This is a genomic window from Planotetraspora sp. A-T 1434 (assembly GCF_025420585.1).
Classification (GTDB): domain Bacteria; phylum Actinomycetota; class Actinomycetes; order Streptosporangiales; family Streptosporangiaceae; genus JAOEGB01.
Genome location: NZ_JAOEGB010000026.1, coordinates 55294 through 111171, shown reverse-complemented (window position 1 = coordinate 111171; position 55878 = coordinate 55294). Strand labels below are relative to the sequence as shown.

59 protein-coding genes, 4 tRNA genes and 1 pseudogene (2 of these 64 cut by a window edge) are annotated in these 55878 nt (G+C 66.3%); 35 read left to right on the top strand and 29 right to left on the bottom strand.

What is annotated here, in order from left to right; all coding sequences use genetic code 11:
• On the bottom strand, positions 1–53 hold the 5' end (the start) of the coding sequence (locus N5079_RS28610) for a nickel-dependent hydrogenase large subunit (RefSeq protein ID WP_261587246.1). It extends 121 nt beyond the left edge of the window; 53 of the gene's 174 nt are visible here — the first part of the coding sequence; it begins with the start codon at positions 51–53; the stop codon falls past the left edge of the window.
• 120 nt (positions 54–173) lie between these two features.
• Complete coding sequence (locus N5079_RS28605; RefSeq protein ID WP_261587245.1) at positions 174–779, bottom strand: PadR family transcriptional regulator; 606 nt, start codon at positions 777–779, stop codon at positions 174–176.
• A gap of 95 nt (positions 780–874) precedes the next feature.
• Between N5079_RS28605 and N5079_RS28600 the strand changes: the two genes are divergently transcribed.
• From N5079_RS28600 to N5079_RS28590, 3 genes are all read left to right on the top strand, one after another.
• Positions 875–1168, top strand: a complete 294-nt coding sequence (locus tag N5079_RS28600) for a hypothetical protein (RefSeq protein WP_261587244.1) — start codon at positions 875–877, stop codon at positions 1166–1168.
• A 441-nt stretch (positions 1169–1609) separates the two neighbouring features.
• The gene (locus tag N5079_RS28595; RefSeq protein ID WP_261587243.1) at positions 1610–1894 is read left to right on the top strand and encodes a hypothetical protein; all 285 of its coding nucleotides are present in this window, start codon (positions 1610–1612) and stop codon (positions 1892–1894) included.
• A gap of 37 nt (positions 1895–1931) precedes the next feature.
• A complete protein-coding gene (locus N5079_RS28590; RefSeq protein WP_261587242.1) occupies positions 1932–2636 on the top strand; it encodes a response regulator transcription factor in 705 nt (234 codons plus the stop codon).
• A gap of 502 nt (positions 2637–3138) precedes the next feature.
• Here the strand turns inward: N5079_RS28590 and N5079_RS28585 are convergent.
• The gene (locus N5079_RS28585; protein ID WP_261587241.1) at positions 3139–5142 is read right to left on the bottom strand and encodes a carbamoyltransferase C-terminal domain-containing protein; all 2004 of its coding nucleotides are present in this window, start codon (positions 5140–5142) and stop codon (positions 3139–3141) included.
• 546 nt (positions 5143–5688) lie between these two features.
• Positions 5689–6198: an NAD(P)H-dependent oxidoreductase gene (locus N5079_RS28580; protein ID WP_315967894.1), complete on the bottom strand. Its 510-nt coding sequence runs from the start codon at positions 6196–6198 to the stop codon at positions 5689–5691.
• Positions 6199–6290: 92 nt separating this feature from the next.
• Between N5079_RS28580 and N5079_RS35665 the strand changes: the two are divergent.
• The 4 genes and pseudogenes from N5079_RS35665 (at position 6291) to N5079_RS28550 (ending at position 10593) form a co-directional block, all read left to right on the top strand.
• Positions 6291–7192, top strand: a pseudogene (locus tag N5079_RS35665) (XRE family transcriptional regulator).
• An 867-nt stretch (positions 7193–8059) separates the two neighbouring features.
• Positions 8060–8389 (top strand): hypothetical protein, encoded by a 330-nt coding sequence (locus N5079_RS28560; RefSeq protein ID WP_261587238.1) that lies wholly within the window; start codon positions 8060–8062, stop codon positions 8387–8389.
• Between the two features lie 689 nt (positions 8390–9078).
• A complete protein-coding gene (locus N5079_RS28555; protein ID WP_261587237.1) occupies positions 9079–9237 on the top strand; it encodes a hypothetical protein in 159 nt (52 codons plus the stop codon).
• Between the two features lie 324 nt (positions 9238–9561).
• The gene (locus tag N5079_RS28550) at positions 9562–10593 is read left to right on the top strand and encodes a tyrosine-type recombinase/integrase (protein WP_261587263.1); all 1032 of its coding nucleotides are present in this window, start codon (positions 9562–9564) and stop codon (positions 10591–10593) included.
• A 742-nt stretch (positions 10594–11335) separates the two neighbouring features.
• Here the strand turns inward: N5079_RS28550 and N5079_RS28545 are convergent.
• The 8 genes from N5079_RS28545 to N5079_RS28510 form a co-directional block, all read right to left on the bottom strand.
• A complete protein-coding gene (locus tag N5079_RS28545; RefSeq protein WP_261587236.1) occupies positions 11336–11662 on the bottom strand; it encodes a DUF1048 domain-containing protein in 327 nt (108 codons plus the stop codon).
• A gap of 1 nt (position 11663) precedes the next feature.
• Positions 11664–12020: a DUF1048 domain-containing protein gene (locus N5079_RS28540; protein ID WP_261587235.1), complete on the bottom strand. Its 357-nt coding sequence runs from the start codon at positions 12018–12020 to the stop codon at positions 11664–11666.
• Complete coding sequence (locus tag N5079_RS28535) at positions 12017–12343, bottom strand: PadR family transcriptional regulator (protein ID WP_261587234.1); 327 nt, start codon at positions 12341–12343, stop codon at positions 12017–12019. The genes N5079_RS28540 and N5079_RS28535 overlap by 4 nt, the downstream gene beginning before the upstream one ends.
• Before the next feature lie 159 nt (positions 12344–12502).
• Entirely contained in the window at positions 12503–13711 is a 1209-nt protein-coding gene (locus N5079_RS28530; protein ID WP_261587233.1) for a cytochrome P450, read from the bottom strand.
• 261 nt (positions 13712–13972) lie between these two features.
• The gene (locus tag N5079_RS28525) at positions 13973–14737 is read right to left on the bottom strand and encodes an ABC transporter permease (RefSeq protein ID WP_261587232.1); all 765 of its coding nucleotides are present in this window, start codon (positions 14735–14737) and stop codon (positions 13973–13975) included.
• 10 nt (positions 14738–14747) lie between these two features.
• Positions 14748–15512 (bottom strand): ABC transporter ATP-binding protein, encoded by a 765-nt coding sequence (locus N5079_RS28520; RefSeq protein ID WP_261587231.1) that lies wholly within the window; start codon positions 15510–15512, stop codon positions 14748–14750.
• Complete coding sequence (locus tag N5079_RS28515; RefSeq protein WP_030512086.1) at positions 15509–15925, bottom strand: DUF1048 domain-containing protein; 417 nt, start codon at positions 15923–15925, stop codon at positions 15509–15511. Before N5079_RS28515 ends, N5079_RS28520 begins: the two co-directional genes overlap by 4 nt.
• Positions 15926–15927: 2 nt before the next feature.
• The gene (locus N5079_RS28510) at positions 15928–16257 is read right to left on the bottom strand and encodes a PadR family transcriptional regulator (protein ID WP_261587230.1); all 330 of its coding nucleotides are present in this window, start codon (positions 16255–16257) and stop codon (positions 15928–15930) included.
• An 806-nt stretch (positions 16258–17063) separates the two neighbouring features.
• On the opposite strand from N5079_RS28510, the gene N5079_RS28505 reads away from it, so the two are divergent.
• From N5079_RS28505 to N5079_RS28485, 5 genes are all read left to right on the top strand, one after another.
• Complete coding sequence (locus N5079_RS28505) at positions 17064–18038, top strand: aminoglycoside phosphotransferase family protein (protein WP_261587229.1); 975 nt, start codon at positions 17064–17066, stop codon at positions 18036–18038.
• Between the two features lie 361 nt (positions 18039–18399).
• Positions 18400–18891 (top strand): YcxB family protein, encoded by a 492-nt coding sequence (locus N5079_RS28500; protein WP_261587228.1) that lies wholly within the window; start codon positions 18400–18402, stop codon positions 18889–18891.
• A gap of 48 nt (positions 18892–18939) precedes the next feature.
• Complete coding sequence (gene cutA / locus N5079_RS28495; RefSeq protein ID WP_261587227.1) at positions 18940–19281, top strand: divalent-cation tolerance protein CutA; 342 nt, start codon at positions 18940–18942, stop codon at positions 19279–19281.
• 71 nt (positions 19282–19352) lie between these two features.
• Complete coding sequence (locus N5079_RS28490; RefSeq protein ID WP_261587226.1) at positions 19353–19718, top strand: ATP-binding protein; 366 nt, start codon at positions 19353–19355, stop codon at positions 19716–19718.
• 172 nt (positions 19719–19890) lie between these two features.
• On the top strand, positions 19891–20037 hold the full coding sequence (locus tag N5079_RS28485; RefSeq protein WP_261587225.1) for a hypothetical protein: 147 nt from the start codon (positions 19891–19893) through the stop codon (positions 20035–20037).
• Between the two features lie 95 nt (positions 20038–20132).
• Here N5079_RS28485 and N5079_RS28480 read toward each other — a convergent pair whose 3' ends face one another.
• Positions 20133–21059, bottom strand: a complete 927-nt coding sequence (locus N5079_RS28480; RefSeq protein ID WP_261587224.1) for an alpha/beta hydrolase — start codon at positions 21057–21059, stop codon at positions 20133–20135.
• A 151-nt stretch (positions 21060–21210) separates the two neighbouring features.
• On the opposite strand from N5079_RS28480, the gene N5079_RS28475 reads away from it, so the two are divergent.
• The gene (locus tag N5079_RS28475; RefSeq protein WP_261587223.1) at positions 21211–22077 is read left to right on the top strand and encodes a helix-turn-helix domain-containing protein; all 867 of its coding nucleotides are present in this window, start codon (positions 21211–21213) and stop codon (positions 22075–22077) included.
• Positions 22078–22129: 52 nt separating this feature from the next.
• On the opposite strand, the gene N5079_RS28470 is transcribed toward N5079_RS28475, so the two are convergent.
• On the bottom strand, positions 22130–22408 hold the full coding sequence (locus tag N5079_RS28470; protein WP_410007839.1) for a hypothetical protein: 279 nt from the start codon (positions 22406–22408) through the stop codon (positions 22130–22132).
• 132 nt (positions 22409–22540) lie between these two features.
• On the opposite strand from N5079_RS28470, the gene N5079_RS28465 reads away from it, so the two are divergent.
• The gene (locus N5079_RS28465) at positions 22541–23242 is read left to right on the top strand and encodes an integrase core domain-containing protein (RefSeq protein ID WP_261587222.1); all 702 of its coding nucleotides are present in this window, start codon (positions 22541–22543) and stop codon (positions 23240–23242) included.
• Positions 23243–23415: 173 nt separating this feature from the next.
• Here N5079_RS28465 and N5079_RS28460 read toward each other — a convergent pair whose 3' ends face one another.
• Together N5079_RS28460 and N5079_RS28455 are read right to left on the bottom strand one after the other, a co-directional pair.
• Positions 23416–24645, bottom strand: coding sequence for an MFS transporter (locus N5079_RS28460; RefSeq protein ID WP_261587221.1), 1230 nt, complete (start codon positions 24643–24645; stop codon positions 23416–23418).
• 954 nt (positions 24646–25599) lie between these two features.
• A complete protein-coding gene (locus N5079_RS28455; protein WP_261587220.1) occupies positions 25600–25851 on the bottom strand; it encodes a winged helix-turn-helix domain-containing protein in 252 nt (83 codons plus the stop codon).
• Positions 25852–25963: 112 nt separating this feature from the next.
• Here N5079_RS28455 and N5079_RS28450 point away from each other — a divergent pair, with 112 nt between their 5' ends.
• Together N5079_RS28450 and N5079_RS28445 are read left to right on the top strand one after the other, a co-directional pair.
• On the top strand, positions 25964–26242 hold the full coding sequence (locus N5079_RS28450; RefSeq protein WP_261587219.1) for a hypothetical protein: 279 nt from the start codon (positions 25964–25966) through the stop codon (positions 26240–26242).
• A 1034-nt stretch (positions 26243–27276) separates the two neighbouring features.
• On the top strand, positions 27277–27951 hold the full coding sequence (locus tag N5079_RS28445) for a hypothetical protein (RefSeq protein ID WP_261587218.1): 675 nt from the start codon (positions 27277–27279) through the stop codon (positions 27949–27951).
• Between the two features lie 584 nt (positions 27952–28535).
• Here N5079_RS28445 and N5079_RS28440 read toward each other — a convergent pair.
• The gene (locus N5079_RS28440) at positions 28536–29378 is read right to left on the bottom strand and encodes a GntR family transcriptional regulator (protein WP_261587217.1); all 843 of its coding nucleotides are present in this window, start codon (positions 29376–29378) and stop codon (positions 28536–28538) included.
• Between the two features lie 132 nt (positions 29379–29510).
• On the opposite strand from N5079_RS28440, the gene N5079_RS28435 reads away from it, so the two are divergent.
• Genes N5079_RS28435 through N5079_RS28425 form a run of 3 tightly spaced genes read left to right on the top strand, consistent with a single transcriptional unit; the run spans position 29511 to position 32438 of the window.
• Positions 29511–31016 carry a replication initiator gene (locus N5079_RS28435; protein ID WP_261587216.1) on the top strand — a complete coding sequence of 502 codons (1506 nt, stop codon included), beginning with the start codon at positions 29511–29513 and terminating at the stop codon, positions 31014–31016.
• Positions 31006–31185 carry a helix-turn-helix domain-containing protein gene (locus tag N5079_RS28430; RefSeq protein WP_079315012.1) on the top strand — a complete coding sequence of 60 codons (180 nt, stop codon included), beginning with the start codon at positions 31006–31008 and terminating at the stop codon, positions 31183–31185. The genes N5079_RS28435 and N5079_RS28430 overlap by 11 nt, the downstream gene beginning before the upstream one ends.
• On the top strand, positions 31185–32438 hold the full coding sequence (locus N5079_RS28425; RefSeq protein ID WP_261587215.1) for a tyrosine-type recombinase/integrase: 1254 nt from the start codon (positions 31185–31187) through the stop codon (positions 32436–32438). Before N5079_RS28430 ends, N5079_RS28425 begins: the two co-directional genes overlap by 1 nt.
• Before the next feature lie 64 nt (positions 32439–32502).
• On the opposite strand, the gene N5079_RS28420 is transcribed toward N5079_RS28425, so the two are convergent.
• Positions 32503–32577 (bottom strand) — tRNA-Lys (locus tag N5079_RS28420).
• A 203-nt stretch (positions 32578–32780) separates the two neighbouring features.
• Positions 32781–33938, bottom strand: a complete 1158-nt coding sequence (locus tag N5079_RS28415) for an acyl-CoA dehydrogenase family protein (protein ID WP_261587214.1) — start codon at positions 33936–33938, stop codon at positions 32781–32783.
• 86 nt (positions 33939–34024) lie between these two features.
• On the opposite strand from N5079_RS28415, the gene N5079_RS28410 reads away from it, so the two are divergent.
• On the top strand, positions 34025–34486 hold the full coding sequence (locus N5079_RS28410; RefSeq protein WP_261587213.1) for a PspC domain-containing protein: 462 nt from the start codon (positions 34025–34027) through the stop codon (positions 34484–34486).
• A 1-nt stretch (position 34487) separates the two neighbouring features.
• Here the strand turns inward: N5079_RS28410 and N5079_RS28405 are convergent, their stop codons facing one another.
• From N5079_RS28405 to N5079_RS28390, 4 genes are all read right to left on the bottom strand, one after another.
• A complete protein-coding gene (locus N5079_RS28405; RefSeq protein ID WP_261587212.1) occupies positions 34488–35777 on the bottom strand; it encodes an MFS transporter in 1290 nt (429 codons plus the stop codon).
• Positions 35778–35926: 149 nt separating this feature from the next.
• Positions 35927–36268: a metallopeptidase family protein gene (locus N5079_RS28400; RefSeq protein WP_261587211.1), complete on the bottom strand. Its 342-nt coding sequence runs from the start codon at positions 36266–36268 to the stop codon at positions 35927–35929.
• 12 nt (positions 36269–36280) lie between these two features.
• Complete coding sequence (locus N5079_RS28395; RefSeq protein WP_261587210.1) at positions 36281–37141, bottom strand: ABC transporter permease; 861 nt, start codon at positions 37139–37141, stop codon at positions 36281–36283.
• Positions 37138–38178, bottom strand: coding sequence for an ATP-binding cassette domain-containing protein (locus tag N5079_RS28390; RefSeq protein WP_261587209.1), 1041 nt, complete (start codon positions 38176–38178; stop codon positions 37138–37140). Before N5079_RS28390 ends, N5079_RS28395 begins: the two co-directional genes overlap by 4 nt.
• Before the next feature lie 68 nt (positions 38179–38246).
• Here N5079_RS28390 and N5079_RS28385 point away from each other — a divergent pair, with 68 nt between their 5' ends.
• From N5079_RS28385 to N5079_RS28360, 6 genes are all read left to right on the top strand, one after another.
• A complete protein-coding gene (locus N5079_RS28385; RefSeq protein ID WP_261587208.1) occupies positions 38247–38936 on the top strand; it encodes a TetR/AcrR family transcriptional regulator C-terminal domain-containing protein in 690 nt (229 codons plus the stop codon).
• On the top strand, positions 38893–40512 hold the full coding sequence (locus N5079_RS28380; RefSeq protein WP_261587207.1) for a metallophosphoesterase: 1620 nt from the start codon (positions 38893–38895) through the stop codon (positions 40510–40512). Before N5079_RS28385 ends, N5079_RS28380 begins: the two co-directional genes overlap by 44 nt.
• Positions 40513–40585 (top strand) — tRNA-Glu (locus tag N5079_RS28375).
• Positions 40586–40691: 106 nt separating this feature from the next.
• Positions 40692–40766, top strand: a tRNA-Asp gene (locus N5079_RS28370).
• A gap of 20 nt (positions 40767–40786) precedes the next feature.
• Positions 40787–40860, top strand: a tRNA-Phe gene (locus N5079_RS28365).
• Positions 40861–41070: 210 nt separating this feature from the next.
• Positions 41071–41865 carry a hypothetical protein gene (locus N5079_RS28360; RefSeq protein ID WP_261587206.1) on the top strand — a complete coding sequence of 265 codons (795 nt, stop codon included), beginning with the start codon at positions 41071–41073 and terminating at the stop codon, positions 41863–41865.
• 5 nt (positions 41866–41870) lie between these two features.
• On the opposite strand, the gene N5079_RS28355 is transcribed toward N5079_RS28360, so the two are convergent.
• The 3 genes from N5079_RS28355 to N5079_RS28340 all read right to left on the bottom strand — a co-directional run bounded on the left by N5079_RS28355 (position 41871) and on the right by N5079_RS28340 (position 44173).
• The gene (locus N5079_RS28355; RefSeq protein ID WP_261587205.1) at positions 41871–42086 is read right to left on the bottom strand and encodes a tyrosine-type recombinase/integrase; all 216 of its coding nucleotides are present in this window, start codon (positions 42084–42086) and stop codon (positions 41871–41873) included.
• Positions 42087–42538: 452 nt separating this feature from the next.
• Positions 42539–43141, bottom strand: coding sequence for a hypothetical protein (locus N5079_RS28350; protein ID WP_261587204.1), 603 nt, complete (start codon positions 43139–43141; stop codon positions 42539–42541).
• Between the two features lie 699 nt (positions 43142–43840).
• On the bottom strand, positions 43841–44173 hold the full coding sequence (locus N5079_RS28340; protein WP_410007838.1) for a zinc-binding dehydrogenase: 333 nt from the start codon (positions 44171–44173) through the stop codon (positions 43841–43843).
• 631 nt (positions 44174–44804) lie between these two features.
• Here N5079_RS28340 and N5079_RS28335 point away from each other — a divergent pair.
• Entirely contained in the window at positions 44805–46889 is a 2085-nt protein-coding gene (locus N5079_RS28335; RefSeq protein ID WP_261587203.1) for a prolyl oligopeptidase family serine peptidase, read from the top strand.
• A gap of 111 nt (positions 46890–47000) precedes the next feature.
• Here the strand turns inward: N5079_RS28335 and N5079_RS28330 are convergent, their stop codons facing one another.
• Both N5079_RS28330 and N5079_RS28325 read right to left on the bottom strand, forming a co-directional pair.
• On the bottom strand, positions 47001–47453 hold the full coding sequence (locus N5079_RS28330; RefSeq protein WP_261587202.1) for a hypothetical protein: 453 nt from the start codon (positions 47451–47453) through the stop codon (positions 47001–47003).
• 40 nt (positions 47454–47493) lie between these two features.
• Positions 47494–47973 (bottom strand): hypothetical protein, encoded by a 480-nt coding sequence (locus tag N5079_RS28325; RefSeq protein ID WP_261587201.1) that lies wholly within the window; start codon positions 47971–47973, stop codon positions 47494–47496.
• A gap of 213 nt (positions 47974–48186) precedes the next feature.
• Between N5079_RS28325 and N5079_RS28320 the strand changes: the two genes are divergently transcribed.
• From N5079_RS28320 to N5079_RS28295, 7 genes are all read left to right on the top strand, one after another.
• Positions 48187–49143, top strand: a complete 957-nt coding sequence (locus N5079_RS28320; RefSeq protein WP_261587200.1) for an ArsR/SmtB family transcription factor — start codon at positions 48187–48189, stop codon at positions 49141–49143.
• 326 nt (positions 49144–49469) lie between these two features.
• Entirely contained in the window at positions 49470–50888 is a 1419-nt protein-coding gene (locus N5079_RS28315) for an amidase (protein WP_261587199.1), read from the top strand.
• A complete protein-coding gene (locus N5079_RS35660; protein ID WP_410007837.1) occupies positions 50797–51174 on the top strand; it encodes a DUF4186 family protein in 378 nt (125 codons plus the stop codon). Before N5079_RS28315 ends, N5079_RS35660 begins: the two co-directional genes overlap by 92 nt.
• Before the next feature lie 471 nt (positions 51175–51645).
• Entirely contained in the window at positions 51646–53412 is a 1767-nt protein-coding gene (locus N5079_RS28310; RefSeq protein WP_261587198.1) for a chitosanase, read from the top strand.
• 340 nt (positions 53413–53752) lie between these two features.
• Positions 53753–54004: a hexameric tyrosine-coordinated heme protein gene (locus N5079_RS28305; RefSeq protein ID WP_261587197.1), complete on the top strand. Its 252-nt coding sequence runs from the start codon at positions 53753–53755 to the stop codon at positions 54002–54004.
• A gap of 200 nt (positions 54005–54204) precedes the next feature.
• Positions 54205–54891: an HAD family hydrolase gene (locus N5079_RS28300; RefSeq protein ID WP_261587196.1), complete on the top strand. Its 687-nt coding sequence runs from the start codon at positions 54205–54207 to the stop codon at positions 54889–54891.
• 15 nt (positions 54892–54906) lie between these two features.
• Positions 54907–55050: a WYL domain-containing protein gene (locus N5079_RS28295; RefSeq protein ID WP_261587195.1), complete on the top strand. Its 144-nt coding sequence runs from the start codon at positions 54907–54909 to the stop codon at positions 55048–55050.
• 6 nt (positions 55051–55056) lie between these two features.
• On the opposite strand, the gene N5079_RS28290 is transcribed toward N5079_RS28295, so the two are convergent.
• A complete protein-coding gene (locus N5079_RS28290; protein ID WP_261587194.1) occupies positions 55057–55647 on the bottom strand; it encodes a TetR/AcrR family transcriptional regulator in 591 nt (196 codons plus the stop codon).
• Between the two features lie 107 nt (positions 55648–55754).
• Here N5079_RS28290 and N5079_RS28285 point away from each other — a divergent pair, with 107 nt between their 5' ends.
• Positions 55755–55878 carry the 5' portion of an SDR family oxidoreductase gene (locus N5079_RS28285; protein WP_261587193.1) on the top strand. The gene runs 620 nt beyond the window's last position, so 124 of the gene's 744 nt are visible here — the first part of the coding sequence; it begins with the start codon at positions 55755–55757; the stop codon falls past the right edge of the window.

Below are 55878 nucleotides of genomic sequence, written 5' to 3'. Positions count from 1 at the left end.
GACTCCCACAATGGCTTGAAGTCTCCGGAGGAGAAGTCCCTGGGCCCCCTCATCCCACATCTCCTGCAGACGCGCAATGAGGGCCGCGCCGCGCTCCTCCGCCGTCATGGGTGCCGGCCTGGCGAACCTCCACGGCGGATCGCCGACTCGAGATGCACAGCCGCCGAGGATCTTCACTCGGGGCTCTCAGCAAAGGCCAACATGTCAGCGGCCGACCAGGTCAGGCTGCCGCTACGCAGATCGTCGACCACCGACCGAAGCCACTGCAATTCAGCAGCCATGACAACGCGCAGATACTCGTCCTCGAGCAAGGCGATACGGGGAAGGCCGTGCCGGGTTTCGGCGCTCAGGTCGCCGTCCAGTGCGGCCAACGCTTCGTCGAGCGTTCTGACGCGCCGCTCAAGGGCGTCGCGTATCTCTTGAGGGGCGAGCATCAGCAGGTGGGACAACGCCGCGGGGAACTCGGGGAACTCCTGCTTGAGCGTGGCCAGCATGTCCACCAGCCACTCGCGGGCAACAGTGCGTCCCGTGTCGGTGATCTCATACACCGTCCTCTCCGGATATGCCTGGTCGCGCTCTGTCTCTCGCACCTTGATCAGGCCGGCTGCGGTGAGGCGGTCGATCGTCCGGTAGAGGCTCGTTCGCTGGCCCACGTTGACCACCTTGTCCTTACCCCACTGCTTGATCAGCCGCTGGATGCCGTACGGGTGCAACGGTTTGTACTGCAACAGAGCGAGGACGGTCAGAGCGAGCGGTGAGCGGCTACGAGGAGTTGTCATGTCCCGATGCTATCGACAGTGAAACTAGTCGACCAAGAATATAGTGTCACTGACACTATCTCACCATCGGCCACACAGCGCTCGAAGGACTTGCGATGACCACTCATGAACAGCCCCAGGCGGCAGAACTCACCACAGGTTTCGTCACCTCTGACGACGGCACCCGCATCGCCTACCACACCATCGGACACGGCCCGGGCATCGTGCTGCTGCACGGCTCCCTCAAGCCTGCACTGTCCGGCCTGGAGAAGATCATTCCTAACGTCGAGCGGATCGAGTTCCCTGGGCTCGATCATGATGCGTCGGGAGATGCCAGCAAGCGAAACCCTGCCGGCCGTCCGGAGGTCGTGGCGGCCGAACTGAGGCGTTTCTTCACCTTGGCAGATTAAGGGCCGAGACACCGGGACGAGGTAGCGGGCCCAGCCGCGTGATTTGCGGCGAAGGTATTCGGATGGCGTTCCGACCTTGATGCGGGGTAACGGGCAACGAGGGCAAACCCATCACGCGCAGGCCAGAGCGCTGGCTGGTGATCACATACCTCGAGTCTCGGAGTCGTGAGGTCTACGCCGCCGCGGCATGATGATCTGTCGTGCTGCTGCGTCTGGATCTACCTCACCGACGACCGTCTTCGTGTTCCTACGGCTGCTGCCGGGAAGCGATCGTGACAAGGAGATCCCGGGTACCCCTTCGGGCATAGCAGGACGGCCGCGTCGACGACCGCCCGCGTGGCCTTCAACGGACCCGGGCCGGTTCGCCATGCTGCCCTTACACAACGCGGCTACACGACGCAGCCCTCCACACGACACGACCACGAGCGAGGATGGTGGGTCATGACCGTCCTGCACACCGTCGCCGGGTATCTCCCGCCCGGCCGCAAGTCACTCGACGAGATCGCCGAACGGATGGAGCTCCACCCGGACAAGGTCAGGATGTTCCGCCGGTTCTTCGGCTTCCGCGAGATCCTGTACGGCTTCCGCATCGGCGGGGTCACCCGACCGGACGAGATGGCGCCGGCGATGGCCGCCCGCCTGATGCGGACAGCCGACCACCGCCGAGCCGTCGCCGCCTTCGCTGAGCACGGCCCGGACCATGTCACCTCGTACGACGGAGAATGATCTGCCAACTCCACACCAGAGGAGCGATTCGATCACCGTGGTCTGGGACAGAGATCTGGCATCGCCGCCTTCGGCGCCCACGTCACCGGCTCGCCTGGCGATCCTCGACGGTGATCCCCTGCTCCGTGCCGGGCTGCGGTCGATCCTGGAGCGTGATGCGCGGGTCGAGATCATCAGTGAATTCGGCTCGGTCCGTCAGGTTGCGGCGCACAGCGGCCCTTTCGTGCTGGTCGCTGGCGGAGAGTCCCTGGATCAGCTTCTCCCCGACATCGCCAAGATCTTCCCCGCCACCGGGCCCAGCGTGGCCGGGGTCGTGGGGGTGCTCCGGCCGGATGACCCCGCCATGCTCCGCAAGGCCATAACCTGCGCCGTCCGCGGTTTCGTCGATCGTGACAACAGCCACCGGGATCTGGCCGACGCCGTCCTCGGCGTGAGCCGGGGCGATGCCTTCCTGTCTCCGGCCATCGCCGATGTCCTCGTCGGCTGGGTGGCCACCCAGATCAGCCTGATGCCGGTGCCGATCGTCACCATCGAGCGAATGCTGACCGGGCGTGAGCTCGAGGTCTTCCAAGCTCTGGGGGACGGCCTCAGTAATTCCGCCATCGCCCGGAAACTGCGCATACGGGAAACGACGGTGCGCAGCCACGTCTACCGGATTCTGAACAAGCTCGATCTCGGGGCCAGGGCTGAGGCCGTGCTCGCCGGTCACTGCTATGCGAACGCCCTGCGAGGTGGCCGGTAGAAGGCGGGTTGACCACGATCATCACCGTCTCGCCGGCCGGGGACCCTAGGCGGTTTGGCCCCCTGTGCTTCCACTTCATCCGCGAAGTGCAGCCACACATCGGCGCACATGCGGGCGACCTGCGCGAGGCACTCCGCGCGGTGGGGCGGGGCGCCATTGACGACCGGGTCCACCCGTCGGTACTGACCATCCACATCCGGATGGCGTCGAGCAACCGCAGCAGGCTCCGCCCGGTGTCGGTGAAACGCAGCGACGGATCCCGGTTGAGCCTGCCGAGGATCTCCACGGAGGAGATCCTCGGCGAGAGCTTGTCCTCGGGCGGGTCGGCGTGGCGCCGCGCAGCTTCTGTGGCACGAGATCCTGACCCAGGCGGGGCCGCTCCCTGACATCCCTGGCCGTGGAGACGGCGATGCCCGCGGCTTCGGCGATCTCCCCGCCACTGGTCGCGGCGCAAGGAGATCGACGGCCGGCCCGAACGCCGGGTCATGCCCCGGAGGCGGGCTCAGGCGCGGAACGCGAGGACGAAGGGCCGTGGGAGATCGCCGGGCTCCTCGATGAAGGAGGAACCGGGGCCGCCGTCGCGGCGGAAGGTCCGCACAAGGCTGGCGAAGTTCCGGTCGCGTGCCATGTGATGATCGGCCAACCTGTTGATCATGGAGGCCTTCGGCGTGGCGGTGAGCCTGAGTCCTGGCGACCAGGACAGCAGGAAGACGCCGCCTTCGGTGTAGCCCTGGTCCAGCCATTTCCGCCAGATGGCGTCGCGGAGGGGCTCCTGCCCCGCGAAATAGTGGACCGCCCGCTGACGTGGCTGACCCGGTGGGACCAGTTCCTCGCTCTGCCGGCGCAGCGCCACCCTCCGGCCGGCCAGATAGGCGACCTCTATCCCCTTGTTGACGCAGAACGTCAGAGCCTGGGCGGCGTTGTCGACAATGGGCTCATTCTTGTCGTTGAGCGATGTGTTGCACAGAATGGGGACTCCCGTTCGCGCGTGGAACGCGTCGATGGCCCGATACAGGAGCGGGTCCACCTCGGAGGTCAACGTCTGGTGGCGTGCCGAGCCGTCCAGGTGGACGATCGCCGGGACCCGGTCACGCACCTCTTCGCGTACCTTGACGGCTTCCAGCATGAAGGGGGAGGGCCTCGTCGATTCGAACCACTGGCTGGAATGGTCCGCCAGCACGATCGGGGCGACCGGCCGCCACCACTGGCGCTGCTTGTACTTGTTGAGCAGGTCTCGCACCCTCATCGACCGCGGATCGCCGAGCAGGCTCCGATGGCCCAGCGCCCGAGGCCCGATCTCCGCTGATCCGTCCACCCACACGATGACGGAATCGGTGACGTCGGCGACGAACTGCTCGGCGTCGAAGTCCGTGACCGTCTCGACCCAGGGGGCGAACTCCTGCAGGGCCTCGTCGACATCCCTCAGCGGCGCGCCGTAGTAGCCCGAGGTCACGGAGAAATCAGCCTCGTCGAGCGCGCCGATGCCGTGCAGGGCGAGCATCCCGAGGCCGAGCGCCTGGCCGGAATCGTTGGCGACGGGCGGGGTCAGCAGTCCCCGGAAGCCGAACGTATCGAGCAGCAAGGTGTTGGTCGGGCAATTGAGCGCGAAACCCCCGCTCGTGGAGAGGTAGCAGTCCTGGGTGCGCACCTGTCCGGCCGCGCTCAAGCGTTCGACGTTGCGGATGGCGATCAGGTCGCAGGCCCGCTGGACATGCTTCATGACCGCGCTTCGGAGATTTTCCTCGCGGGTGAACCGGTCGTCGAGATTGTCATCGGCCAGTTCGGCCTCCGCCCGGCTGATCAGGGTTTCGACGAGCCCGAACGCTTCAGCCCATGGCGCGTTACGCCCGCCGAACAGTTCGATCGCGGCAACCGCGTCGACGATGTCGAAACTTATGGCCGTACGGCACGCCGAAGCGAGCGCCATGAGGGAGCCCGGCTCCATGCCGAACATCGTCGAAGCCGCGGCGTAGAGCGGCCCGGGCGACTCTATCGGCAGGAAGGTGAGCCTGCCGCGATCCGAAACGGCCCCCGCATACCAATGCGTGGGGCTGTGTGTGTCGAGAACCGCGTCCGGGGCGCCATCCATCGCCATAGCGATGATCGTCTCGTTCTTGAACAGCTTCGTGTCCATGAGCAGTCCGCTGAACAAATGCGCGAGGCTGTGCACCGGGAAGGCGCCTGAGCCGGCCGGGACCTCGATGTCGGCGTGCCCCGGCAGGCCTGGAGTCCCCCAGACGTGACGCATGTCGCGCAGGCTCAGCCCCTCGTCGGCGAGCAGTCCGTCGAGGAATGCGCTCGCCCTGTCCACCGTGAACAGCGGCCAGCCGTGATGCTTCTGGCCGCTGACCCGCTCGACCTCCCAGAATCTGGCCAGCTCAACCGTGTCGCCGGACCGCCGCCACAGAGCCACGCCGTGATCATGTCGGGGCGCCAGGATCGCCAGGTCTCCGGGGGCACTGAGATAGCAAGAAAGGAAGTATTCCACCGCACGATCGCCTGTCATCGGTCCCGCGTTCCCTCTATGTGAATCGGCTGTCCGGCCAGGTCGTCGAAGTCTAAGCAGATGCTTCGCGGAATTCGACAGCACAACCACGCGCCTCGGCTCATCGAAACGTTGACGCGCCGTGCGCGTTTTCACCGCTCGAAGTACGACGCCTCCATCTAGCGATCTTTGGTCTCGCGTTGGATCAATCCCCTAGGGGTCTTCCGCCATGGTCTTCTCTTGGTCGTCTGGGGTCTGATTCGATACGCCCCAGCTCGTCCTGTCCACCGTCGGCGGTTAGCCGCGCACGTGCAGCCCGAAACCCGTGCGGCCCGCGGGCTCCAGTCCCTCCTTCAGATGCAGCGCGGGCATCTCGTAATCGCCGAAGTTCTGCGGCGGAACGGGATCGGCTCAGTCGACTCAAGGGTGAGCAGGCGCTGCTCCCATGCCTTGGCGACGTCTGGGTAGTCCTCGCTGGTCATTCGGCCGACACCGAACACCACGAACGGCGGCAGCACCTCGACGCCCGCATACCTGAAGATGCCGTGCTGAATCGGGAACAGTAGATCATCGATGGGGCCCTGGATCCCCCCGGGGGGCGTAATGCGGCTCCGGGGCACCGGTGGTCACCGACAGCAAAGCCTTCCTGCCCACGAGGGTGCCTTCTCCGAAACGATCGCCGAACCTGGCGTCGGTGTGCTCACCGACGCCGTACGCGAAGTTGAAGGTGAACACCCGCTCCACCCAGCCTTTGAGGATCGCGGGCATCGTGTACCACCACATCGGGAACTGCATGATGATCGTGTCGGCCCACAGCAATTTCTCCTGCTCGGCGAGTATGTCCGGGGTGAGCGTCCCGGCGTCGAAGGCCCGGCCGGAGTCGTGGGCGACGTGCAGCGGATTTGATGCGTTGGGGCCGAAGTCCTCCGCGTCCACGACCGCCTTCCAGTGCATCGCGTACAGATCGGTCACCCGTGCCTCGTGCCCGGCGGTCTCCAATGTGCACACCGCGTGGTCCTTCAGCGAGCTGTTGAGCGACTTCGGCTCCGGGTGGGCGTAGACGATCAGCGTCTTCATGGAAACTCCTTCGGATCGGTTGTGTTCGATCCTGGGCGCCACGGCGCCCGGCATTCAGGGACGCTTCTTCCATCAGACGGGACTTCCTGGTAATGGCAGGACCACCTTCACCGGCACCACCGAGGCCATACTGGGGGCATGGACGATCTCGCGGGCTTCCTGCGGACCCGGCGTTCCCGGGTCGCCCCGGCGGCCGTCGGCATCCCCACCGACAACCGCCGTCGGGTCAAAGGGCTGCGCCGCGAAGAGGTCGCACACCTGTCCGGAGTCAGCGTCGACTACTACGTACGCCTGGAGCAGGCCGTGCGACCCAGCCCTCCGAGCAGGTCCTCGACGCGCTCGCCCGCGCCCTCGGCCTCGACGAGACCGAACGCGGGCACCTTGACCGGCTCGCCCGGCAGCGCCGCCGGCGCGCGAAGGCGCCGGGCGGGCGGATACGACCGGAGCTGCTGCGCGTCCTCGACCTGGTCGCCGAGGCACCCGCGCTGATCATGGACCACCGCATGGACGTGCTCGCCGGGAACCGCCTCGCCGGGCTTCTCTTCGGCCGGCCGATGCCCGGCCTGAACACCGCCCGGCACATCTTCCTTGAGGAGGCCGAGCACGGCCTTTACATGGACTGGGAGCAATGCACCCTCGACGTGGTCGGGCACCTGCGCCTGGCCGCCGGCAAATACCCCGAGGACCCCGCCTGGCCTCGCTCATCGGCGAGCTCGCGATGGGCAGCGAGCGCTTCCGCAGCCTCTGGGCCCGCGCGGACGTGCACGCCCGCACACATGGACGCAAGGCGTACCGGCACCCGCTGGTCGGACTGCTGGAACTACACCAGGAGAACTTCGCACTGCCGGACGAATCAGGCATGGAACTGCTGGTGCTGTCCGCGGCTGCCGGCAGTCCCGCCGAGGACGGGCTGCGCCTTCTCGCGGGCCTGGGCGCGGACAGCGGTGACGCGCATCCCACAGTGAAGCTCTCAGGTCCGCGAGCAACCCAATGACGCCCACCCACCGCCGGGAACGCCTCAACACTGACGGCTTCCGGCCCCCGGCCCCGCCGACACCTTATGATGCCGATCCGGCCGTACGGTCCGCGGTCGGCTGCCCGGCGTCCGTGTCCGGCGCGGGACGCAGGCCAGACACCGCCGTCTCGAGGGCCAGGTCGAGCTGGTTGTTAATGTCGAGCTCGAATCGGCCGTAGGGGTTCACATGGGTCCAGAACAACGGGGGAGGGCCCGCCGGTCGGCGTCGGTGACCGCTTCTGCCACTTCTCCTCGCTCAGGTCTTCTGCCGTGGTCTTCTCTTGGTCGTCTGGTGGGTCTGAATCGATATCCGGCTACTAAACGATCTACGGTGTGCCGGATCCGTGCCCGCGAGCAAACAACGAGCAACCAAACGAGATCAACTTCTCGCCGCGATGCCGTCTCGATCGAGAAATCGCAGGTCAGAACGGGTGCGAGTGGTGGGGCACCGGGGACTCGAACCCTGAACCTACGGATTAAAAGCTCAACCGATCATGGTTCAGGACAGTTCAATGCAGGTCAGCAGGTTTGTGCGGTCTATCTAGGACCCCTAGGGACGGTCCCGTACTGCAACCTGAAGTGCAACCAACGACGTTCCGTTGGGCCGGGGCTGAGGGACGAAGCCCCGGACCGTCGATCGCCCCCAACCATGTACAGCGATCAGCCACAGCAAGGCGATCGTAAGGGCTGTGGGGAAAGAACAGGCTGTCAGCTTGGGAATTGCATTGATCACGGGCCGTAGGGTGGCTGACCTGCGCATAGGACCGGTCACGAGTGACCGTAGCTACCCCCTCGTTCCCCTGTCTAATTGCACGCTAATTGTACGACGATCAAGAATGTAACCCCATGGAGGACTACCAGCGAGCGCTGATCGGCCGCATGGTCGAATACCTCGACCTGTACGCCTCGGGCCGGATACCGCTGCCCAAGCTGGTTGAAGATCTCTGGGGACTGTTTGCGGCATCGGACCCTCGTGAGCTTGAGATCAGAGACTCGTTTCAGTGGCTGTGGTCCGATCTCGATGGGGAGTGTGAGCTGCGGACTCAGCCCTGGGCGCCGGCTGGGGCGGCTGACGATGATCGCTTGGCCAGCGTCATCGGTGAACTGCGCTTGTGGGCTACGCAGGTAGCTGCGGGCGAATCTCCCTCGCGCCCGTGCACACCTCCGCCTTCCTGATCACCCCGTCTGCCGTCGACCCGCCCGAAGGGGAAGCGGGCCAAGGCCGCCGGGACCAGGTGGAGCGCCCTACCGGACGAACGACCTGGACCCGGCGGCCTTGGTCTGCTCGGCTTGTCCCGGGGTCGATGGTGGGCGGGGTGATCAGGCCCCTACCTCAGCCAGCTACGGCCAGGCATGGTGAGCATGCCTCTGGTGATCACCCCGGAGCCGGAGCGCCCCCGCCGGAGGCGAGGTCTTGTCTGGAGTCCAGTGCGTGACAAGATGGTGTCCATGTCGATCAAGCGAAAGGACCGTGGCGCGTAGACGCCCGGCGCAGGTTCGGGCCGGTGCTCCGCGCCCCAAGCAGGTAACCGGCGCTCAGCCCGAGGTCATCTCCGGTTTGTCCCGGAGGGGTTGTTTCGCAGTCGCTCATCTGGAGCGTGAGCGCTACTGGCCGGGGACCGCGGCAGAAGCATTGCGCGCCTGGTTGTTGTTCTTGCGGGACCCCTGGGATCGCCGCTTCGATCCAGCGCAGTCGTGCGGGGAGATGCTCTGCTGTCCAGATCCTCTGGAGCTTTACGAGTTCCTGGACGCCGTCATCCATGTCCTCCAAGCGAGGGATGCGCGCGTGCTGCGCAAGAAGATCGGCGAACTCGACGATCGCTGGCAAACGTACCTCTTGACCCGAGCACGGTGAACCGGTCGCGATGATGCGGTGCTGGCATGTGCAGGCGGAGTACGGCGGGCGGCCCAAGCTGCCGGCGGCCGGGACCGGCCCCCAGGCCGCATGCCCGGCCGCCGAGCGGGCGACGGGCCGCGAGGCGGCGCGCAGCGCCGCCGACTTGATGCCGGAAAGGGCGGCGTGATGTCCCGTAAGCCGAACGGTCGATCCTCGATCTATTTCGGCAAAGACGGTAAGTGGCATGGCTGGGTCACGATGGGCGTCAAGGACGACGGCACGCCCGATCGTCGGCACCGCACCGGCAAGACTGAAGCGGAGGTCACGCGCAAGGTCCAAGAGCTGGAGAAGTCGCGTGACTCGGGGAAGATCGACAAGCCGGGAAAGGTGCCCACCGTCAGAGAGTGGATGCGGATCTATCTCGACGAGATCGCGCCGCTGAATGTCAGTCAGGAAACGCTCGTCAGCACCTACCGGCCCAAGGTCGAGCATTGGATCATTCCGCGGCTTGGTGCCCATCGGCTCGACCGGCTCCGGCCGGAGCACTTGGGACGCCTTCTATGGCTGGTTGAACAAGCAGGACCTCCGGCCGAACACCATCTTGCAGATCCATCGCATCCTGTCGCGGGCGATCAAGCTTGCCGTACGGCGGGAGATCATCGCTCGCAACGTATGCGGCCTGATCGACGCGCCCAACGGGGAAGAGGTCGAGATAGAGCCGCTGTCGGAGGACGAAGCGCGGGACATCCTCGACGTTGCCAAGGATCGCCGGAACGGCACGCGGTGGTCGGTGGCGCTCGCGCTGGGTCTTCGGCAATGTGAGGCGCTCGGTCTGCGGTGGAAGTACGTGGACCTGAGGAGGGGACAGCTTCGGATCTTCTGGCAGATCAAGCATCAGCGTTACCGGCATGGCTGTGAAGATCCGCACGCCTGCGGCGCTGACCTCCACCGATACCCCTGCCCGGCCGACTGCCCCAAGGCGAAGCGCAAGTCGGGGCGGCGGCACACCTGCGTCAAGCAACGGTGCCCGGCCTCCTGCGATCGGCGCGGCGGCAAGTGCCCGAAGTTCTGCACGCCGGACTGCACCAAACACGCGCCGTCATGCCCCCAGCGCGTCGGCGGATGGGCCTTCGTGAAACCCAAGGGCAAGAGCAAGCTGGTCGTGCCGCTTCCTCCGCCGTTGATCCCGCTCCTCAAGCTCCACCGCGAAGCTCAGGAGGCCGAACGTGCGGCGGCGGGGGAGAAGTGGCAGGACCGGGATCTCGTCTGGTGCGAGCCGGACGGTAGCCCGATTGAGGCGCGGCAGGACTGGGAGGAGTGGAAGGAACTTCTCCGGCTGGCCGAGGTCGACAAGGACGCCAGGGTCCACGACGCCCGGCACACGGCGGCCACCCTCCTCCTGGAGCAGGGGATAGACATGCGAGTGGTTCAGGTGATCCTCGGGCACTCCCAGCTCACCACGACGAAGCGCTACACCCATGTCACGGAGAACCTGGCCGGCGACGCCATGGCGAGAATGGGCCGGGCGCTGTGGGACGACTGAACCGACGAATGCACAACTGCAACCAGAAATGCAACCGGGCAGGCTTCCGAACGATCATCATTCGGGAGTCTGCCCAGTTCGTTAGTGGTGGGGCGCCAGGGACTCGAACCCTGAACCTACGGATTAAAAGCGCCATTGACGCATGCCGGCCAGTGCCGCGGTGCGCCGCCTTCTGTCATTCTGTCCGCCATTGTCCACACCAACCTGTCGGGTGTTGACGCTGTGTGCCGTGCCGTATCCCGTACACGCGAGCAACCGCCGAGCAACCACACGTCCTTGACCATTGAATTCGACCGCGAATATACGACTTTGTCTCCCGGTGTTTGTGTCGCGAAGGGGGAGCGGATCGGCTTGCCGGATCGGCCCGCGCCGCCGCGCCCTATGCACTCGCCACCCCGGTCCGAGCAGTGGCCAAGCCGGATAGCGCGCCTTAACATCCGCCAACATGATCGACTCGGTGGCGTTCTCAGGGAATACCAACATGTGGCTTGACCTGGACGGACGATTAATCGGCACCCGCAGGATCACCAGTCCGCGCAGGCGATCGCACGGGTGGTCCTGGCCAGGGCCCGCAAGACCGCCCGAAAAGCACGAAAGGTGGCGGCGTGACCGAATGACCCAGATGTGACCCACATGTGTCTCATGATCAGCAAGAGACTTTCCAGTACAGGACGAAATCGTGGCACGACAACGACATCCCAGTGGTCAAGGCGTCCGCCGGTGTTTTTTGGGGGGAAACGTGTTACTTCTCGGCCGTACCGGGTTTCCCGCTTATGGACTCCTGATAGATGTCGGAGTAGGTGCGCGAGTCCTTGATCAGGTCGTCGCAGAAGGCGGCGACGTCGTTGCCGATGAGTTCCAGGACTCCCTTGCCGGCCCCGACGCCCTCCTCGAAGAAATCGACGATCCCCGAGAGCAGGGACCCGTCAGCCAGTCCGACCGGTCCGACCTTGAAGAAGTAGCGCTGAATCTCCTTGTAGACGATCTGGTAGTCCGGCGGGAGCGCCTTGACGCGGGCCATGTGCGCCCGCCACTGCTTCTTGCCCTCGATGATGTCTTGGATGCCCACGTCAGCCTCCTAGTCGGCCCAATTTTTTTGCGACGTTCTTGTTCACCTGCTCGCGCCACCGGTCGCGAAAGCTTCGAGCGCCCGCTCCGCCGGCCAGTGCCGCGCAAAAGCCCGGGATGTCGTCACCCAGCACCTCGTGAATGCTCTGCCCGTCGGACGCCGTCTCTTCGAGCAGCCCCAGAGCACCGTCGAGAATCGGCATCAAGTTTCGACCTGTGAAGTCCCCGTAGGGAAAAAGATGACCCTTGATCTCTTCCCACGCCGCCCGGTAGTCGGCCGGCAATGCCTCGGCACGGGCTTCGAACGCCTTCCAATCCCTGGTGAGATCGCTGCCTGTAATGGTCTCCCAGAAGTTCATCTTCCACCCTCCTTGAGCTTGTCGATCCGCGATGTGATGTACTCCCATTTCGCCCAGAACGTCGCGAGTTCTTCGCGCCCCGCGTCGTTGAGCGCGTAGAACTTGCGCGGCGGGCCGTGTTCGGACGGTCGTTTCGTCACCTGGACGAGCCCGTTCTTCTCCAGTCGCAGCAGGATGGTGTAAACCGTCCCCTCGACGACGTCCGCGAAGCCGAGTTCGTTCAGCCGACGTGTGATGGCGTACCCGTAGGTCTGCTCGCTACCGATGATTTCGAGCACGCAACCCTCGAGCGTGCCCTTCAGCATCTCCGTCAGGTTTTCCAAAGTGGGTCCTCTTCCGTCCCCTAGTACTCTGTGCTACTGGGTAGTGCTATGCCGTACCACAGAGTAGTGGTGCGGTGGGCGCTGACCTGCCTCAGTTCGTGGCCAGGCCGACTGCCTGCCCCGGGTAGGCGCTGTAGCCCCAGGCCAAGCGGTTCGTGGTTACGCGTCCCAGGTGACCGGGAGCCTCTTGACGCCGTAGATGTCGGCGATCTCCGGGCGCAGGGGAACCTCTTCGGCGGGTACGGCCAGGCGCAGGGTGGGGAAGCGGTTGAGGAGCGCGGGGAGCGCGACGCGCATCTCGACGCGGGCGAGCTGCTGGCCCAGGCACTGGTGGATGCCGTGGCTGAAGGCGAGGTGTCCGCCGTCCTGCCTGCGCAGGTCGAGGGTGTGGGGGTTGGGGAAGCGGTCGGGGTCGCGGTTGGCGGTGTTGAGGGACAGGATGACCGTCGTGCCCGCCTTGACGGTATGGCCGGCCAGTTCAACGTCCTCCAGCGCGACCCGGTAGAACTGCTTGGCGACGGACAGGTACCGCAGCAGCTCTTCCACGGCCTGATCGACGAGGGCGCGGTCGGCGCGCAGGGCGGCGAGCTGGTCCGGGTTCTCCAACAGGGCGAAGGTGCCGAGGGCCAGCATGTTGGCGGTGGTGTCGAAGCCGGCCGACAGCAGGATCAGGGCCACGCCCTGCAGCTCCTCGTCGGTCAGGTCGCTGTCGAGCAGGTCGGTGAGCACGTCGTCAGTCGGGTTGGCGCGCTTGGCGGCCACCAGCTCGGCGAGGTACTGCTGGGTGGCGAGGTAGGCGGCGATCAGCTCTTCGTCACTGGCCTCGCCGCCGAGGAACTTGTCGATGTTCTCCTGGAAGCGGCCCCGGTCCTCGTACGGCACGCCCAGCAGCTCGCAGATGACGATGGCCGGGATGGGCTTGGCGAACGCGGTCACCAGATCGGCGCCCGGGCCGGCCTTCTCCATGGCGTTCAGGTGTTCGGCGGTGATCTGCTCGACGCGCTCGGTGAGCAGCCGCATGCGCCGTACGGTGAACCTGCCGACCAGGGGCTTGCGGTAGCGGCTGTGCTGCGGCTCGTCCATGAGCAGGAACTCGCCGGGCGGCGCCGGGGGGACCTCGATGTCGCCGTAGTCGATGGTCGGGTGGTGGCTCATGAACTCCTTGCGGGAGCTGAACCGGGGGTCGGCCAGGATCGAGCGGACCAGGTCGTAGCCGGTGACCAGCCAGCCCTGGTGCCCGTCGGGGAAGGGGAAGCGGCTGATCGGGCCGTGCTCGCGGGCCTCGACCAGTTCCTTGGGCGGGTCGAAGGGACATCCGGACTGGCGTTCGGCGGGCATCGGCGTGACGGTGTGGAGGGATTCAGTCATGACCTTTCCTAGTCTCGCGGTAGTACGTGTTGCGTGAGCTTGAAGGGTGCGGCAGGGAAGGACGGCGAGCTACATGCTCCGGCCCATGGTGGAGACCGTCCGTCACTCTCACGGGTATGGAGCAGCGGGGACCGCACGGGTCGGGATCGGTCCCGCTCACAGCCCGGTGCTCATCTCGCGCGAATCCCCTGGAAGCTTCCGACTGGCGGCGCGAGACGAGTCGAGGAAGCACTGTTCTCTTCAGGGCAACCGCGCTGCTCGCTAGGAGATCTTGCGGCGGTAGGTGTTCATGGCGAAGACGTACGAGACGACGAGGATGCCGATGCACCAGGCCAGGGCGATCCAGATGTCGTTGCCGACCGGCTGCTCGGCGAACAGGTTGCGGATGGCGTTGACGATGGAGGTCACGGGCTGGTTCTCGGCGAAGACGCGCACCACGGTGGGCATGGTGTCGGTGGGCACGAACGCCGAGCTGAGGAACGGCAGGAAGATGAGCGGGTAGGAGAATGCGCTCGCGCCCTCCATGGTCTTGGCCGACAGGCCGGGGATGACGGCGATCCAGGTCAGCGCCAGGGTGAACAGGATCAGGATTCCGCCGACCGACAGCCAGGCCAGCACGCCCGCCCCCGAGCGAAAGCCCATGAGCAGAGCCACGAGCATCACGACCACGAGCGAGACCAGATTGGCGGCCAGCGAGGTCAGCACGTGCGCCCACAGCACCGACGACCGCGCCGTCGGCATCGACTGGAAGCGCTCGAAGATGCCGCCCTTCATGTCCATGAACAGCCGGTACGCGGTGTAGGCGATGCCCGAGGCGACCGTGATGAGCAGGATGCCGGGCAGCATGTAGTTCACGTACGACGAGCCCGATCCGGTGTTGATCGCGCCGCCGAAGACGTAGACGAACATCAGCATCATGGCGATCGGCATGATCGCGGTCGTGATGATGGTGTCGGGGCTGCGGGTGATGTGGCGCAGGGAGCGTCCCAGCAGGACAGTGGTATCGCCGAAGAAATGCTTGCTCATCATGGTTTCCTTATCCCTTCGCGCCGACGAGGGTGAGGAAGACGTCCTCGAGGGTCGGCTGCTTCTCGACGTACTCGACCTTGGCGGGCGGGAGGAGCTGCTTGAGCTCGGTGAGGGTGCCGTTGACGATGATCCGGCCCTCGTGCAGAATCGCGATCCGGTCGGCGAGGTGTTCGGCCTCGTCCAGGTATTGCGTAGTGAGCAGCACCGTGGTGCCGTTCTCGGCGAGCTCCTTGACGGCCTGCCACACCTCTAAGCGCGCCTGAGGGTCGAGCCCGGTGGTCGGTTCGTCCAGGAAGATGACCGGCGGGTTGCCGATGAGGCTCATCGCGATGTCGAGGCGGCGGCGCATGCCGCCGGAGTACGTCGACACCTTCCGGGCGCCCGCGTCGGTCAACGAGAAGCCGGCGAGCAGGTCGTCGGCGACCTTGCCGGGGTTTCTGAGGTGCCTCAACCGGGCGACCAGCACCAGGTTCTCCCGACCACTGAGGATCTCGTCGACGGCGGCGAACTGTCCGGTGAGGCTGATCGACTCGCGTACGTCGGTGGCCTGGGTGGCGACGTCGAAGCCGTTCACGCGTACGGTGCCGGCGTCGGCCTTGAGTAGCGTGGACAGGATCTTCACGGCGGTGGTCTTGCCCGCTCCGTTGGAGCCGAGCAGGGCGAAGATGCTGCCGCGCGCCACGGTGAAGTCAACGCCGCGCAGCACCTTGAGTTCCTTGTACGACTTCTCCAGGCCGTGCACCTGGATCGCCGCGGCTTGCTGTGTCGTCATCGCTTAGTCCTGTCTTCTCTGTCGGGGTTCTCGCCGGCGGCGCGTTCAATGGCACTGGCGAACCGATGCCGTTCCCGGGCCCGGTACTGTCCGAGGGGGTAGTTGGCCATGAACGCCTCGGCGAACTCCACCGGGTCGTCGCCGAAGATGTCGCGGATCGGGGTTCCGTCGGCCGCGCTCTGTTCGAACAGCTCGGCCAGGTCGCCGTACATCGCCATCGCGCCGGCGCCGTCGGCTGGCCCGAAGTGCATGAGGTAGCGCTCCAGCGCTTCGACCGCGATGCGGTAGTTCTCGGGGAGTTGCTTGACGCGGGCCTTGTACTGCCGCCAGCGCTTCTTGTCCTCCAGCGGCCCGGTGATGATCTCCAGGTGCTGCAGGTAGCGGCTCTTCGGCTCGTTCGACTCTGTGGTCATGTCTACTTGCCTCCTTCGCGGAGCTGTTCGAGCCTTGCGGCCAGGAAGCTCCAGGTCTTCCAGAACTCTTCGAGGTACTCCCGCCCCTGAGCGTTGAGGGAGTAGACCTTGCGGGGCGGTCCCTTCTCGGACCGGACCTTCTCCACGTCGACGAATCCGCGCTGCTCGATCCTGACCAGCAGCGCGTAGATGGTGCCTTCGGCGACGTCGGTGAAGCCCTGGTCGCGCAGCCAGGCTGTGATCTCGTAGCCGTATGCGGGCCGGCCGGACAGAAGTGCCAGGACGATGCCCTCGAGCGTTCCTTTGAGCATCTCCGTCAGCTGCTTGCCCATGGAACATCTCCCTTCAGCTACTTGGTGTCGCTAGCTACCGGTACAAAGTAACACTGAGTACTAGTACCTAGCAACACCGAATAGCTGTGCACGGCCTGTAGGTGTGAGCGGCCTGGTCGCTGTTCGTGAGCGAGTCCGCCATCTCTCAGGGGAAGACCGGCTGCGTCAGCCCGCCGGGGAGCTCGATCGCTGTTGGACGCGGCGGGAGTGCCCGCGACCGTGAGGAAGAGGTTGCTGATCTGTTCATGGCATCAACGATCGCCGGAAGCGCTGACACCACGCCGTTGCCGTGCTGACATGGCCGCCGACGCCACGCCGCAGCAAGTTGTGGTCTTCTGTTGCTGGTCTGTGAGGTCTGGCCTCACGGAGGGCGTCTATACGATCTACCGTGCGCCCGGTCGGTGCCCGCCAGCGGACAACGAGCGGCCAAACGAGATCAACCGCTCCGGCAAGGTGCATCTTTGCCGAGAAACCCCAGGTCAGTGGGGTGCGGAGTGGTGGGGCGCCAGGGACTCGAACCCTGAACCTACGGATTAAGAGCTCGGATGAGCATTGTTCATTCGACGCCGTAGGCGCCCTTGACTCGGCGGGAACGGCCGGGACACTTGGGCAGCGAGGAGGACGGGCTACCGGAGTGGAGCCGAGGCCCTCGCCGGAGGCATAAGCGACGAGGAGAGAGCAAACCGTATTGCCGTCAGAAGGCCTCAGGAGCCCTCCCTAAAATGATCTGCAGCCCTGCGGCAAGTGAGGCAGGATACCGGCGTATGAGGGACAGACCGGCGGGTCTGGCAGAGGCCGAGCTAATGATGGCACTGACCGAGGGCTGGGGCATTGAGCCCCGCTCGGTTGAGTACCTGCCAGTGGGCGCAGGCAGTTACCACTGGTCCGTGGTGGACCAGCATGGGACAGCGTGGTTCGTCAAGGTCGATGACCTCGGCGTGGAGGACGTTGCTCGTGATGGCGCGTTCGACCGGCTCGGCCAGTCGTTCGGTGCCGCCCTGGCACTGCGCCGGGACGCGGGACTCGACTTCGTCCTCGCGCCGATCCCGACCGCGACCGACGCTGCGGTCTGGCGCCTAACCTCGCGGTACGCCCTGTCGGTGTTTCCAATGGTGGCGGGCGCCGCCGGGCACTTCGGCTCGCACCGGCCCGAGGACCGTGTCGAGGTAATCGACCTGTTGGCCGAGCTGCACGAGGCAACCCCGATCGTGGCGGACACCGCATCACGGGCTGACCTGGTGCTGCCCGGTCGGGACAAGCTGGAGGAGGCGCTGCAGGACCTCGATCGGAATTGGACCGGCGGGCCTTATGCCGAGCGAGCCCGCAAGCTGCTGTCCGTCCATGCCGGGCAAGTGCAACGATTGCTCGCCGACTTCGACCGGCGGGTCGACCAGGTACGAAACACCGTGGCGCTGTGGGTGGTCACGCACGGCGAACCGCACCCCGGCAACGTCATGCGCACCCCGGCTGGACTCCGGCTCATCGACTGGGGCACCATGCAGATCGCTCCCCCGGAACGGGACCTGTGGATGCTCACCCCCGCCCTCGCCCGCATGCTCGGCGAAGACCCGGACGGCGACGTGGACGACGTACTCGCTCGCTACAGCCGGGCCACCGGCCGGACCGTCACACCGGCCGGCCTCGCTCTCTATCCTCTCTGGTGGCGGCTCGCCGACATCGCCATCTTCGTCGACGAGTTGCGCCGGCCGCACGGCCTCGGTGAGGACATTGCCGCGTCGTTGACCTATCTGACCGGCTATCTCAAATCCAGCCGGGACTGACCTGCGGTCCGGATGGCGGTCCGGCGCCCTGTGCGGCAGAACGCTTTGGTGCCCGGCGGTGGCGTAACGGCAGGCGGCCCGAGCTGCCGGCGGCCGGGACCGGCCCCCAGGCCGCATGCCCGGCCGCCGAGCGGCCGCAGGGCCGCGAGGCGGCGCGGAGCGCCGCCCTTGATTCTTATGGCAGGCGCTATTCCGATGTCCTGTCCCGAGACATGCTTGACACTCCAGTTCACACTCCAGTTCCAAGACATGGGCGACAGGTGCCGTTGCCGGTCACTCTGGCGTGCGTCGTTTGCGGGCGTCGCGCGTCAGGGAGGCCGGGCCCATGGCGTCGGGGTTGCTTGATCGGAAAGATGGTCCCATGGACATCAGCGGCGACTACGAGCTGACCCGAGACGAGTTCAAGCGCGCCATGGGCGCGATCATCGGCCGACAGCGGTTGATCATTATCTGGATGATGACCCCTGTGCTGGCGGCGGTGGGACTCATGAGGGTGACCAGCGGGGATGCCGGATTCGGCACATTCCTGCTCGCCTGCGGGCTTCTCTGCGGGCCCTCGGCGATCTGGCAGGTCGCCCGGACAGCCCGCCTTCAAGCCCCACAGTTCTGCGTTCCCACGGCGGTCCGCCTGACGAACGAGGCCTACCACGTGAAGACGGCCCTGTACACCTCCATAAGATCATGGGCCTCATTCCTGAAGATCCGCGAAACCCGGGAGTTCTGGCTGCTCCACACGCACCAGCGGTTTGCCGTCATCATCCCGAAGAGGGCATTCGACGCGGCCCAGCAGCGAGAGATCAACGACTTTCTCCGGGGCGCTTCGACCACCGCCATGCGCCTTCGTGAAGCGTGATGCCAAGATGGCTACGGCTGCGGCCCTTGAGGTCTACGGAGTGGTGGAATGGCCGGAGTAGCTTCCGCGATCGAGGTGCATGTCACTGCAAGCAGTCGGGACGAGGCTGACCGGATCTCTTCGGAGATCGTTGCTCGACGTCTGGCGGCGTGTGCTCAGGTGGTCGCGCCAATCTCCTCTACCTACTGGTGGGCCGGTGAGGTCCAGCATGCAGAGGAGTGGTTGTTGCTTATGAGGACAACCGCTGAACGCTTCGACGACCTCGCGACCTGCGTGCGCGAACTGCACTCGTACGAGGTCCCGGAGATCCTCGCGGTTCCGATCGCTCAGGGGACGCGGGACTACTTGGAGTGGATCAGGCGGGAGACGGACCCAGACCGCGGCGAGTAGAGCGGATGTCGCCGAGTAGTTCGCGGGCGGCATGGTCGGGCCGTGCTGCAAGGCCTTTCTCCACTTTGGTGATGTGCACCGCAGGCTGGTCCGCGACTACGAACACCGCCCCGCCGGCCGAGGAGGCCGAGTGGGTCACGGCTGAATTGGCCGCCAACGCCGTGCTGTATTCGCGCTCGGGCCTGCCGGGCAGGTTCTTCGTGATGGAGGTGCTGCGCGGAATCCATGAAGCCCGCATCACCGTCTACGACCGCGGAGGCGGAGGAACACCTGCCGTTCAGGCCAGGAGGCCGGGGCAGGAAGTCAGTGAGCACGGGCACGGCCTGCGTGGGGTGCGGCGGCTCGCCGCACAGTGCGGGGTGAGGGGCGACGCGGTCAGCGGGCACGCGGTCTGGGCGCAACTCGCCTTGACGTGCGGCGGCGTACGGACCGCGTGATGGCCGGGAACATGCAATCCGGCCTGGTGGGCTCAGTCGTGGGCTCGGCATCGGATGTCCAGCAGGTCATCTCTCGCGAGCTGCAACGGTTGCGGCTGGAGTTTCCAAACTGGGGCTTCCTCGTCCTTCACCACACGTGAGTCGCGGTGCGGGGCAAGAGCATCGCCGCGGCGTGACGGACGGACGCCGGCCGCTGCATGGCATCGCGGCATCATCCAGCCGCGCCCTGCCGCTGCCGGACGACGGCGGCCGCAGCATCGACCTGTCCACCGCGGCGACCGGGATCGCGATGCCGAAGCAGGCATGCCGTGCATGGTGAGACGACCACCTGGGGACCCTGGTGCGTTCTGGATCGGTATCGCCCCCGGCCTCCCGGCACTTGGACCGCCGCCGCACGCGAACCCGGCCATGCGTCTAGACCGCCCGGCCCAGGTTCTCGCCGAAGAACCCGGCGATCCTTTCGACGGCGAGATCCACGTACTTCTTCCTGTCGTAGAGGTCGACGTGGCTGGCGCCGTCGATCCAGTAGATCTCCTTGGGGCCGGTGGCGCGCTGGAAGGCTTCGATGCTCATCCAGGAGGTGACGGCGCGGGTGCCGACGATCATGAGTAGCGGCCGCCGCCCGATCAGCGAGATCGGCGCGAAGGCGTCGAAGGCCGCCATCTTGTCGATGCTGTTCCAGGTGAGGAAGCCCGCTGAGCGGGGGTGCCTGCCACGTTCGGTGCGGTAGTACTCGAAGCCCTCGGCGCCGTGCTCGCCGCCGAGCGCATAGGCCTTCTCGGCGGTGTCGGGGAAGAGGGTCAGCACCGGCGGTTCCTCGCCCCGGGCCTCGACGGTGCGGGCGTGGGACGCGGCGTCCAGCATGCCGAGGAACACGCCAGGGTCCTGCGCGCCGTCGGCCCCCAGGCGGAACTGACGGGCGACGTCGACGGCGCTGACGGTGGCGACGGCCTTCACGCGGCGGTCGCCCGCGGTGGCCGCGAGAGCGTAGCCGCCCGAGGCGCAGATGCCGAGCACGCCGATGCGGTCCGGATTGACGTCGCCGCGGCTGGTCAGGAAGGAGACCGCAGCCTTGAGGTCCTCGACGCGCTGAGCGGGGTCCTCCAGGCCGCGAGGTTCGCCGCCGCTCTCGCCCTGGTAGGCCGCATCGTAGGCGAGCGCAACGAACCCCCTTTCGGCCAGGTGGCGGGCGTAGAGGCCGGCGGCCTGCTCCTTCACGCCGGTGCCGGGGTGTCCGACGACGATTGCCGGACGCGGCCCCTTGGCCGGGATGTCGGGAAGATGGAGATGGCCGGCGAGCGGGATACCGGCGCTGCGGAAGGTGATGTCGATCTTCGCCATGGGATTCTCCGTCCAGTGGACACGTGCCCGGCACGGTGCCGGGCACGTGTCCACAGTCGTCGCGTCCCTCGACAGGCAAAAGCGGCGAGTCCTTGCCCGGGAAAAAACCTGCCCCCTCACCCTCGCCACCCAGGCCCGCACAATGGAGGTCATGACCAGCACATCCGGCCCCGGCGAACTCGGCGCCTTCCTGAGAGCCCGCCGGGCACAACTGGCCCCGGAGGACCTCGGCCTGCCCGAGCAGGACTCTCGGCGCAAGGTCGCGGGGCTCCGCCGTGAGGAGGTCGCTCAGCTCGCCGCGATCAGCGTCGACTACTACACACGGCTGGAGCAGGGCCGTGTCCGAGCGTCCACTTCGGTGCTCGCCACACTGGCCCGCGCACTGCGCCTCGACGAGGACCAGCAGCGGTACCTGTATCAACTGGCCGGCAAGACCGACGCCCGGCCTCGCAGGCGCCGGCCCGCGCAACGCGTGCGACCCGCCATGCGGCGCCTGCTCGACCAGCTCACCGCGACCCCCGCCATCGTGTTGAGCAAACGGCTGGACATCCTTGAGTGGAACGCCGGCGCCGCCGCCTTGTACACCGACTTCTCGCAGCTTCCCGCGGACCGGCGCAACTACCTGTATCTCTTGTTCTGCGACCCGGTCGTCCGGAACATGCACCTGGAGTGGGAGCACGACGCCCGCGACGCCGTCGCCGCTCTGCGCATGGAGTCCGCGGCCACTCCCTCCGACCCGGAACTCGCCCGGCTCGTCGGCGAGCTGTCCGTGAGAGACGCCGACTTCCGTACGTGGTGGGCAGAGCATCGCGTCAACAACGCCGCCTACGGCACCAAGCGCTACCGGCATCGGCTGGTCGGCGATCTCACCCTCGACTGCGACACGTGGAGCAGTCCCGACGGCTCGGGACAGCGCCTCATGGTCCTCACCGCCGAGCCCGGTTCGCCATCGGACGACGCGCTGCGCATCCTCACTTCGTGGGCGGCCGGGCAACCGAGCGGGAGCCTCTCCCCCTGATCAACCGACAGCCATGGTCTACATCCCCCGCCGTGATGGTTGCGTGGGAGGTTCACGGCAGGTGGATGTGGCGACTCTGCCAGCGGGAGCGCAACCATCGGTCGTGGCTGGCGATCACGATCCCCCGGGCCCGCCAGTGCCCAGGGCTTCCTCCAGCTCGTCGCTGAGGCGGGGTGAGAGGTGGTTGGTGGGTTCGTCGAGCAGGAGCACCCCCGGTGGGATCGGCCACCAGCAGCGCCAGAGCGAGCCGGCGGCGCTGGCCGACCGACAGCTCCCCCACTCGCAGGTCCACGTCACGCGGGCTGATCAGGCCGAGCGAAAGCAGCGGCACGGACTCGGCGCGCTCCGGGGCCGAGCGCCCGCTCGTACGTCTCCCGCACCCTGCGTGTGGGTGCCCGAAACTCGGCCGTTGGTGCTGACCTGGGGTTTGGGATTTCAGTTCTGACGGGCATGATCACTTTCCATGGCGTTGCGGCTGGTTTATCTGATCTTGGTTCGACTCGCGGGTTGGCTGATGCTGCTGGGTCGCTCGCAGAGGTCGAAGGATGCGGAGATCGACTCAGCGCCACGGCGCGCGGGACCGATCTGGAGTGAGTTCCTGCGCGCTCAAGCTACGGGGATCTTGGTATGCGACTTCTTCCACTGCGACACCGTGCTGTTCAAGCGCCTGTATTGCCTGGTGGTCATGGAGCTCAGGACCCGCCGGGTGCACGTCCTCGGCGTCACCGGGCATCCGACCGGGTCGTGGGTTGCGCAGCAGGCCAGGAGCCTGGTGATCGAGATGGGGGACAGGGCGAAGGAGTTCAGGTTCCTCATCCGCGATCGGGATACGAAGTTCACCGCGATGTTCGACGACGTCTTCACGGCCGAGGGCATCCGCATCCTCAAGACGCCACCTCGCGCTCCGCGGGCCAACGCGTTCGCCGAACGCTGGATCGGCGGCCTGCGCCGCGAACTCCCCGATCGGATCCTCATCGTCAACGCCCGCCACTTACGGCGCGTGCTGGCGACCTACGAGACCCACTTCAATGAGCATCGCCCGCATCGCTCCCTGGGCCAGGACGCTCCGTTACGAGCCCTTCCTGACCCTGCTCAGGGAGATATCAAGGTCATCCGACGTGACCGTCTCGGTGGGCTGATCCACGAATACGCGCAGGTCGCATAGGACGGCCGAGTTCTTGGCACCCACACGGGTTCGGCGGGATCGCTGGGCCGCAGATCGGTCATGTCAGCCCGGCAGGGTCTCGCCGGTTCGGTTCATCACGCATCTTCCCCACGTGCCCCTCGGGACGGTCCCCTAACGATCGGACCCCGTCCGTTGTGCGCACTGTTTAGCACTCAGAGTGCCGGTCGGCGGGCTGTCTGGCGCAGCAGGCGGCGGCACAGCGGCGCCACCGGAAGTGAGCAGGTGAGGAACAGGACCGCCAGAAGCACCCATCCGGCGGTGTGGGCTCCAGTGACGAGGGTCGTTACGATGGCCGGTCCGAGAGCCACCACAGCGCCTTCGGTGGTCGCCGTCACGGATTGGTACTGGCCCTCGGCGTCCTTGGCCATGAGTTTCAGGGACAGGCCCCAGCGGGCCGCGACGTAGTACAACTCGCCGACCACGTGCAGTCCTAGGCCGATCACGACCACCGCAGCGGCCAGCCACGGGTTGGCCGGCCAGGCCGCGGCTGCGAACACCAGACAGCAGGCCGCCAAGGCGAAACCGGACCGCCAAGATGATCGCACCGCACCCACCAGTCGTCCGCCGTTCCGGGTCACCCGCACCTGGAAGAGCGCGATCATCAACGAGCTGGCCAGCACCGCCAGAGGAGCGATCCACACCGGTGCCGCGCTTTCCCGCTGGAGCCAGAGCGGCAGGCCGCTCGACAGCAACGCCCAGCACAGAGCGAGGATCGCGGTGCTCGACATGATCGCGACATAGGGCAGGTCCCGGACTGCCGCCGTCCCGGCCGCCCTTCGCCCGGCGGGAACGGGAGGCACCCGCGGCAGCCCGACCATGATGGCCGCCGCCACGATGAAGGTAAGGCCGTTGACGACCACCGCGCCGTGATAGGGCCATGCGGTCGTGGTCGACAGGACCCAGGCGGCGGCGCCCGCACCGGCCGCGTAGAGCAAGTGCTGAACGACTCTCGTCTGTGCGAGCACCGTCAGCCGCCGGTCCGGAGGCATCAGATGGTGGATCGCGGTGACCTTGACGCCCTTGGCGGCGGTCTCCATCGAGACGAAGAGAGCCGCCACTACCAGCAGCGTCCAGAAATTGCCGACCACGACGAAAACGAATGAGAATGCGGCCCGTAACATGGTGACGGCGAGCAGAATTTCCCGGGCCCCGAGCCGGTCCGCGAGTGCTCCCACAGGTAGTGCCAGCAGAAGCCCGAGAGCGCCGCCGAGGCCCATCGCCAGACCCATTTGTGTGGGTGGAATTCCCTGAATGGCGGTCAGGTAGATGGCCCACATACTGAACCACAGCCCGTCTCCGAACGCGGAGGCGCCTTCGCTCTGGAGAAATCGCCGGACGATGTATTTCTCGGCTGTCGCACGTTCTCCTTGTCGCTGAGTCACGGTGCCGGTCGCTCCTGACCAGAGGCGGGCGGTGGCCTGCTGAAGGTGACTGCCCGGCCCTCTCGGGCCTCAAACGGTTATGCTCCATCAGAATATGTGAGCAGGATCGAGCCAGGTCACAGACCTATTGCCGTACCGCTCGCGTCCCTGGTGCCCGGCGCTCCCACTCGCAAACGTCACTTTCCGTAGTGAGGGCCGTAAATGTCATGACGCTACGGCCGGGCCGCAGCGGCTTTTTCGTCATGGCCTAATTTGCGAACTCACGAGCACGCGTCACGCGCTGTGATATTTCAAATAATCCTTGACATTCGCGGAAGATTAATAGTTGCCTTAACGGGTGGAGTCGGTCTGAACCCGCCGACAGGGCCCTTGAGTCGCAACCGCCCCTGTGTCCCGCGAATCGCGAAATTCTCCCCGTACAGCCAAATCCAAGGAGGGGTAATGATGCGTTCCCAGGAGTTGCATGAGGCCGGTTGGCGCCTGGTGGTCGTGGGGAGCGACGTTGCCATGCCGCCCAAGCCCGTCCCAGGATAACGGTCGGCTAGCGTCAGACCGCTCTGTGATCGGTTGTCACACCCTGGCTGGGGTCGAGCAGTCCTTCCAGCCCTACGGATTTTTCGCCCGCTGGTTGTCGAGTCTCCGTGGCCAAGTCCACCCTGAAGTCCGCTGGTTAGGTGTCATGGCGGGCAACACGCGAGCAAACATCGAGCAACCATACGAGATCAACTTCTCGTCGCGAGGCCGTCTCGATCGAGAAATCGCAGGTCGGAAGGGGTGTGAGTGTGGGGCGCCAGGGACTCGAACCCTGAACCTACGGATTAAAAGCTGATCGACGCCCTGGGCGCATGGCCTCTGATCTGGGGCTAAGCGTCCAGGGGCGTCCAGCCGTGTCCGGAGGCGTGTGGCGACGTTGCCGTCAACGGTTGCCGTCAGTTCACGCGCCTCCGGACCTGGTCACTCCGCCTTGTCCCGATCTTCAGGAGCGGTAACGAAGCTGCCCATGCCGGGCTCGGTGTGGATCAGGCCGTCTGCCCTGAGTGCCCGCATGACCTTCTGGCCGGTGGCGTTCGCGATGCCGAACTCTTCGATCAGGGCGACGAGTGATGGGATGCGCTCGCCAGGCTTGTACTCGCCGGAGGCGATACGACTCTTGATGATCTCGTAGACCTGCCGCCACCTGGGCTGATTGGCCTTGAACTCCACCACGCGAGCAACGGTAGGAAGCCACTATACGCCGTGGCGATTGACAGCACGCTATAGCGTGCCATAGCTTTCTTTGCCTACGATGCAGCTTACGGGCCTGTGGGAGGAGAGCGAAGTGAGCGGCGAGAAGGCGGCGAGTGTCCCTGTCCTGACCGTGAGCAGCTTGCGGGAGGCGTTTCCCGGCTGGAGCATCTGGCGAAGCTCGGCGGGACGCCTGTGGGCCACACGCAACTGTCGCCTGACGAACGAGGACTACAACCGCGGCCTGTGCCAGACCATCGACGGCGATGACGTCGGCCAACTGGCCGCGGAGCTTCGCCGGCAAGCCGCCCTGGCTAGCGCTCTGCCCAACAGCGAAGCGCGGTGCCTTGTCTCTCGGGACAGCTCGCACTGAGCGGCACCACGTGGACGCGAAACTGCGGGGCCTCCTCCATGACCCGGCGGACCTGATGGAGGAGTCCGATTGCCCAGGTCTCTCGCCGCACCTCCGCTGCGCTGTACCCGAGCCGGAGAAGCTGCTCTGGGTCTCTCAGCCTCGCGGGCCATACCGCGTCGTGGACTACACCTGCGACTGCCAAGCCGTGCTCTACGAGCTGATCTCCTGTGGCTGGATCTACCTAATTCACAAGGTCATCCAGTCTCAACCGCCCAAGCACGCCTATGCCGGCGGGTGGAGCGAGGCCAGCCTTTGGTGGAGCAGGGTCTTGACTGGCACTGCACGCTAAATACAACCAGCACTAAAAGTGAATTTAGTTCTTCCGAAAGTGAGCCTGGCCGTCATTGTCGCCTGGTTGCGTTTGCCTCACTTTGGGTGACACTATGTTTACCAAGTTGATACATGTGCCATGCAGTCCCTCGAACCCCAACAGGCGTCCCATCTATCAAGTGTCGCTCTGACCCTTCGTATTTTGTCTGGGCTGTGAGGAGGGGGCGTATATGTCGGACGAGATTCCACGTCCGGACGCGACTCGGCGCATAGCGCCGCGCAAGCATGCACGTGTGTGGTCCAAAAAGAGGATCGTCCTCACGGTACTTGGCTTGGTTATCACATTAGGGGGTGCTGGGTCCTATCTCTATATAGGTCTGGGAGGACATCCGGGCGTGTCGGTAATTCCGTCAGCTATTGCCATGGCCGCTGGCTGTCTTATCGTTCTTTTCAGTAACTATTCCCCGGAAAGGGCTACGAGGTATGCAATGGGGGCGGCCGCGATATTCGGTTTTGCCCTAGCTGCGGCGGCTGTACCCTTTGACAAGGGTGATGGCCCCAACCTCGCTGTAGTCCCTAGTGCAACTCGCGCGCAAGCTGCCGTACCCTCAAACTCCTCCAGCAGTATTTCCGCATCTCCGGATCTTCCCAGGTCCAAGTCCCCCAGCCCCACACCCTCACCGTCTCCTCTTGGAGATCCTGTCCGCGTCGAGCTTGTACGAGTGGAGCCTCATGAGGAGGAAACGGATTACTGGGTATTCGCGCAGCCTGCGATTCTCTCTGCACGAGAGTTAGCCGGGTTGAACCGCACGGAATCATCGCAAGACTATCCATATTCCGAGATCAGATGGTTCCGGAGTCATGGTGGCGTGACGCTAGGAGACATCACCATCAAATTGGTATTGCAAGGGGCTCGTAAAACTCAAGTCCGGATCATTGGAATGCGTGCCTTGCCTCACTGTAGTAGTGCGCTGCGGGGAACATTTTTCAACTCGCCAAGCGCGGGTTCTGCTGAAGTAATCGGCCTGGGGTTTGATCTCAATGAACGCTATGTCAAGGCGCGTAACCTCCATAGAAACGGAGAGTTGACGGGTGACTACTTCGCCGACAGAACGATCTTGTTGAAGCATAACGAGGAAGAGGTCTTTAAGCTCCATGTAAACACGGCAGACAATCGTTACTGCGAGTTCCGGATTCAAATATCCGTCCTGGATAATGGCCGTGTTTTCAAGGAAATCGTAGACGATCACGGTATGCCGTTCCGAGTTACGGCATATATCGGTGATGGTAATGATGAGCCAGAGGATATCTATCCGGTCGTATACAACGGGGGAGTTCTTACTTCGGATCAACCCTGGGAGCTTGTTAAGCCTAAACCAAAGACTAAAAAGCGATAAACTGTCAAGTAAGAGCCCTGATCGCCTCGTACGCCGTCGTCCCACCGCGAAGCGGCAGCGGGCCGGGGACGGAGGGGCAAGCCCGGCCTCGCGTGTACCTGTACCCGGTGACCTTCCGTATTCGCTGGTTGTCCTGCCCGCACGGCGGGGCTTGCGCCGTAGGAGCCGGTCTGCTGGGCTCTGCCTGGGCGACGGTGGGCGAGGCGATCAGCCCCCGCTACCTACGGCCCGTGCTCGTGCCCGGCGATCACCTCGGGGCCGGAGTGCCCCCGCCGGAGGCGCATGATGCTCAGCCCTCGTCGCCCCTGTACCTGAAGCCGGGGAGCGTAGCGGCCGGCGCAATGCCGTAGGCGCCCGAAGGGCCGCGTAGCGGTTGGGCCGGCGGCGGAGCGGTGGGCGACGGCGCGCGTGTGATCGGCGGGTTCGGTCGGTACAGCGGGGTGCTCCTGCGGCGGGGGCGGCCCGAGCCGCCGACGTCCGGGACCGGCCGGAGAGCCGAACGCCCGGACGGTGGGCGGGCGTGGGGCCGCCAGCGGCGGCGCGCAGCGCCGTCGCCTTGAACCAGTAAAGAAACTTTGAGCCCACTACACCCGAAGGGCCGCGAGTCCTCCTGGTTCGGCGGTGTGGTGGTCGCTGACGGATGCGGCCTCGAAGCGGTCGCCTGGGGCTTCGATCTCGGTGAACTCCAGCGGGCGGCCGTGCTGGCTGAGCATGACCCGGCGCACGACCAGCAGGGGCGTGCCGATCGGCTCCATGCCGAGATCCTCGTAGGTCTCTCCGTACGGCATCCGGGCGTGGACGGAGGTGGTCCAGCGCAGCGGCCCGTGCTGCCTCTCCAAGTGGGCGTAGTAGTCCTCGGGCTCCACGTGGGATTCGATCTCCCGGCCTGAGCCTTCGCCTCTGATCGTCGCGACCTGGTCGGCGAGCACGTACGAGGACAGATGGATGCGGGCGCGGGTCTTGGTGTGCTGCCAGTAGGCGTAGCGGTAGACGACCATCGTTCCCCGGCGTACCGCCAGGATGTCGGCTCGGCTGCCCTCGGCGGTCATGAACAGCGCCGAGTTCGGCGTGACCTTGCTCTGGGCGCGTTCGGCTTCGCTGGGGACGGTGACGTGTTCCCATCCTTGCTTGGCGGGGTCGTAGGCCGGGTTCAGCAGGTCCTCGTGGTCCGGCCAGCCAGTGAGGATCAGGCGGCGGTCGGGGGTCGGGCGGACGAATGTGCCGCGGCCGTGGGCGACGGTCAGCAGTCCCTCTCCGGCGAGCTGAGCGATGGCCTTGCGGATGGTCGGCCGAGAGGTGGCGTACTCGCTGGCGAGGAACGCCTCTCCCGGTAGGGCCTGGCCGGGCTGGTAGTGGTCTTCCAGCACGTCGTTCCGCAAGAGGTCGGCGATGATCCGCCAGCGGGCGGCTTCCTTCTCCTCGGCCATGTGCCGTTGTCCCTCCTTCTCGTCGCTGATGTCTTTACAAGAGGTAGCACGTATTGGCTAACATGTCCACGTGAGCAACCACGTAGCACGTCTTGGACTACGTCTAGGTCACCTCGGGAGAGAGGAGGTCGCATGTACAGCAAGGAGGAACAGCACCACACCCCACGTGAGCAGCCTGAATGGCTGCTCGATCTTGCACCTCTGATGAACGACCCAGGCCATGACCGCTGGCGGACGATGGTCGCGGCTACCGGAGGATGTGCCAATCCGGTGCACCTGACGGGGGAGTCTCTCGTCGTTCACGCGGACACCGGAGAGGTCCTGCACACCTATCGCACGGCGGATGAGCCGTACGGGCGGCTGCTCGTCGCCTGCGGCAATCGCCGGTCGTCGGTCTGCCGGGCCTGCTCGCAGCTCTACGAGGCGGATACCTTCCAGCTCGTCAGGGCCGGGCTGTCGGGAGGAAAGGGCGTCCCCGCTGAGGTCAGTGCACACCCCCGGGTCTTCGTCACGCTCACCGCTCCGTCGTTCGGCCCGGTCCACACCCGCAGGGAGAAGGACGGCACGTCCCGCCCCTGCCGTCCACGCAGCCGAGACGAAACCTGCGAACACGGGCGGCCGGTCGGCTGCCACATCCGGCACGAGCCGAAAGACGAACAGCTCGGACAACCGATCTGCCCCGGGTGCTACGACTACCGGGGCGCGGTCCTCTGGCAGGCGCACGTCGGGGCGCTGTGGCACCGCTTCACGCTGGAGATCCGGCGAGAGCTGGCCAGTCAGGCGGGCCTGAGCCGGAGGGCCTTCGCGCAGTTCGTCCGGGTCTCCTTCGCCAAGGTGGCGGAGTATCAGCGCCGGGGACTCGTCCACTTCCACGCCGTGATCCGCCTGGATGGTCCTGGCGGTGCACAGGAGGCACCTCCCGAATGGGCGGACCACTCGCTGCTCTGCCGCGCCATTCCGCCAGCGGTCAAGCGGGTTCGGGTCACCACTGCGCCAAGCGCCCTCGGACGGTGGGACCTCCGATGGGGCGATCAGCTCGACATCCGGCCCATCGTCCTCGGCGGCGCTGCGGAGGGCCTCAGTGAGCGCGCCGTGGCGAGCTACATCGCCAAGTACGCCACCAAAGGCGCGGAAGCCTCCGGGACGATCGATCACCGGTTGGCCTGCCCGGCGTGTAGTGGCCGGGGGCGTGACCGGTTCGCCACCTGTCGGCGCTGCCAGGGAACCGGCCTCAGAGAGGGCCTGCACCTGGACGCCCTGCCCGTAACCGAGCACGCCCGGCGCATGATCCGCGAGTGCTGGGACCTCGGCGACCGTCCGGAGTTCGCCGACCTACGGCTGCGGCCCTGGGCTCACATGCTCGGCTTCCGGGGCCACTTCTCCACCAAGAGCCGTGACTACTCCACCACGCTCACGAGGATTCGCGGCGAGCGCGCCATGCACCGCGCGACGGAGGCACGGGAGAAGTACGGCCTTCCGGCCGTGGGGGACGCGACCACCCTCGTGCTCGGTCACTGGCGGTTCGCCGGCATCGGCTACACCCCCGGAGAAGCCATCCTCGCCGAGCACATCCGGCAGCGGGTGGAGACCGCACGGGCCATTGCCGCCGAGCGCGAGGAGGACCGGCTTGGCGGATGACTTCCTGACGGTGGAGGAGGCCGCACAACTCCTAAAGATCGGCAGATCCACTCTCTACGACCTTCTCCGCTCCGGCGAACTGGCCTCGTTCCTCATCGGCCACCGTCGCCGCATCCCCAGATCCGCCATAGACGATCTCGTCGCCCGACTGATGAAGGAGGCTTCCTGATGCCCAGACGCACGAAGCAACCGAACGGCGCTGGCAGCGTCTACCAGCGCAAGGATGGCCGCTGGGAGGGCGCGGCCTACCTGGAAGGCCTCGACGGCACCCGGAAGCGGTTCCGGGTGTACGGCAAGACGTGGGAGGAGGCCAACGCCAAGCTCACCGAAGCTCTCGCCAACGCTCGTAAGGGCGTCCCCGTGGAGACGACCACGCTCAGCCTCGGCGACTACCTGACGTACTGGCTCGAACAGGTCGCCAAGCCGAAGGTCCGGTCGTCCACCTACCGGAGTTACGAGACGTACGTGCGGCTGTACCTGATCCCCGGGCTCGGCAAGAAGCAGCTCAAGAAGCTCACGGCTCAGGACATCCGGACGTGGCTCGTGAAGGTCGCCAAGACGTGCCAGTGCTGTCTCCAGGGGCACGACGCCAAACGTCCGAAGCGGCACAAGGACCCGGCGAAGCAGCAGCGATGCTGCGCGATCGGGAAGTGCTGCAACAAGGTGCTGTCGTCCCGGACGGTCCAGTACCTTCACGCCCTGCTCCGGGCCGCGCTCGCTCAGGCGGTCCGCGAAGATCTGGTGCTGCGCAATGTCGCGAAGAACGTCCAACTGGGCACGGTCGAGAGGCCGGAGATCCAGGCGCTCACCCTCGACGAGGCCAAGCAGTTCCTCCGGCAGGCGCGCAAGGGCCGGTTCTACGCGGTGTACGCGGTGGCTCTGGGCGTCGGCCTCCGGCGTGGCGAGGCGCTCGGGCTCCGCTGGGATGACGTCGACCTGGACAACGGCGTGCTCCGCGTCCGGCAGGCACTCCAGCGGCAGAAGGGCGAGGGGCTCAAGCTCGTGCCGCTCAAGACGCAGCGCTCTCGTCGTACGATCCGGCTCCCGGAGAACCTGGTGAAGGTCCTCAAGGAGCACAGGGCCGAGCAAGCCGCGGAGCGTCTGGCGGCCGGATCGGCCTGGAACAACCCGCACGGCCTGGTCTTCACGACGCACATCGGGACCGCCATCGAGCCGGAGAACCTCTACCGGCACTTCCGGGCCGTGTGCGACGCGGCAGGCATCCGGCGGGTACGGCTGCACGACCTCCGGCACACTTGCGCGACGATCCTGCTCGCACAGGGAGTGGACACCCGGACCATCATGGAGATCCTCGGCCACAGCACGATCGTCCTGACCATGAACACCTACGCCCACGTGCTGCCCGAGCACCAGGCGACCGCGCTCGACAAGCTGGAAAAGGCGCTCGGGGGACTCGCGTAGGACGTTGCCGTCAACCGTAGCCGTCAACAGCCCTTAACGATCACGATTGCAGGACTGTTTTCGCTGGTGGGGCGCCAGGGACTCGAACCCTGAACCTACGGATTAAAAGTCCGCAGCTCTGCCATTGAGCTAGCACCCCTTGCTAGATGCAGGGTACAGAGACTACCGCGCCTTCGGCGACGCACTTCGACGCGATCACGATATCCGGCGACGGAACCCGTCTGCAGGGCAGCCGGCCGCGAGAGCCGTACCCGACACCACATCCCCGGAGATCCCGCCCTCGAACCGCGTCGCGGCCCGAAACCCTCAGCAAGCCGCCCCGGCCGAAGACCGGAGATCGCGTCAGCGGTACGCCGGGAGGCCGGTGAGGGCTTCGCCCAGCACCAAGGTGTGGATCTCCTGAGTGCCCTCATATGTCAGCACTGACTCCAGGTTGTTCATGTGCCGGATGACCGGATATTCCAGCGTCACGCCGTTCGCCCCGAGCACAGAACGGGCCTGGCGGGCGATGTCCAGAGCCGCCCGCACGTTGGCCAGCTTGCCGAAGCTGACCTGCCGGGGCTGCAGCGTGCCGGCGTCCTTCAAACGCCCCAGATGCAGCGCGGTCAACCCAGCCTGCCCCAGAGAGACGGCCATCCAGGCCAGCTTCTCCTGCGTGAGCTGGAAGGCGCCGATCGGCTTGCCGAACTGGACGCGGGTCGTGGCGTACTCCACCGCGGCCTCCAGGCACGCGCGGGCCGCGCCCACGACGCCCCACAGGATCCCGAACCGGGCCTCGGAAAGGCATGAGAGCGGGCCCTTCAGACCGGTCACGCCCGGCAGTACGGCTGACGCGGGAAGCCGTACGTCGTCGAAGTAGAGCGAGGAGGTGACGGACGCCCGGAGGGACATCTTCCGGTGGATCTCCGGTGCCGAGAATCCCGGTGTCGACGTCGGGACGACGAAGCCGCGGATGCCCGAGTCGGTCTGCGCCCACACCACGGCCACGTCGGCGATCGAGCCGTTGGTGATCCACATCTTGGCGCCGTTGAGGGTCCAGTCGCCCGAGGGGTCCTGCTTGGCGGTGGTGCGCATGCCGGCCGGGTCGGAGCCGTGGTCGGGCTCGGTCAGGCCGAAGCACCCGATCGCGTCGCCGGCGGCCATCGCGGGCAGCCACTCCTCCTTCTGCTCGTCCGAGCCGTACTTCCAGATCGGGAACATGGCGAGCGATCCCTGCACGGACACGAACGACCGCAGTCCCGAGTCGCCGGCCTCCAGCTCCCGGCAGGCCACGCCGTACGAGATGGCGTCGAGCCCGGCGCAGCCGTACCCGTCGAGGTGCATGCCCAGCACGCCGAGTGAGCCGAGCGCGGGGGCGAGCTCACGGGCGGGGAAGACGCCCTCCTCGAACCAGTCGCCCACGCGGGGGAGGACCTGGCGGGAGACGAAGCCCCTGACGGCGTCCCTGACCATGCGCTGTTCATCGGTGAGCTGGTCGTCGAGGTTGAGGAGGTCGTCCATGAAGGTCAGCGTATAGGGGCCTACTCCGGGTCCGGCCAGGGGGAATCCCGATGTGCCGAGGGCCGCGAAAAGGGCAGTGTGGAGGCATGAACGAGATGCACACCAACGGTTCAGTGAAGCAGCTCCGCCGCACCCGGAACGGCAAGATCATCGCAGGAGTCTGCTCCGGCGTCGGCGAGTACATCGGCGTCGACCCGAACATCCTGCGCCTCGCCTTCGCCGTCGCCACCTTCTTCGGTGGCCTCGGAGCCGGCGTGTACGCCGTGGCGTGGCTCCTGCTCCCCGAGGACGGCAAGCCCACCTCCATCGCCCAGGACCTCATCAACAACAACAAGGACGGTCACGTCTGGCAGGACGCCAAGGCCAGGTGGGACCACGCGCAGAGCACCTGGAAGCGGCCCGCCGACCCGGCCCCCTACGGCCGGCAGCCCGCCGGTTACGAGAGCCACCCGTACGGCCAGGCCCCGGCTTCCACCCCGACCCCTGCTCCGACCCCCACCCCAGACAACGGCCCCGAGGTCAAGCCCGAGGACAAGCCGCAGGCCTGAGTCAGGCGGCGGCCCGGACCTTGGCGATGATCTCCGTACGAGACTCGGTCCAGAGCATGGCCAGCACGGCCGCGACCGAAAGCCCGGCCGCTCCGGCCAGGGCGACCACGGGCTCTGGACCGAGCTTCTGCGCGGCCACGCCTCCGATGAGGATGCCGATCCCCTGGGCGGCCAGCAGCCCCGACTGGACGAGTCCGAAGGCCTGGGCGCGTCCCGCGGGCGGGACGCACTGGACGAACGCGGCGTTCGCGGCGAGCTGGTAGGCGCCGCCGATTCCGGACAGCACCCAGAGCGCGATCACGCCCTCCAGCGGCGGCCGCATCGCGCACACGATCAGCGGTGCGCAGGTGAGCATGGACAGCCACCCCATCCCGTGCAGCCGCCCCGACGGGGTGACGAACCGGCTGAAGAAGAACGCGCCGGCCACGGTCCCCGTCGGCATCGCCGCCATCAGCAGTCCGGTGATCACCGGAACGGGCAGCGCCCCGCCGCCGAGTCTCGCGGCGTACGGCACGGCGATCCCTTCGGGAAGCACGTAGAAGCCGCAGAGCCAGGCGAAGAGCACGAGAGTGCGCAGCCGCCGGTCGCCGAAGACGAGCCGTGCGCCCGCCCTCGTCATGGTCCACATCGACAGCCGGGCTCCGTCGGCGCGCAACGACGCCGGGCGCCGCCGTACCCCTGAGATGATCACCAGGGCCGACCCCAGGAACGTCGCCGAGTCCAGCGCGAGCGCGCGGTACGGCCCCAGGCCGGCGATGACGGCCCCACCCGCGGCGAAGCCGAGCATCTGGACGGCCTGGTTGGTGACGTTCTGGATGGCCGACCCCACGACGTACCGATCGCCTTCGAGCACCTCCGGCAGCAGCGCGGCGCGGGCGGCCGAGAACGGCGCGCTGAGCAGCACGACGCAGAAGACCAGCGCGCACAGCGCCGAGAACGGCATGCCTGGCACGGCCATCAGAGCCAGCAGTGCCGCCCGGAGGAGGTCGCAGTAGAGCATGACCCGCCTGCGGGGATAGCGGTCGGCGAGACCGGCCAGCAGGGGTCCGCCGATGATCGGCGGCAGGTAGGTCAGTGCGTAGACAGCGGCCGTGGCCAGCGCCGAGTGGGTCCGGCTGTAGACGAGCACGGCCAGAGCCACCTGCGCGAGCTGGTCGCCGAGCAGCGACATGCCCTGCCCGAGCCACAGCGCGCGGAACTCCCTGATGGCGACGACTTCGCCGTATGTGATTCGGCCCTCGGGTGGACGGCGGTGCCTCCCTGATAGCCGGCTGGGCTTCGTGGCCGCCATGTGACTCCGCTGGGCTTGCCGGGGTTGCTGCGCGTACGACTTGGTGGGCTGTGCTTGCCGGACTGCGTCTGACGAAACCGTCGCCTGACAGACCGTCGCCAATATGTTACTTACAGTGCCCGCTGTTTCGACGCTTTGCAACCCTGCGATTACCACCCGAGTTCGTGAAGTCTCTCGTCGTCGATGCCGAAATGGTGGGCGATCTCGTGGACGACGGTGATCCGTACCTCTTCGACCACGTCTTCCTCGGTATCGCAGATCTCCAGCGTGGGATTGCGGTAGATCTCGATCCGGTCCGGCAGGACCCCCGAATACCAGTCACCGCGCTCGGTGAGCGGGATGCCGGTGTAGAGCCCCAGGAGCTCGGGCTCGGGCGGGTCGTCCACGACGACCACCACGACGTTGTCCATGACCTTGGCGAGCTCCGGCGGGATCGTGTCCAGCGCCTCGGCCACGAGCTCCTCGAACCTCTTCAGCGGGACGTCGATCACCCCCTCATCGTGTCACCGTGAGGTGGCCGTCCGATACCGCCGTACGGCAAGCGGCACGAAGACCGCCAGGATCAACAGCGACCAGCAGAGCGTCGCGATCACCGGGTGCCGGAGCGGCCAGGACGCGGCCGCCGAGCCGGGGTTGCCGAAGAGCAGGCGGGCGGCGGAGACGACCGCGCTCATCGGGTTCCAGTCCGCGATCGGCCGCAGCCAGCCTGGGAGCCCTTCGAGCGGGACGAACGCGTTCGCCAGAAATGTCATCGGAAACAGCCACCCGAATGTGGCCGCGTCGGCCTGCGCCCCGTTCTTCACGAATAGCCCGATATAGGTGCCCACCCAGATCATCGCGTACCCGAACAGCGCCAGCAGCCCGAAGCCCGCGAGAGCCTCCAGAGGCGTCCCGTGCGGGCGCCATCCGGCGATGAGGACGCCGCAGACCGCCATCGACGCCAGCGTGAGCAGGTGCATCGACAGATCCGCGACGCTCCTTCCCGCCAGTACGGCACTGCGCGCGATGGGCTGCGCCCGGAAGCGGTCGATGATGCCGAGAGCCATGTCCTCGGCGACGGCCGTGGCGGACGCGACCGCGGACAGCGCCATGACCTGCATGAAGATGCCGGGCATGAGGTAGTTCCGGTAGTCGCCCCCGCCCGGCAGCCTGATGGCGCTGCCGAAGACGTACCCGAACAGCACGGTCATGATCACAGGGAAGACCAGGAAGCCGACTATTTCGCCCGGTTGCGCCCGCAGCCGGGCGAAGGTCCGCCCGGCGATCGTCAGGGCGTCCAGAAGGACCCAGCGCAGCCGGCCGGCCGTCGTGGAGGGAGGAGCGGCGGGAGGAGCGGCGGGCGTTCGCGTGTCCAGGACGGTCATGCGGCGGTCATCCCTTCAGCTCGGCCGGTCGGCCCGCCGGCCTCATGCCGGTCCGGCCCGCCGCCCTCTGGGGCGTCCGGCCGCGTGGTCAGCTGGAGGAACACCTCGTCCAGCGTGGGCCGGCGCAGCCCGAGGTCCTCGACGGCGATCCCGGCCCCGTCCAGGGCCGCGGCGATCTTGATGAGGGAGGCGGCGCCGTGCTCGGCGGGGAGGGTCAGCCGGTGCTCGGCCCGGTCGATCTCCAGCCTGTCGTCCGGCTCGTCGCCCAGCCGGTGCTCCGGGTCGCCTTGAAGGACCGCGCGAATGACCTGGACGCCCTCGGCCAGGTCCGCGGCCTCGCGGAAGACGACGCTCACGCGGTCTCCGCCGATCCTCGCCTTGAGCTCCGACGAGGGGCCGGAGGCCGCGACCCGCCCGGAGTCGATCACGACGATCTGGTCGGCCAGGTGGTCGGCCTCGTCGAGGTACTGAGTCGTCAGAAGCAGGGTCGTGCCCTCGGAGACCAGCTCGCGCAGCATGTCCCACAGGGCCAGCCGGCTCCGGGGGTCGAGGACCGTCGTCGGCTCGTCGAGGAAGAGCACGGGGGGCGAGACGATCAGGCTGGCGGCCAGATCGAGCCTGCGGCGCATCCCGCCGGAGTACGTCTTGACGGGCCGGTCCGCCACGTCCGCCAGGCCGAACCGTTCGAGCAGCTCGTCCGCCCGCAGCCGTGCCGTACGGCGGGGCAGGTGGTAGAGCCGGCCGAAGAGGACGAGGTTGCGGTGGCCGGTGAGCAGCTCGTCGACGGCGGCGTGCTGGCCGGCGAGGCCGATGCGATAGCGCAGGCGGTCGGCGTCCCGCACCACGTCGCAGCCGGCCACCCGGGCCGTGCCGCCGTCCGGGCGCAGCAGCGTGGTGAGGACGCGCACCATCGTCGTCTTGCCCGCGCCGTTCGGCCCGAGCAGGCCGCACACCGTGCCCGCGGGCACCTCGAGGTCTACTCCGCGCAGCGCCTCGGCCGGGCCGTACCGCTTACGGATCCCTTCCGCGTAGATCACGCCATCTCCTTAACGCCGTTAAATTTAACAACGTTAAGCATGCATTGAACGTTGTTAAGCTGTCAACCGTGGCCCTCGAACGCGACAAGATCGTCAGCACGGCTCTGCGGCTCCTCGACGAGGTGGGGCTCGACAAGCTGACGTTGCGCCGGCTGGCGGCCGAGCTCGGCGTGCAGGCCCCGGCGCTCTACTGGCACTTCAAGAACAAACAGGAGCTGCTGGACGAGATGTCCGAGGTCATCAGCGTCCGGGAGGCTCCCCCGCTTGTTCCGCTGGCCGAGGGCGAGTCATGGGAAAGCTGGCTGGGGGACTGGATCCGGGGCCAGCGGAGGATCTTCAACTCCCACCGGGACGTGGCGCGGCTCACGGCGGGCACCCACCCCGGCCAGGGAACCCTCGCGGCCGTCGAGCTCATCTTGGAGTCGCTGCAGCGTGCGGGGTTCAGCGGCACCGACGCCATGTGGGGTCTGGGCACGCTCGCGAGCTTCCTGGGCGGATTCGTGCTTGAGGAGCAGGCGGATCGGGAACGGGGGCTGAGTGCTCCCGCCCATTTCGAGGAGGCGCTTGAGGGGCTCGCGCCGTACCCCAACCTGCGGGCGGTCATGGCCGAGACCGGCGGCCCCCAGAGTGACGCCTCGTTCGAGCACGGCCTGTCCCTGATCCTGGAGGGCATGCGGGCGCGACTGGTCCCGATTTCGGGTAGTCAGGAAGGACATGGATATCTCGGGGTGGAAGGCGACCGCCCGGCGGTTCGGTAGCGGCCGGGCGGCGCGGGCCCTGGCCATCGTGCTCGCCGCCGTGGCAGGAGGGTGGCTGGGGCTGGCGTTCGGGGCGTCCGTGGACACGCCCGTCGGCCCGGCGGACATCGGGATGTCCCTGCAGCCGTCCTGGAGCGGCGAGACCGTCGTGGACATCCGCCCGCTCGGAACGCTCAGCTTCAACAGCCACAACAGCCCGGTACGGCTCAGCCTGGACATCGAGGCCGTCCATCCCGACGCGGCCGAGCAGATCCTGAAAAACCCGCGATGGGCCGACCGGCTCCCCATGATGATCGAGAGCGACGTGGCCAACGGCCTGCGCCGTCTCATCATCCGCGCGCTGATCTGCGCGGTGGTCGCCGGCTTCCTGACCGGCCTGGTGGTCTTCCGGCGCCTCTCCAAGGCGGCGTGGACCGGCGCCGGCTCCCTCGTCATGGTGGTCCTTCTCGGCGGGCTGTCGGCCGTGACGTTCAATCCGCGCTCGGTCTCCGAGCCCCGCTACACCGGGCTGCTCACGGGTGTGCCGTCCCTCGTCGGGAGCGCCCAGTCGATCGTGAGCCGGTTCTCCGAGTACCGCGGACAGCTGGCCAAACTGGTGACAAATGTGTCACGGCTCTACGAGGCCGGGTCGACGCTGCCCATCTACGACCCCGACCCGGACACCATCCGTGTGCTGCACGTCTCCGACCTGCACATCAACCCCGTGGCCTGGAACGTCATCAAGTCGCTGAAGGACCAGTTCAAGGTCAACCTGATCATCGACACCGGTGACATCAGCGACCATGGCACCGGGGCCGAGAACGAGTACGTCAAGGAGATCGGCCGCCTCGGCGTGCCGTACGTCTTCGTCCGGGGCAACCACGACTCCCTGACCACCCAGCGGGCGGTCGCCAAGCAGAAGAACGCGATCGTGCTGGACGACGTCGCCGCGACGGTCAAGGGCCTGAACATCTACGGCATCGGCGACCCCCGGTTCACGCCGGACAAGTCGGTCCAGCTGTCCGACGACTCCAGCCGCGCGCTCTACAACCTCGGCCGCGCCCATTCCGTGGAGCTCGCGCCGCCGGAATGGCCGCGAGCGCCGTCGACGTCGGCCCCGGACAAGATCGGCGCCGACATCGTGGCGGTCCACGACCCCACCGTGGGCCGAGGGTTCTCCGGGTCCACGGCGCTCGTGCTGGCCGGCCACATGCACCAGCGGTCCACCGAGCTGCTCCGGACGGGGACCAGACTGATGGTCCAGGGATCAACGGGCGGCGCCGGCCTCCGCGGCCTCGAACAGGACCAGCCCACGCCTCTCATGGCCTCGGTGCTCTACTTCAGCAAGTCCACCCATCGCCTGCAGGCCTGGGACGACATCACGGTCGGCGGTCTGGGGGAGCAGTGGATCCAATGCGAACGTCATATCGAGCCTGACCCTGGCCGTACAATTTTCCCGGAGTCGACGAAAGTCCCGCAGCCAACGGGAACGATCAAAGGCTCACCGTCGCCAACCGCTTTGGCATCAGGGGCAAACGTCCCCTATGCTTCAGAGGTCTCCGACGGAAGACGTCACGGAACAGGGCACCATCCCTGAGCCCCCATCGTCTAGCGGCCTAGGACACCGCCCTTTCAAGGCGGCGGCACGGGTTCGAATCCCGTTGGGGGCACTCCGGAGCGTCAGGCTCACCGGGAAAACGAGAGGTCGAAGACCTCCGAAGAACTGGTAGGCTAGGCGAGCCGAACAACACGGAAGGGAAACCTTCCGAACATAGAGGTCCTGTAGAGCAGTTTGGAGTGCTCGCCACCCTGTCAAGGTGGAGGTCGCGGGTTCAAGTCCCGTCAGGACCGCGTACGGCGGCAGCCGCCGAGGTCAGGTAGCTCAGTTGGTACGAGCGTCCGCCTGAAAAGCGGAAGGTCGGCAGTTCGACCCTGCCCCTGACCACCCCATTGAACAGCCCAAACGCCCCGAGCGATCACGCTCCGGGGCGTTTTTGATCTCCAGTGACAGCAACGGCTGCGCCTTCGCGGCTCGGCCGTCCATGGAAGGCTGACACCTGTGTGGCTACTTCCTTGGCCCGTGGCGAAAGATTCAGACCATGGCACGGTGTTACCAAAGGCGCTTCGGACAGTTCGAGCCGTGGACACGGCCACGATGATCGAGTTGCTGCGTGAGACTTCACGCTCTGCCAAGCCGCAGGCCATTGAACTTTTGGCTGTTCATCTTGCTCCGAGTGGAACCCACTACGTGATCCCCTGGCCACGTAAGTCGTGGGATGCGCTCGTAGAAGGCTGCATTTCTGTGGCCATGGTCCTCAGGATGGACGACGGCGCGCTAATCAAGAGCGGGCTTCACAGGTCTGTACCTGTTGAACGTGTCCAGCAGCTTCCCCAGACGCTGTCACGGTGGGAGGAGTATCGGACAGCGCGGCGTGCGCGAGGCATAAGGCGGGACTTCCACGTGTGGTCCCGCGATCACCGGCACGACCACAGTTGCAAGCACACGCACTGCGTTGAACGACGTGAAGGCCACTGCTCCTGCTTCACGTTCTTGGAAGACATGCGGACAGCGCGTGACCGGCCCGCCGGATTGGAACGAGGGTCGGCACAGGAGGCCATAAGGCTCTTGATGGCCAGGGGATTCGTCGAAATCCGAGCCGTGAGCCACATCGTGAAGCGCGCGTTGGCTGCAGGGGAAACCGACGAGGCTCTGAAGCATCTGGAGCACTTGCGCATGATCGCGGACGTGTGTCACAACCTTCCGCAGGATTTCTACCCCAAGAGGCCGAAGATCCGTGAGCGGGAGGCCATCGAGAGCCTCCGATTCCACTTGCGGGAACTTGATCCCGATGATCGTGCTGCTCAATGGGTTGTGCGGCAGCTAGAAGACCAGGGATTTGACTACGTTCGTGTTCTCCGAGATCGGACCAAATGGAAGCACGCTCGGTAACGGCCTCACCGAGCGTGCTGACCATCAACTAGCGGTTGGCTATCCGAGGGCGTCGCCGAGCTTGCGCAGGGCAGTCCGCTTGTCGTCGAGGGAGCATGGGCGTAGATGGTCATGGTCACTTCGATGTCACTGTGGCCGACGATGTCGCGGACGACCTGGGGTGGGACGCCCAGGTTGAACAGCAGGGTCACGCAGGTGTGGCGAAGATCGTGAAACCGCATGTCGCCAAGGCCGGCGGACTTACGGATCGCTTACCAACTTCGCCGTAGGTCTGCCTGTGAGCGGCCCTTGACAACAACTGCCGTGATGATGAGTTTGGCCTTCGACACGGGCCGACTGTCGACCGCCCGTAGGTCCTAACTCCGCGTGTTTCCTATCTCTGGAGACATGCTCCACCGGGGTTTCCCATGTCTCGAGACACCCGTTTCCCCTATGTCCTGAACCAGAACACCACGCTCTCCGCTCAACCAGCTAAAACGGCGTCTGACCAGCTGCTTTGCGCTGGTCGGGTGCCGTTGATCGTTTCTAGGCTGGCAGCCGTAGGCCACCCTGAGCAGCCCTTGGCCGCTGTTCGCGGAATATATGCGGAATGATCTTGTGGGCGTTTCCGCAGGTTAACCCATAACCCAGGCAGTCCGGGTGGAGGGCTGGGCTTCCGCACTCTCGGTAGATCTCAGGCGATCAAGCGTGTGAGTGGATCTGTGGCCAGGCGACGGAGAGTAACGGCCGTTTGGGTCGCTTGGTCGGCGAAGGGCTCAGGGCGTATGCCGGCCTCGATTGCATGAGCGATGGCCAGAAGATCATCGGGTGGCATCAGCGGGGTACGGAAATCGCGGAGGTAGAGCCGTCCGCTGCTAGAGGGGGGCTCGAAGATCTGCAGGCAGGGGATTCGTCGGACGCCTGTGGCGTCGATCCGCACCTGCGCTGAGGAAAGGTCGAGGCGCTTGGCCCTCATGGCTCCCTGGATGACGAGCACCGTGCCAAGGAGGTCCGCGCGAAAGCGCAACACCTGCACGCTCAAGTAGGTCATCGCTAACAGGGGGAGGAGGCCGATCATTGCAACGCCCGCGAACAGGACGAGCACAAACGTAGTATCGCAGCCCAGTAAGTCCCGCATCTTCTCTTGCTGGCTTGGCGGAGCGTCGGGAATGAACTCGCAAATAACTGGTCCGCGCAAGGCTTCCTGGAGTGCCGATGACCGCACCAGCATGATCGTAAACGTAGCCAGGTAGAGGAAGAGGAGAACCGTGGCGGCCGGGATGGCGATCTTCGCCACGACGGACGGGCCAACATGGAGCCTTAAGGAGGGAGCGGACATGCGATCAAGGCTATAGATCTGATAGCTCTTTCGGATAGACGATCAAAGGCCGTCTGACACGCGGATGCCTGCGTGGCGCGATTGGGACTCTTCTAGACGAGGCACTGGCATACGGAGCGTGGTCCTGACCGACGCGCGGAATGCGTTGTACAGCCCGAGGATCACGACTTCGAATGTGTGACGATGTAGCGCCCGAGGGACCACTACGCTGGCTGATCATTAAGTAAGTGCGCGGCGATTCTTTGATTGGCGATTTCGGTGCCGCCGTCGATGCACGTAAACCTTCAGTAGCACGTCCACGCCGTGCCCTGCCCGCTCGGCCACGTCAGGGGCCGCCACTCCGGCATTGAGCCAGAGGCTTACCGCCGCGTGGCGCAGGTCGTATGGCCGGGCGGCCAGCGGGAGACTGCCTGCTCGGGAGCCAGCGCCAGAGCCCGCGCCGCCCTCCAGGCATCGCAGTAGGTCCCGATGGGGATCACCCCACCGCGCGAGGTCCGGGCAGCCACCGGGCGAGGAAGGTCACCGGGCACATGGAACACGCGAAGGACGGCTTGACCACGGGCTTCCGGCCCCATGGGAGTGCGAGTCGGCGGGCGCCCCAACCCCTGGGCGTCGGGAGCCGCCGGCTGCCGTCTCCGCCTGTGGGCTGCGGGAACGTCAGGCGACATCGACGACAACCTTGCCGCGCGCGTCACCCATCTCGACGATGCGGTGGGCGTTCGCGACGGTCTCGAGCGTGAAGCGGCGAGGATCCACCAGCGGCTTGAGCAGACCCTTGTCCGCGAGCGCGGTCGCCTCGGCCATGATCGCGCCGTGGTTCTCCCGGCCCCTGCCGGTGAGCATCGGCAGCAGGGTGAAGACACCGGAGTACGTCGCGCCGCGGAAGGACAGCGGGGCGATGCTGTGAGTGCCCCAGCCCAGGGCGCTCACCACGTGGCGGGTGTAGTGGCGCACGGCGGCAAAGGACGCGTCGAGGGTGGCACCGCCCACGGTGTCGAAGACGACGTCGAAGCCCTCACGCGCGGTGTGGGCGTCTCGCGGCGACGGCCGCGGCCACCGCGAGAGCTGTGATCACGATGGACGCGTCGGCCAGCATACGACGATCTCCCTGGCGTGCATGTGAAAGCTCCGTCAGCCCGGGATTTGTCTCGAAGGCTCTCAATTGCTTTGCGTGAAATCGAACTTCACATGGCATTTCAGTATGTCTTCTTCTCTTGCGCGAATGTTAGCAGATGGACAGTCAACGTGGCCGGCCGGTTCTCCGATCCGCGCGTGCCGAGGGTCCATGAGGGTTGAAGCTCGCTGTTGAAAGCGACGCCTGTGTTTATCGATCGCGGGCGCGGGGATAGCCATCGTCCGATCGCCCATTCCGGGCGAAACGACACATCCGGGAGGCTGACATGACCGGATACCTGCCGTATCGTGATTCCACTCCGACTTCCCGCATTGGGGGCGTACGCGGCTGGCAAGCGGACATTCTTCGCGGCCAGTCGTAACTGAGTGAGCCGAGGTACTGCGGTGCGTACTGACCGCGGTACCTCGACCTTATGGCAAGCGGGACGAGGTTCGGGGGGCGTTTGTGGCGCGATTGTTTTACCCTGCCGCTTGGCGAAGTGATGTGGTGGAGAATCTATTCGGAATTTCGGTTTCCGATCCCTACCGGTGGTTGGAAGACGGCAATGATGCGCGCGTGCGGGACTGGGCGGCGGCCCAGGATGGTCTCTTCCGCGCGTATCGCGCCGGATGGCATGAGAAGCAATTGTGGGCGTCTTTGGTGGATCAGGTGTCATCCTTCGGTGTGTCGGAGCCTCCGACGGTGCGTGGTTCGGTCATGTTCCTTGCCGAGCAACTCCGTGGGGATGAGCAACGGCGTCTGCTGGTTGTTGACGCCGAGGGGAACAGGCGGGTGCTGGTCGATCCGGTAGAGATCGATCCGTCCGGCCATACCGGGCTGTATGCCTGGTGGCCCTCGCGTGAGGGCGAACGTGTGGCTGTCCAGATGGAGGTCGCCGAGCAGCCCGGCAGCGACATCGTGGTGCTGGACGTGCGTACCGGCAAGCCGGTGGACGGGCCGTTGCCACGCGCCCGTAACACCTCGCTTGCCTGGCTGCCGGGAGGGGATGCGTTCTACTACGTCAGCCGTGTTCCCGATGAGGAACTGGCCTCCGGCGACATGCGTCTGCAGCGGCGGGTGAGGTTGCATCGGATCGGATCGCCCTGGCAGGCCGACGCGGTGGTGTTCGGCGGCGACGATGCCCCAGACCACTATTACGGGCTCACGGTCAGCGCCGACGGCCGTTATCTGGCGATCACTGCGATGGTCGGGCCCGCCTCACACAACGATGTGTACGTGGCCGAGCTCATCGATCCGAAAGCGCCGCATTTCGTCAAGATCGTGGACGGACAAACCGTACGCGCCCGTGTTCTCCCGCGCTTCCTCGCTGACAACGATCTGCTGCTGGTCACCGACCACCAGGCCCCGTGTGGCCGCATCTGTGTGGCGCACCGGCACGATACCGACCCGGCCGCATGGCGGACGCTGGTAGCCGAAGACCCCGAGGCTCCCTTGGACGAGTGTCTGGTCCTGGACGACCCGGCACTTTCGCGGCCTCTTTTGCTGGTCGCACGCGCCCGCCACGGCACCTCCACCCTGACACTGCACGACCTGGCCAGTGGCCGGCCGCTCACCGGTCTGCCACTTCCCGGCGCGGGCATCGTGTCATCCCTGCGCTCGAACATCCCACACGGACGTCACGCATGGTTCAGCTACTGCGACGCGACCACACCCCCCACCATCTATCGCTACGACGCCACGAGCGGGCAGATGGAACAGGAAACCGGCGCCACAACAGCCGGACATGCTCCAGAAATCCGCAGCCACAGCGTTCGCTATCAGGCCGCCGACGGCACCGAGATCACGCTGTTCCTGTTCACCCCGGCTGAGGAACATCAGGGCCCCCGCCCCACCATCCTTTACGGCTACGGCAGCTTCGGCATGCCGATGCGGCCATGGTTCTTCCCCATGGCAGCCGCATGGGTCAGCGCCGGCGGCACCTACGCGGTCGCCTGTGTACGCGGAGGCGGCGAAGAAGGCCAACACTGGCACGACGCCGGCCGTGGACCACACAAACACCGCGCGGTCAGCGACTTCAACGACGCCGCGGCCTGGCTCATCGACACCGGTCGAACCACCCGCGACCAACTGGCGATCTTCGGCCAATCCGCCGGCGGACTACTGGTCACCGCCGCCGCCACAAAGCGACCAGATCTGTACGCCGCGGTCATCGCCGAAGGCCCGCTGTGTGACATGGTGCGCTACGAACACTTCGGCCTGGGATGCACATGGACGGAGGAATTCGGTACCGCTTCCCAACCCGAACAGCTGCAATGGCTACTCACATACTCGCCCTACCACAACATCACTCCCGGAGCCCCCTATCCCGCATTCCTCCTCACCGGCGCGGTAACCGATCTGCAGACCGGAGAGGCCCACGTCACCAAAATGTGCGCGGCCCTCCAACACGCCACCAGCGGCGACCGGCCGATTCTTATGCGTCGAGAACCCGACACCGCCCACGCCGCATCTCCCGCGAGCAAAGAGCGCGCCTTGAGCGCGGACATCCTGGCCTTCGCCGGAAAATACACCGGTCTATCACTGCGAAAAACAACAATGAGTCTTCACGAGACCGCCGTGGAACCACACTGAGAACGGCCACGCGGCACAACCCCGCCTGCCGTACTCGGAAGGCGGGGTTCGCTGGGCGGAGCCGCTGCGGAAGCCGTCCACACCGAGACGTCCTCCGCTTGAGGGCACTTCCTAATTGCTGTTGTACGCGAGAGATCCGATGGTCCAGGAGGCGCATGTCAGGGAGTTGCACGCCCCGACGGCGATCTCTACGTGCCAGTTCGAGCCGAGACGGGTGTCACTTCCGCTGAAGGACGAGCCCGTGTGGCACCCGTTGGGGTTGTTGTGATCCCTGCTCCATGCCTGCCCGAAGGGCGTGTACGGGGTGCTGATGACGAAGCGAGCGGCCCTGCCGTCGCATTTGGTGTCCCTGAGCACGCCGTTCCAGTGCGCCTTCCCGTCGCTGCAGCTCGGATAGAACGTGACGTCGGCGGAGGCGACGCCGCTGTCCGAGTTGAGCGTCGTAGATTTTCCGCCTGAGCACGTGTACGCGTTCGCCGGTGTGCTTACCGCCGTCAGGAGCGTGGCGGACAAAACCAACGCGGCCACGGCGGCGATCGACCGGTATATCCAAGTTCTTGACATCCTAAATTTCCTGCCCTGAGTGATCACATGCTGGATGGGTCTAGTACGAGTACGAGAACGCGCGGTCGTAGTAGGTGCTGCAGGACAGGCTGCTGCAGGCCCAGATCGTGCTGACCATTCTGAAGTCGTAGTTCCCGTACGAGGAGCTGCTCCGCTTCAGGATGATCTCCGGGTAGGTCGCCCAGTTGCCGCAGCCGTTCACGGAGTAGGTCGAGGAGCCGGACATGAAGGTCCAGGAGGCTCCCGATGTTCTAGCTCTCTTCTGAATGGTGAATTTGAGGTGCGCGCTCCGGTTGTCGCAGTTCGTGTCGCGTAGCGTGCCGCTCCAGATATGGACGGCTCCGTCGCTGCAGACATCCCAGGCGAATGTCGTGGACGCCACGGGCGTGGAGACGTCTTCGAACGGTCCTGAGCAGTCCGCCGCCGCCGCGGGGGCGGACTGCAGGAAAACGAGGAATCCGGAAGCGACAGCAGCCGATATCAGGGAGCTGAAAAGCCTCTTCCCGTGTCTCGATTTCATGAGTCTCCTGTGTTTGATCGATCGGGGATACCGACAGATGGGGACGGATATGGCGTTCGAGGAACGCGGGGACAGGCGGACGGCCATGCCCTCGCCGTGGGGCTTCTACGACGGCCGCCTTTTCTGCGAAGTGAGACTGACATGGCCGCATTCCAGCGGACAACACCTTTCAGTCCTGGCCGAAAGGTCCTTTCTGTGCCAGGATCGATCGATGTGATCAGTCTCTGGTTCTCCGACGCTGACCTGCGGAAAATCACGCTGGCGCCGACGCCGAACGCCCTCTGGGAGACAGTGCTCAGCGTGCGCCGGCTGCGGACTGGGTCGGTGGGCGGGAGGCGATCACGGCCGGGGACGGAGCGCAGGATCGATGCGACCCTCGCACCAGGGATGCTCCTCGATCTGCTGCCACCGGGGCGCTTCCTACCGGACTTCCTGTTGCAGCCGGCGGCCGATGACTTCGCGACAGGCGTCGAAATGGCCGTCCAGACACCTGCTGCGCAACTGGCCGACGACCTGAGCCGGCTGCCCTCCGCTTCCCGGGCGAGCCGCTTGGTCAGGGAACTCGCGGCGGGCACTGGGGCAGCCCGGGAAATCCTGGCGAACGATCTGCGAGTCCGTCACCGCTCAAACCTCGAACCGGTCTGGTCCGAGGTGCGGGCCAACGCCGTCGCCGACCGCTCTCTGCGCGCGGAGACCCTGCTCCGCGGAGGGGTCGACGCCTTTCTCACCACGCTCAACCCTCTCTGGGTGTGGCAGCCGCCGGTGCTCCGCGTCCCATCGCAGTCCACGGCTGACATTCCGCTGTGCGGTCGCGGGCTGCTGCTGATCCCGTCGTTCTTCGCACCGGGGCCGACAGTGATGTACAGGCCGGACCAGTCGACCGTGCTGACGTATCGGATGTACAGCGGAGAGCGCCCCGGCGGCTCGGCCGACGCCCTGGGCCCTCTGCTCGGCCGTACCCGGGCGGCCGTCCTGGCCGGCCTGCGTGATCCGGCGACGACCACCGCCGTGGCCGAGCGAGTCGGCATCTCCCTGGCCTCCGCCAGCCAGCACGCCACGGTCCTGCGAAACGCCGGGCTCGTATCGACCGCCCGCCTCGGCGGCGCTGTGCTGCACACCCTGACCCCACTGGGGGAGGCACTCCTCGCCGGGGACTCCGCCGCCGGCTGAAGAGAGCGCGGAGAAGCGCCACAGCCGTGCCTTCATCTCGTACGGCCCGCTGAAGCGACCTCGAATTCAGTCGACAGGGGAGACGGCCGCTGTCAGCATGGGTCTCGATGTCCCGAGCGTAGTAACACCTCGATCACTAGCGGGGGGATGGTCCCCGGAGCCGCAGGCCCCGGCGCAGAGACCGTCGCCCTGTTGAGGCTGCCGGTCGTCAGCAGCGCCTTGGCGTACCACGCGCTGCTCATCCATCTGGACGACAAGGGTTCCGACTACGGAACCACCTGTGATCGATGTGCTGGCGTCGAGGACGCCGAAAGAGGACTCTTCAAATGGAACTTCACGACTACGCGAAGCATGACGCTGTCGGACTCCGCAATCTGATCAGGGCGGGCGAGGTCACCGCCGACGAGGTCGAGGCCGTTGCCCGCCAGGCCCTGGAAGTGGCGAACGCCGAGGTCAACGGCCTGGCGTTGCCGGTGTTCACCCCAGCGCTCGACCACGCGGAAGACGGGCCCTTCGCCGGAATACCGTTCCTGATCAAGGACCATGGGCCGGTGGCGAAGGGGGTCCCGTTCTTCCTCGGAAGCCGTTCCCTTCCGGGCATCGTCGCCTGGCACGACAGCGATCTGATGACTCGCTTTCGTGCCGCTGGCCTGGTCACTCTGGGCCTGACCACCGTGCCGGAGTTGGTGATCAGCTTCTCCACCGAATCGGTCAAGTACGGGCCGACCCGCAACCCATGGGATCTGGAGCGGGGGGTGGGCGGGTCGAGCGGCGGCGCCGCCGCCCTGGTCGCCGCCGGTGCCGTGCCAGTGGCTCATGGCAGCGACGGAGCCGGGTCCATCCGGATTCCGGCGTCCTGCTGTGGGCTCGTCGGGCTCAAGCCAAGCCGCGGCCGAGTCCCATGCGGGCCCGACCTGGGAGAGGCGATGCTCGGGATGGCGTACGAGTTCGGGCTGACGCGTACCGTCCGCGACGCCGCCCACCTCCTGGACGCCGTCCAGGGGCCCGGTGTAGGGGACAAGTACACCGCGCCGCCCCCACACGGCCGGTATACCGATGAACTGGGGGCCGACCCCGGCCTGTTGCGGGTGGCGGTGACCACCAAGGCATGGTCGGGCGTCGTGGTAGACGGCCAAGTGGCCGCTGCGACGGTCCAGGTCGGCCGCATGTTGGAGCAAATGGGTCACACCGTCACCGATGCCAGTCCGGTCATCGATTGGGACGCCGTCCTGCAAAGCATGGTGGCCGAAGCCGTCGCCATCGCCTCGATGCTGCTCAGGGCCCCGAGACAACCCGACCCGGCCAGGATGGAAGCCGTCTCCAGGCGGCTTCTGCAAGTGGCGAGGGAGTACAGCGCGCTGGACATGATGGCCGCGTTCGACGCGCAGAACCGGGTGACCCGATCGGTGGGCGCGTTCTTCACCGAGTACGACCTGCTTGTCACTCCGACACTGGGCCGGCTCCCGGCGCCTCACGGCACCTTGCGTTACGACGACCCCGGTCCCACGGTGACGAGCTGGCTGCAGTCGATCTTCGACTACGGCCCGTTCACCATGGTGTTCAACATCTCCGGTCAGCCCGCGATCAGCCTGCCGTTGGGCCACGGAGACGGCGGACTGCCGATCGGGGTGCAGATCATTGCCCCGTACGGCCGTGAAGATCTGCTGTTCCAGATCGCCGCCCAGCTGGAACAGGCTATGCCCTGGAAGCACCGGACTCCCCAAGTCTTCACTGGAAAGCACTGACAGGGACGGCTTCGCAGGCCCGCTCTGCTCAAAGGGGCGGGCCTTGCACTCGCGTCGCCCAGCACGCACCGCCACCTGCTGCCGTACGTGCCTGCAACGCCGGCACGACATCCCCAAGGGCAGGGAGCTGACCCCGGAGGAATGGGCGTACGCCGTGGACGTCATCTGCCGCTGGATCAAGCGCGAGATCGAGTCACCCGCCGGTTGGCGGGCTTCGTCCAGGATCAGCCGGGCCAGAACGGTGGTTCAGGTCGCGTGGCCGCAGGCGATTCGGTCACGAATGTAGGAAGTCCTGACAACAATCAAGCAGTAGGCGTTACATCCTTTGACCTGGCCAAGGTCAACGCCCTCTTACTCGTCCCAACCTTTAAGGTCACGTCTGGATAGGCCTTGCGCAGGCCCAATACGGTTCTCTAGCATCGCGTGCAGGTTAGGAAGCTTTCCTAACTGCCATGGACGCAACTTGTGGTCAGCGACTGTCTGTCCGGTTCGTTGCCGCAGACCGTCAGCGCCATCCGGGCTCCGCCCACCGGTCAAGAGGAAGAACCGGCCGAACCACCCGATCACCCACCGGCTAACCCCGCAGCCGGAAAGGGGCATCCCCCCGACCAAAGGACCGCCATTGTCCTCCTCGAATAGAGCTCGTTCCGCAACGAGTCACACACCTTTCCCTCAGGGCCGCCGCGGATGGCGCCACCGCCTGTCGGCGGTAGCCGCCGCCACCATCGCCCTGGCTCTCCAGCCCGTCCTGCTCCCCGTGTCGAATGCCGCGACCGCCGCCGTGGACACGCTTTTGTCGCAGGGCAAGCCGGTGACCGCGTCCTCGACCGAGTCCGCCGGGTTCGCCGCGAGCAACGCCGTCGATGGGAGCACCACCACCCGATGGGCGTCTGTCGAGGGTCATGACCCCGAGTGGGTCCGCGTCGATCTGGGGGCGTCCTCGAACGTCACCCGGGTCGTGTTGAACTGGGAGGCGGCCTACGGCAAGTCGTACAAGATCCAGACGTCGCCTGACGGCACCACCTGGAGCGACATCTTCTCCACCACCACCGGCAACGGCGCGACCGACGATCTGACCGTCTCCGGCACCGGCCGCTACGTCCGCATGTACGGCACCGCCCGCGGCACCACCTACGGTTACTCGCTGTATGAGTTCCAGGTGTACGGCACCAGCGGCACCGGCTCGACCCCCACGCCGACGCCGACCCCCACGGTCACGCCGACCCCCACGGTCACGCCGACCCCCACGGTCACGCCGACGCCGACGGTCACTCCGACTCCCACACCGACAGCGACACCGACCGGCCAGGTCACTCTGCTGTCGCAGGGCAAGCCGGCGACCGCGTCTTCGACCGAGTCCGCCGGGTTCGCCGCGAGCAACGCCGTCGATGGGAGCACCACCACCCGGTGGTCGTCTGTCGAGGGTCATGACCCCGAGTGGGTCCGCGTCGATCTGGGGGCGTCCTCGAACGTCACCCGGGTCGTGTTGAACTGGGAGGCGGCCTACGGCAAGTCGTACAAGATCCAGACGTCGCCTGACGGCACCACCTGGAGCGACATCTTCTCCACCACCACCGGCAACGGCGCGACCGACGATCTGACCGTCTCCGGTACCGGCCGCTACGTCCGCATGTACGGCACCGCCCGCGGCACCACCTACGGTTACTCGCTGTATGAGTTCCAGGTGTACGGCACCAGCGGCACCGGCTCGACCCCCACGCCGACGCCGACCCCCACGGTCACGCCGACCCCCACGGTCACGCCGACGCCGACGGTCACTCCGACTCCGACTCCGACTCCGACGTCGACCAGCGGCGTGGACCTGACTGACCCGCGCAAAAAGGAGATCGCGATGGAGCTCGTCTCCAGCGCCGAGAACTCCTCGCTGGACTGGAAGGCCCAGTACAAGTACATCGAGGACATCAAGGACGGCCGCGGCTACACCGCCGGCATCATCGGCTTCTGCTCGGGCACCGGCGACATGCTCGACCTCGTCGAGCTCTACACCAGCCGGGTTCCCGGCAACGTGCTCGCCAAGTACCTGCCCGCCCTGCGCAGCGTCAACGGCACCTCCTCGCACACCGGCCTCGACCCCAACTTCCCGGCCGACTGGGCTCGCGCCGCGGCGGACCCGGCGTTCCAGAAGGCGCAGGACGACGAGCGCGACCGGGTCTACTTCAACCCGGCCGTCTCCCAGGCCAAGGCTGACGGGCTGCGCGCGCTCGGCCAGTTCATCTACTACGACGCGATCGTCATGCACGGCCCGGGCACCGACAGCGTCAGCTTCGGCGGGATCCGTGCCACCGCGATGAAAAATGCCAAGACCCCGGCGCAGGGTGGCAACGAGACGACCTACCTCAACGCCTTCCTGGACGCCCGCAAGGCCGCCATGCTCACGGAGGCGGCCCACGACGACACCAGCAGGGTCGACACCGAGCAGCGGGTCTTCCTGCAGGCGGGCAACTTCAACCTCAACCCGCCGCTGGACTGGCACACCTACGGCGACGCCTACCACATCTCATAACCGGCGGCACAGCGGTGGGCGGGCCTGCGCCGTGAGCAGGCCCGCTCGGGAGACAGCCAAGGCGTCACGCACCACGGTGGCCCATGGCTGACCGTCGGATACAGCGGCCTCGCAGGGCCCGGAGCAGGGCCCTGCGAGGCCGTTTCACGTCAGGACCGACGTCCTCTCGCACGGTACGGCGGGACCTCAGTCGTGGGGCAGTCGAATGACTCAAGCGGTCACGCGCCCGTGGAACGACCCTGGGAACAGACCAGAACGCGCGGCGACGGCGGGGTCCGAGCGGCCCAGATGCCGCAGACCGCGCATGTCGCCCCAGCTCGCGCCAGAAAGGCGGACCAGCATGACCCGTGTACCCGACGAGGCCCTCGATCTCATCCCCGGTGGCACGCTCATCACGGCCACACCGGCGGAGGGCCGGGCGCTCGCGATCGCGATCGTCCGCAACACCGTCCACAACATCCAGCCGGAGCTGGAGGCGCTACAGGCGGGCCGTCCCCAGTACGCGACCGACGCGGCCCGCCTCATCGCCGCCACCCAGGTCGTGTCGCTGGAGTTCGCCACGATCGCGGCGGCCAACAACTACTGGCGCTGACGACATGGCCGGCGCTCCCCTCAGGGCGGATCGATCAGCCACGTCGAGCTGCGCTGCTCGGCGTGCGACGGGCCGATGCGCGCAGGTGACATCGACGTGCTACCCGGCCCCGGCGCAGCGCCCGAGGTCGCCTCGGCGTAATCACCACGATTGGAAGGCCGGCCGTTCGGCCCCTGCCGTTTGTTAGGTTGTTCTCCGATATGAGCGCATCCATAGAGCTGGTCATATTCGACTGCGATGGCGTCCTGGTGGACAGCGAACGCATCGCGGTCCGCGTCGACCGCGTGATTCTGGAGCAGGCCGGTCTCAGGCTGTCCGAAGAGGAGATAATCGAGCGATTCGTCGGCCGTTCGGATCAGGTATTCATCGCGGCCATCGAGGAGCACATCGGCGAGCCGCTTCCAGACGGGTGGCTCAACCGGTTCGATGCGGCCTACAGGGACGCCCTGGCCTCCGAGCTCACTCCGGTTGACGGGATCGTCGACGCTCTGCGGGCCATTCCTTATGCGAGCTGCGTGGCCTCCAGCGGATCCCACGAAAAGATGCGCTTCACTCTCGGGCTGACGGGCCTGTATCACTTCTTCGAAGGCCGGATCTTCAGCGCGACCGAGGTGCGGAAGGGCAAGCCCGCTCCAGACCTGTTCCTGCATGCGGCCCGGGCGATGGGGGTGGACCCGGCTGCATGCGTGGTCGTCGAGGACAGCCGATATGGGGTTCAGGCCGCTCGCGCGGCAGGGATGCGCGCGTTCGGTTTCACGGGGGGCCTTACACCGGCTGCGATGTTGCAGGGCGCGAATACGGTCCTCTTCGACGACATGCGCGACCTTCCCCAATTGCTGGCCGTGGCGGCATCCGTTAAGCCCGTCTCTGCTCCCACCGTGCTCTGAGCCGGGGAGCGCGCGGTGGTCCCGATCGAATCGCTCGAACATGCCTGTACGGAGTTCCTCAGGCTGAGAGCCGAGGTGGAGGTCCTGGAGCCGCGGGAGCTCCGTGAGCGGCTGACGGCCACGGTACGTGCCCTGGCCGGGCGCTATCTGGCGGACTGAGGTCTCCTACTCCCAGGGGAGTCGCTTGAGGGCCACCTGGATCATGGCGTCGAGCTCGTCCTGAGGGGTTCCGGAGGCCGCTTCGACGGCGATTCCCTGGGCGAGGACGGAGATGTACTTCGCCAGGTCGTACGGCTCGACGTCCTCGGGCAGAGACCCGTCCTCCCTCGCCTGCTCGAATCGCCGGCGGAGCAGGGTCTCTCCAGCCGCGCGCCGCTTGGCGGTCTCCTGCCGGGCGCACTCAGACCCGTCGCCGGACACGAGGGCGCCGTGGACGAGCAGGCACCCGGCGGGTGTGCCCTCCTTCGTGGCGGCGTCGACCGCGCCGCGCAGCCACGCCTCGATGACGCCGCGCACGGTGGGCCGGGCCAGGGCCTCCCCGGTGTAGGTGAACACCGTGCTGGTGTAACGGTCGAGAACCTGCTGGTAGAGCCCTTCCTTGGACCCGAACGCGGCGTAGATGCTGCCCGGCTTCAGGTTCATCGCCGCGGACAGGTCGGCCATCGTGGTCCCTTCGTACCCCTTGGACCAGAACACCGCGAGTGCCGCGTCCAGTGCGGCCGTCGTGTCGAAGGCCCGCGGGCGTCCCCTCGGCATGCCACCCCCACGTATTTTTGAGCAGGCAATCAAGATATCACTTGACAGGCGTACGGCAGGCTGAAATATTGAGTGATCGTTCAACAAATACTGACGAGGGAGTCACCATGGAACACACCTTGAGCGGCAAGGTCGCCATCGTCACGGGCGGATCGCGGGGCATCGGAGCGGCCATCGCCCGTGCGCTGGCCCGTCAGGGAGCCGCGGTCGCGATCACCTACAACGCCTCCG

Excerpts from the sequence above, each read along its gene's own strand:
- N5079_RS28360 (WP_261587206.1), top strand. The coding sequence starts at position 41,071 with ATGATCGAGTTGCTGCGTGAGACTTCACGCTCTGCCAAGCCGCAGGCC.
- N5079_RS28505 (WP_261587229.1), top strand. The coding sequence starts at position 17,064 with ATGGCACTGACCGAGGGCTGGGGCATTGAGCCCCGCTCGGTTGAGTAC.
- N5079_RS28515 (WP_030512086.1), bottom strand. The coding sequence starts at position 15,925 with ATGACCACAGAGTCGAACGAGCCGAAGAGCCGCTACCTGCAGCACCTG.
- N5079_RS28600 (WP_261587244.1), top strand. The coding sequence starts at position 875 with ATGACCACTCATGAACAGCCCCAGGCGGCAGAACTCACCACAGGTTTC.
- N5079_RS28300 (WP_261587196.1), top strand. The coding sequence starts at position 54,205 with ATGAGCGCATCCATAGAGCTGGTCATATTCGACTGCGATGGCGTCCTG.
- N5079_RS28580 (WP_315967894.1), bottom strand. The coding sequence starts at position 6,198 with ATGAAGACGCTGATCGTCTACGCCCACCCGGAGCCGAAGTCGCTCAAC.
- N5079_RS28440 (WP_261587217.1), bottom strand. The coding sequence starts at position 29,378 with ATGGCCGAGGAGAAGGAAGCCGCCCGCTGGCGGATCATCGCCGACCTC.
- N5079_RS28510 (WP_261587230.1), bottom strand. The coding sequence starts at position 16,257 with ATGGGCAAGCAGCTGACGGAGATGCTCAAAGGAACGCTCGAGGGCATC.
- N5079_RS28355 (WP_261587205.1), bottom strand. The coding sequence starts at position 42,086 with ATGCGGTTTCACGATCTTCGCCACACCTGCGTGACCCTGCTGTTCAAC.
- N5079_RS28560 (WP_261587238.1), top strand. The coding sequence starts at position 8,060 with ATGGAGGACTACCAGCGAGCGCTGATCGGCCGCATGGTCGAATACCTC.
- N5079_RS28315 (WP_261587199.1), top strand. The coding sequence starts at position 49,470 with ATGGAACTTCACGACTACGCGAAGCATGACGCTGTCGGACTCCGCAAT.
- cutA (WP_261587227.1), top strand. The coding sequence starts at position 18,940 with ATGGCCGGAGTAGCTTCCGCGATCGAGGTGCATGTCACTGCAAGCAGT.
- N5079_RS28490 (WP_261587226.1), top strand. The coding sequence starts at position 19,353 with ATGTGCACCGCAGGCTGGTCCGCGACTACGAACACCGCCCCGCCGGCC.
- N5079_RS28435 (WP_261587216.1), top strand. The coding sequence starts at position 29,511 with ATGTACAGCAAGGAGGAACAGCACCACACCCCACGTGAGCAGCCTGAA.
- N5079_RS28605 (WP_261587245.1), bottom strand. The coding sequence starts at position 779 with ATGACAACTCCTCGTAGCCGCTCACCGCTCGCTCTGACCGTCCTCGCT.
- N5079_RS28595 (WP_261587243.1), top strand. The coding sequence starts at position 1,610 with ATGACCGTCCTGCACACCGTCGCCGGGTATCTCCCGCCCGGCCGCAAG.
- N5079_RS28425 (WP_261587215.1), top strand. The coding sequence starts at position 31,185 with ATGCCCAGACGCACGAAGCAACCGAACGGCGCTGGCAGCGTCTACCAG.
- N5079_RS28540 (WP_261587235.1), bottom strand. The coding sequence starts at position 12,020 with ATGAACTTCTGGGAGACCATTACAGGCAGCGATCTCACCAGGGATTGG.
- N5079_RS28305 (WP_261587197.1), top strand. The coding sequence starts at position 53,753 with ATGACCCGTGTACCCGACGAGGCCCTCGATCTCATCCCCGGTGGCACG.
- N5079_RS28330 (WP_261587202.1), bottom strand. The coding sequence starts at position 47,453 with ATGTCAAGAACTTGGATATACCGGTCGATCGCCGCCGTGGCCGCGTTG.
- N5079_RS28585 (WP_261587241.1), bottom strand. The coding sequence starts at position 5,142 with ATGACAGGCGATCGTGCGGTGGAATACTTCCTTTCTTGCTATCTCAGT.
- N5079_RS28480 (WP_261587224.1), bottom strand. The coding sequence starts at position 21,059 with ATGGCGAAGATCGACATCACCTTCCGCAGCGCCGGTATCCCGCTCGCC.
- N5079_RS28520 (WP_261587231.1), bottom strand. The coding sequence starts at position 15,512 with ATGACGACACAGCAAGCCGCGGCGATCCAGGTGCACGGCCTGGAGAAG.
- N5079_RS28325 (WP_261587201.1), bottom strand. The coding sequence starts at position 47,973 with ATGAAATCGAGACACGGGAAGAGGCTTTTCAGCTCCCTGATATCGGCT.
- N5079_RS28500 (WP_261587228.1), top strand. The coding sequence starts at position 18,400 with ATGGACATCAGCGGCGACTACGAGCTGACCCGAGACGAGTTCAAGCGC.
- N5079_RS28530 (WP_261587233.1), bottom strand. The coding sequence starts at position 13,711 with ATGACTGAATCCCTCCACACCGTCACGCCGATGCCCGCCGAACGCCAG.
- N5079_RS28465 (WP_261587222.1), top strand. The coding sequence starts at position 22,541 with ATGGCGTTGCGGCTGGTTTATCTGATCTTGGTTCGACTCGCGGGTTGG.
- N5079_RS28415 (WP_261587214.1), bottom strand. The coding sequence starts at position 33,938 with ATGGACGACCTCCTCAACCTCGACGACCAGCTCACCGATGAACAGCGC.
- N5079_RS28290 (WP_261587194.1), bottom strand. The coding sequence starts at position 55,647 with ATGCCGAGGGGACGCCCGCGGGCCTTCGACACGACGGCCGCACTGGAC.
- N5079_RS28525 (WP_261587232.1), bottom strand. The coding sequence starts at position 14,737 with ATGAGCAAGCATTTCTTCGGCGATACCACTGTCCTGCTGGGACGCTCC.
- N5079_RS28410 (WP_261587213.1), top strand. The coding sequence starts at position 34,025 with ATGAACGAGATGCACACCAACGGTTCAGTGAAGCAGCTCCGCCGCACC.
- N5079_RS28405 (WP_261587212.1), bottom strand. The coding sequence starts at position 35,777 with ATGGCGGCCACGAAGCCCAGCCGGCTATCAGGGAGGCACCGCCGTCCA.
- N5079_RS28555 (WP_261587237.1), top strand. The coding sequence starts at position 9,079 with ATGATGCGGTGCTGGCATGTGCAGGCGGAGTACGGCGGGCGGCCCAAG.
- N5079_RS28380 (WP_261587207.1), top strand. The coding sequence starts at position 38,893 with ATGGATATCTCGGGGTGGAAGGCGACCGCCCGGCGGTTCGGTAGCGGC.
- N5079_RS28475 (WP_261587223.1), top strand. The coding sequence starts at position 21,211 with ATGACCAGCACATCCGGCCCCGGCGAACTCGGCGCCTTCCTGAGAGCC.
- N5079_RS28395 (WP_261587210.1), bottom strand. The coding sequence starts at position 37,141 with ATGACCGTCCTGGACACGCGAACGCCCGCCGCTCCTCCCGCCGCTCCT.